The sequence below is a fragment of the Streptomyces sp. NPDC044003 genome (genome assembly GCF_056435185.1).
Window position 1 is genome coordinate 1 of the sequence record NZ_JBWKFA010000009.1, and the last position, 56,286, is coordinate 56,286.

Below are 56,286 nucleotides of genomic sequence, written 5' to 3' on the forward strand. Positions count from 1 at the left end.
ATCGCCCCCACGGCGCCCTCGGCGGCCAGACGCCCTACGAACGCCTCAAGCAGAAGACCCAGACCCAGGTGTAAGCAAGCTCCGGCAGATGCACACCTAGGGCCGCCCGGCCCGTTCGGGCGCCTCCAGCCATGGGGCGAACTGCTCGGCGACCAGCGACGCCACGGCCGCCGCGTCCCGCGTCCCGTCGACCTCGATCACGCGGACGCCCAGGCGCCGGGCGGCGCGCACCACGTCCTCGGCGACCAGACGGTCGCGGGCGATCCGGTTGGCTTGGGCGCGTGCCGGGTCGCCGACCGGCACGCCCAGAGCGCCCGCGCGCGGGAGGGTGTGGATCTGGTGCTGCCGGAAGTCCTCCGTGGGCACGAGGACGACCATCCGCCGTACCGAGTCGATCAGCGGAACGACCAGCTCGGGCCGCAGCCCCCATCCCTCGGCGATCGCCGGCCGGCCGGTCGACAGGGCACGCAGGTCGTCCAGGGCCCACTCGAACCGCAGGGGGAAACCGGCCAGCGTCTCGGCCGCCATCTCCTCCGGGCTCCGCTCCGTCCAGACCTGCTCGGGCCCCGGATCCGCCACGGCCTCGCCGAGCGCCACCCGCCGCGCGATCCGGCGGTCCTGATGGCCCCGGGCGTCGTGGTAGTCGTAGTGATACACCGTCAGGCCAAATTCCTGGGCGAGGAGTTCGGAGACGGTCGTCTTGCCGGCCCATTGTGCGCCGCCGATCCACAGCATCCGGCGCAGACTGCCGTGCGGATCCCAGACCTCTGCCATGAAAGTCCCCCGTGAGTGGTTGTGTGTCCTGGTGGGTCAGCCGGAGACGTCGCTCTCGTGTGCGGTCACGACGGCCCGCAGGAGGCCCGGGAAACGCTCCTCGAACTCCTCGCGGCGCAGGGCGTTCATGCGGGAGGTGCCCGCGTAGTGCTGGCGGATGAGGCCGGCTTCGCGCAGGACGTGGAAGTGGTGCGTCGCCGTGGACTTGCTGACCGGCAGTGCGATGGTCCCGCAGGCGAGGTCCTCGCCCGCCGCGTACAGCTCGGTGACGATCCGTCGCCTGACCGGGTCGACCAGCGCGTCCAGGACCTGCTGGAGGCCGATCTCGCGCAGCTCGGGGTGGGGCGGGACGCGGTCCCGTCGGCCGGTGCCTGCCACAGCTCTCCTCTTCTCGTCGACCTCCGGGAGGCATCATACGACAGGCGTCAAAGTTTCACAGGCGTAAAAGTTTCACGGGCGTAAAAGTTTCACGAGTGTGAAAGTTTCATGAGCGTCAAAGTTTGACAGCAGTCGAACCTTGCGCTTGGCTGGGCGCGGCGGCGGAGCGGTCCGCCCGCCGCCGTCACCGAGCGGGGAGGGGAAGCCCGATGAGCAAGGCCAGGACGGTGCTGTTCCACGAGTACGGCGGTCCGGAGGTGCTCCGGATCGAAGACGTGGAGGTGGGCGAGCCGGGGCCCGGTGAGGTTCTGCTGCGGGTGGAGGCCATCGGTCTCAACCGTGCCGAGGCGCTCTTCCGTTCGGGCCGCTACATCGAGCCCGCCCGGCGGTTCCCCGCCCGGATCGGACTGGAGGCTGCCGGGGTCGTCGAGGCCGTGGGAGAGGGGGGCGTCGGGTTCACGGCCGGGCAGGAGGTCAGCGTCGTGCCCTCCTTCTCCATGAACGACCACGGCGTCTACGCCGAGCGCGCCGTCGTCCCGGCGTCCTCCCTCGTCCCCCGCCCCGAGGGGCTCGGCCCCGTCGAGGGCGCCGCCGTGTGGATGCCGTACGTCACGGCGTACGGCGGCCTCGTCGAGGTCGGCGGGGCGCGGGCGGGGGACACCGTCGTCCTGACCGGGGCCTCCAGCAGCGTCGGCCTGGCCGCGATCAGGACCGCGCACCGGATCGGCGCCACACCCCTCGCCACCACCCGCACCCGGGCCAAGAGGGACGCCCTGCTCAAGGCGGGCGCGGCCGAGGTGATCGTCACCGACGAGGAGGACGTGGCCGAGCGGGTACGGGACCTCACCGGCGGGCGCGGCGCCGACCTCGCCTTCGACGGAGTCGCGGGACCCGGCGTCACGGACCTCGTCCGGGCCCTCGCCCCCGGCGGCACCGTGCTGCTCTACGGAGCCGTGAGCGGGCTGCCGACCCCGTACCCCGGCTTCGAGCTCGGGATGCCGGCCGTCTCCCTCCGGACGTACACGATGCCGGAGACGACCAGGGACCCCGAGCGGCTGCGCCGGGCCCGCGCCTTCGTCGAGTCCGGGCTGCGCACCGGGTTCTTCGAGGCGGCGGTCGACCGGACCTTCGCGCTCGACGAGATCGTCGCCGCGCACCGGGCCATGGAGGCCGGCCACCAGGTGGGCAAGATCGTCGTGACCGTGCCCCACTGAGGTCCCGCGGGCGTCAGGCCGTCCAGTGCGCCGGGCGGTCGAAGCCCTCCGGGAGGCGGGTCGCCGCGTTCCCGCGCGCCGAGTTCAGCTGGGGCTGCGTCAGGAAGAGGGCGTCCGTGAGGTCCGCGCCCGACAGGTCGGCGTCCCGCAGGTCCGCGCCGATCAGGTCCGCGAGCGACAGGTCCGCCCCCGTCAGGTCGGCGGCGATGAGCAGCGCACCGCGCAGGTCCGTGCCCCGCAGCTTCGCCCCGCGCAGCCGCTTGCCGATCAGGTCCGCCCCGCGCCGGCTCTTCGGACGGCCGCCGGCCGTGGCGCGGACCAGCTCGCTCGTCCGCAGGAGCAGCGGGTTGACCTCGGCGCGCACCGCGGCCACGTCCAGCTTCTCCAGGGCGTCCGGCGTGCCCGCGGTGAGCTCCTCGACCCGGGCCAGCGTGGCCCGCAGCTCGGCGTGGACGGGGCGGGCCGTCCGCAGCGCCAGGGCCTCCGTGAGGTAGCGCAGCAGCTCGTGCAGCTGGCGCACCACCGGGAACACCTCGTACATCTGCCGGGCCGTCTCCGGAGCCTCGCGCCAGGACACGCCGCCGAAGGTCACCTGGGAGACCTGCTGGCCGGCGCCGAAGCAGTCGTACACCGTGCAGCCCTGGAAACCGCTCGGCCGCAGCCGGGTGTGGATCCCGCAGCGGAAGTCCTCCTGGAGGTTCCGGCAGGGCTCGCCCGACGACTTGTTCACGGCGAAGTCGGCCGACTTGGCGAAGGGCAGCGCCACGCAGCACAGGCCGAAGCAGTGGGCGCAGTCGCCGCGCAGGGCGGATTCCCGGGTCTCGGGCACGGTGGAACGGTTCCTTCGCGGTTCGGGGACGGTCCTCCACCGTATCGCGCCGCCGACCTGCTGCTCCCGGTATGGCGCTCACGGCGAAACCGATTGCGATGATCACCGGGGCCGGTGAGGATCGGCGACATGCCGACGTTCACGACTTATGACGGAACCGAACTCTCCTACCGCGTACGGGGGGAGGGTGAGCCCCTCGTCTGCCTGGCGGGCGGGCCGATGCGCGACGCCGGCTACCTCGGGGACCTCGGCGGTCTCGCCGCCCACCGCGCCCTCGTCCTGCTCGACGCCCGCGGCACCGGAGCGAGCGCCGAGCCCGCCGACCCCGGCACGTACCGCTGCGACCGGCAGGTCGGCGACGTCGAGGCCCTCCGCGCCCACCTCGGCCTGGAGCGGATCGACCTCCTCGGCCACTCGGCGGCCGGCAACCTCGCCGTCCTGTACGCCGCCGCCCATCCCGAGAGGGTCCGCTCCCTCGTCATCGTCACCTCCCTCGGACGCGCCCTCGGCGTCGGCACCACCGACGAGGAGTGGGACAAGACCGTCGAGGTCTTCGCCGACCGGCCCTGGTACCCGGAGGCCAGGGCGGCGCTGGACGCCATCGGCCCGGACACCCCGCTGCGGCGCGTGTACGACATCACCGCCCCCTTCGCCTACGGCCGCTGGGACGCGGCCGCCCAGCGGCACGCGGCGGCCACCGACCGGGAGATGAACTGGGAGGCCGCCCCCGCCTACCACGGCGAGGGCGCCTACGACCCGGAGACGACCCGCCGCGCACTCGGCGCGCTCACCGCACCCGTCCTGATCCTGGCCGGCGAGTACGACGCCGGCCCGACGCCCGCCAAGGCGGCCGAGGCCGCGGCGCTCTTCCCGCACGCGGAGCTCGTCGTCCAGCCGGGCGCCGGACACTTCCCCTGGGTCGACGACGCCGAGGCCTTCGTCCGCCCGGTCGCCGCCTTCCTCGACCCGGCCGTCCGCACGGTGACCGTGGACGGCGTACGGCTCGCCTACCGGGTCGCGGGCCCCGAGGACGCCCGGCCCGTCGTCCTCGTCCACGGCCGCGGCGACAACAGCACCACCTGGACCGAGATCACCGCGGACCTGGCCGCCGACCACCGGGTGTACGCGGTGGACCTGCGCGGCCACGGACTCAGCGACCGGCCCGGCGCCTACGGCTTCGAGGACTTCCGCGACGAACTCGGCGGCTTCCTCAAGAGCCTCGGCCTCACCGGCGCCACCGTCGTCGCCCACTCGATGGGCGCCGGCGCCGCGCACCTCCTCGCCCGGCGCGAACCCGGCCTCATCGGCCGCCTCGTCCTGGAGGAGGCCCCCGCCTTCGTCCCCCTCGACCCGCCGCGCCCCGTCGCCGAGCGCCCCGAAGGTCCCCTCGCCTTCGACTGGGAGATCGTCCCCACCACCGACGCCCAGCTGAACGCCCCCGACCCGGCCTGGCGCGAGGAACTCTCCGCGATCACGGCCCCCACCCTCGTCCTCGCGGGCGGCCCGACCAGCCACATCCCCCAGGAGCAGCTCTCCGTCCTGGCCGACGCCCTCCCCGACGCCCACCTCGTCACGATCGAGGCCGGCCACCTCATCCACAACGCCCGCCCGGCCGAATTCCTGGCCGCGGTGAGGCGGTTCGGTCTCTAGGCGGTGTCCGCGTCCGCCTCCACCGCCACCGCGCGGGCCCAGCGGTAGTCCGCCTTGCCGCTGGGGGAGCGCTGGATGCGGTCGGTGAGGACCAGCTGGCGGGGGACCTTGTAGCCCGCCAGCTGGTGCCGGCAGTGGGTCTGGAGGGCCACCAGGTCCAGTGGCTCCGCCCCGGCCCGCAGCTGGACCACGGCGGCGACGTGGTTGCCCCAGCGGGCGTCGGGGACACCGGCGACCAGCGCGTCGTACACGTCGGGGTGGGACTTGAGCGCCTGCTCGACCTCCTCGGGGTACACCTTCTCGCCGCCCGTGTTGATGCACTGGGAGCCGCGGCCCAGGACGGTCACGACACCCTGCTCGTCCACGGTCGCCATGTCACCGAGGAGCACCCACCGCACCCCGTCCCGCTCGAAGAAGGTCTCGGCCGTCTTGGCCGGGTCGTTGTAGTAGCCGAGCGGGACGTGGCCGCGCTGGGCGAGGCGGCCGGTCTCGCCCGCCGCGACGGGGACCCGGGTCGCCGGGTCGACGACCTGGGTGCGTTCGTTGACGTGCAGCCGGAAGCCCTTGGCCGGGCCCGAGTCGTCGGTGGCGCGCCCGTTGGAACCCGACTCGGTGGAGCCGAAGTTGTTGAGCAGCAGGACGTTCGGCATGAGCTCCTGGAGCTGGGCCCGTACCGTCTCGGACATGATCGCCCCGGACGAGGAGAGGCTGAAGAGCGCGGAGAGGTCCGTGCCCTTGAGCGGTCCGCGCAGCGCGTCCACGAGTGGGCGCAGCATCGCGTCCCCGACCAGGGAGATGCTGGAGACCTTCTCCTTCTCCAGGGTGCGCAGCACCTCCTCGGGCACGTACTTGCGGTGCAGGACGACCCGCTGCCCGTAGTTGAGCGCGATGAACGCGGTCAGGGTGGAGGTGCCGTGCATGAGCGGCGGCGCGGGGAAGAAGGTGATGCCGGCGCCGCCGGCCGCGACCCGCTCCGCCAGCTCCTCGGGCCGCTTCACGGGCTCGCCCGACGGGTCGCCGCCGAAGAGCCCCGCGAAGAAGAGGTCCTCCTGGCGCCACAGGACACCCTTGGGCATGCCGGTCGTGCCGCCGGTGTAGATGATGAACAGGTCGTCGGGGGAGCGGGAGCCGAAGCCGCGCTCCGGCGAACCGGTGGCCTCCGCCTCCGTGAACGGCGTGCAGTCGAGTGCAAGGGCGTCCTCGAATGGGGCGCTGTGCTGCGCAGCAGCTCCTTGAGGGGTGGTGGTCGGGCGACGGGAGGGCGGGGTCCCCACCCGCACGAGGTGCCGCAGCTTCTCCGTCTGCGGCAGCGCCGCCGCGACCCGGCCGGTGAACTCGGCGTCGAAGACGAGCGCCGCCAGGTCCGCGTCCCGGTACAGATAGACGAGCTCCTCCTCCACGTACCGGTAGTTCACGTTGACCGGCACGATCCGGGCCTTGAGGCAGGCGAGGACGGTCTGGAGGTACTCGACGCCGTTGTACAGGTGGAGGCCGAGGTGCTCGCCGGGCCGGATGCCCGCGTCGATCAGGTGGTGCGCGATCCGGTTGGCGGCGGCGTCGAGCTCGGCGTAGGTGAGCCGCCGCTCCTCGCCCGTGCCGGGATGGTCGACGTACACCAGCGCCTCGCGGTCGGGGACCACGTCGACGACCGATTCGAACAGGTCGGCAAGGTTGTACTCCACCGTTCCTCCTGACCCCGGCTCGCACTGGTTCACATGGACGTGGCGGTCATTAGAGCGCCGACCGGTCACCGACGGAAGGGGGTGCGCAGAAGAATCTGACTGAGTGTCAGAAAACTATTGAACTGGACCCCCGGCTCCTGCAACCTGTTCCAGAACTGGAGACGGGAGACCCCCATGGGCGGCACCGAACACCTCAGCGTCCGGCGCGAAGGCGCCACGCTCGTCCTCACCTTGAACCGGCCCGAGGCCAAGAACGCCCTCTCACTGCCGATGCTCGTCGGCCTGTACGACGGCTGGCTGGAGGCCGACGCCGACGACGGCGTCCGCTCCATCGTCCTCACCGGCGCGGGCGGTTCCTTCTGCGCGGGCATGGACCTCAAGGCCCTCGCAGGGAAGGGCATGGAGGGCGAGCAGTACCGGGACCGGCTCAAGGCCGACCCCGACCTGCACTGGAAGGCGATGCTCCGCCACCACCGCCCCCGCAAGCCCGTCATCGCGGCCGTCGAGGGGTACTGCGTCGCCGGCGGCACCGAGATCCTCCAGGGCACCGACATCCGGGTCGCGGCCGCCTCCGCCACCTTCGGGCTCTTCGAGGTCCGGCGCGGCCTCTTCCCCATCGGCGGCTCCACCGTCCGCCTGCCCCGCCAGATCGCCCGCACCCACGCCCTCGAAATGCTCCTCACCGGCCGCCCGTACAGCGCCGGGGAAGCCGCCGCCATCGGCCTGGTCGGCCGCGTCGTCCCCGACGGCACCGCGCTGGACGCCGCCCTCGACATCGCCGAACGCATCAACGCCTGCGGGCCGCTGGCCGTCGAGGCGGTGAAGGCGTCCGTGTACGAGACGGCGGAGATGACCGAGACGGAGGGGCTCGCCGCCGAGCTGAAGAGGGGGTGGCCGATCTTCGACACGGCGGACGCGAAGGAGGGGGCGCGCGCCTTCGCGGAGAAGCGAGCGCCGGTGTACCGGCGGGAGTGAGTCCTTCCCCACCCCGCCCCTTCCCGTAACCGGGGGCGCTGCCCCCGGATCCCCGCGCCTCCATCGCCGGCGGGGCTGGATCTCCAGCCCGTCCGGCGATTGAGGACACGGCCGAAGGCCGTACGGGGTCCGGGGCGAAGCCCCGGTCACGGGAAGGGGCGGGGTGGGGGACAGCCCCGCCCAGCGGCCCCCCGCACCCCTCTCCGCCCACCCCACCCAAGGAGCCCGCCCATGACAGTCGCCGAGCCGCCGGAGGCCCTCCGCGCGCCTCTCGTCGTCGAGTTCCCCTTCACCCGTTCCCTCGGCCCCGTCCAGTCCGCCTTCCTCACCGGGCTGCGCGAGCGCACCGTCCTCGGCGTGCGCACCGAGGCGGACGCGGTGCTCGTCCCGCCCGTCGAGTACGACCCCGCCACCGCCGCCGAACTCCGCGAGCTCGTCGAGGTCGCCGCCACCGGCACCGTCACCACCTGGGCCTGGAACCCCGAGCCCCGCCCGGGCCAGCCCCTCGCGACCCCCTTCGCCTGGGTCCTCGTCCGCCTCGACGGCGCCGACACCGCCCTTCTCCACGCCCTCGACGCCCCCGGCCCCGAAGCCGTCCGCACCGGCCTGCGGGTGCGGATCCGCTGGGCCGCCGAACGGGCCGGCGCCATCACGGACATCGCCTGCTTCGAGCCGTACGAGGGCACCGCACAGCACGAACCCACCCCGCACGACGGCCGGTTCGAGAACCCGGTGACCGGCATCGTCGCCCCCGCCCGCCTCGACTACACGTACAGCCCCGGCCGCGCCCAGACCCGCTATCTGCACGGGCTCGCCGAGCGCCGCACCGTCGGCGAGCGCTGCCCCTCCTGCGCCAAGGTGTACGTGCCGCCCCGCGGCGCCTGCCCCACCTGCGGCGTCGCCACCACCGACCGGGTCGAGGTCGGCCCCCGCGGCACCGTCACCACCTTCTGCATCGTCAACATCAAGGCTGCGCATTCGGCGAATCTCGACCTCGAGGTCCCGTACGTCTACGCCCACATCGCCCTCGACGGCGCCGGGCTCGCCCTCCACGGCCGCATCGCCGGCATCCCCTACGACGAGGTCCGCATGGGTCTGCGCGTCGAACCCGTGTGGAGCGAGGACGGCCGCTACCCCGACCACTACCGGCCCACCGGCGAGCCCGACGCCGACTACGACACGTACAAGGAGCTGCTATGAGCCGGGACGTGGCGATCGTCGCCTTCGCCCAGAGCGACCACCGGCGGCACACCGACGACCTCTCCGAGGTCGAGATGGTGATGCCCGTGCTGCACGAGGTGCAGCGGCAGACCGGCCTGAAGGCCTCCGACATCGGATTCACCTGCTCCGGCTCCTCCGACTACCTCGCCGGCCGCGCCTTCTCCTTCACCATGGCCCTCGACGGCGTCGGCGCCTGGCCGCCGATCTCCGAGTCCCACGTCGAGGCGGACGGCGCCTGGGCGCTCTACGAGGCATGGGTGAAGCTCCTCACCGGCGAGGCCGACACGGCCCTCGTCTACTCCTACGGCAAGTCCTCGCCGGGTTCCGTCCGCGACGTCCTCACCCGCCAGCTCGACCCGTACTACCTCGCCCCGCTCTGGCCCGACTCCGTCGCCCTCGCCGCCCTCCAGGCCCAGGCCCTCGTCGACGCCGGCGCCACCGACGAACCCGCCCTCGCGGCGATCGCCGCCCGCAGCCGCGAGGACGCCAGGACGAACCCCCACGCCCAGCTGCCGGGCGCCCGCCCCCAGGGCGCCTACGCCGTCCAGCCCCTCCGGACCGGCGACTGCCCGCCCATCGGCGACGGCGTCGCCGCCGTGATCCTCGCCGTCGGCGACCGGGCCCGCGAGCTGTGCGAGCGTCCCGCCTGGATCCGGGGCATGGACCACCGGATCGAAGCGCACTCCCTCGGCGTCCGCGACCTCACCGACTCGCCCTCCACCCGCCTCGCCGCCGAACGCGCCGGAGCCTTCGAGCGGCCCGTCGACACCGCCGAACTCCACGCGCCCTTCACCTCCCAGGAGGTCGTCCTGAGGAAGGCCCTCGGGCTCGACGACAGCGTGACGATCAACCCCTCCGGCGGCGCCCTCGCCGCGAACCCCGTCATGGCCGCGGGCCTCATCCGGCTCGGCGAGGCGGCCGCCCGCATCCACCGCGGGGAGTCCGACCGAGCCCTCGCCCACGCGACCTCCGGCCCCTGCCTCCAGCAGAACCTCGTCGCCGTCCTGGAAGGAGAGAACCGTGGCTGAAGAACCCGTCGCGGTCGTCGGCATCGGCCAGACCAAGCACGTCGCCGCCCGCAGGGACGTCTCGATCGCCGGACTCGTCCGCGAGGCCGCCCTCCGCGCCCTGGCGGACGCCGAGCTGACCTGGGCGGACATCGACGCCGTCGTCATCGGCAAGGCCCCCGACTTCTTCGAGGGCGTCATGATGCCGGAGCTGTACCTCGCCGACGCGCTCGGCGCGGTCGGCAAGCCCATGATCCGCGTCCACACGGCCGGGTCGGTCGGCGGCTCCACCGCCCTCGTCGCCGCGAACCTGGTCTCCGCGCGCGTGCACCGGACCGTCCTCACCCTCGCCTTCGAGAAGCAGTCCGAGTCCAACGCCATGTGGGGACTCTCCCTGCCCGTCCCCTTCCAGCAACCGCTGCTCGCCGGCGCCGGCGGCTTCTTCGCCCCGCACGTGCGCGCGTACATGCGCCGCACCGGCGCCCCCGACGCGATCGGCTCCCTCGTCGCGTACAAGGACCGGCGCAACGCCCTGAAGAACCCGTACGCCCACCTCCACGAGCACGACCTCACCCTGGAGAAGGTCCAGGCCTCCCCGATGCTCTGGGACCCGATCCGCTACTCGGAGACCTGCCCCTCCTCGGACGGCGCCTGCGCCATGATCCTCACCGACCGCGCCGGCGCCGACCGCGCGCCGCGGCCGCCCGCCTGGGTGCACGGCGGGGCGATGCGCAGCGAACCCACCCTCTTCGCCGGCAAGGACTTCGTCTCCCCGCAGGCCGGCCGGGACTGCGCCGCCGACGTCTACCGGCAGGCCGGCATCACCGACCCCCGGCGGGAGATCGACGCCGTCGAGATGTACGTGCCGTTCTCCTGGTACGAACCGATGTGGCTGGAGAACCTCGGCTTCGCCGAGGAGGGCGAGGGCTGGAAGCTCACCGAGGCCGGGGTCACCGAGCTCGACGGCGACCTGCCCGTGAACCCCTCGGGCGGGGTGCTCTCCACCAACCCCATCGGAGCCTCCGGGATGATCCGCTTCGCCGAGGCCGCCCTGCAGGTACGGGGGGAGGCCGGCGAGCACCAGGTCGAGGGCGCCCGCCGGGCGCTCGGCCACGCCTACGGAGGCGGCGCCCAGTTCTTCTCCATGTGGCTCGTGGGGGACACCCCGCCCACCGGCTGAGGCCGCCGGGCCGGGGCGCCTACCCTGACCTCCATGAACGCGGAACGTGACCTGACCAGGCTCCTCGCCGGGATGCGCCCGGAACTCGACCCCGGCCGCTACGTCTTCACCACGGTGGACGGCCCCGCCCCGGCCGGGGTCGCCCCCGTCGTCACGGTCACCGAGACGGAGGGCCTCACCCTCGTCGTACGGCAGGAGGAGGCGGACGCCGCCGGGCTCGCGTACGACTACGTGGCGGGCCGGATCACGCTCCGGGTGCACTCCGCACTCGACGCCGTCGGGCTCACGGCGGCCGTCGCGACCGAGCTCGCCGCGGCGGGCATGAGCTGCAACGTCGTGGCCGGATTCCATCACGACCACCTCTTCGTCGAACACGACCGCGCGGGTGAGGCGTTGGCCGTCCTGAGCGCGCTCTCGGAGCGGTCGGCCGACGTCACCGGCTGACGGTCTCGACCGGCCCGGCCGGGGGCCTTCGCGGGGCCACGCGCCCCGGCCTGCCGGTGATCGAGATGCTCGCCCCGGGGCGAGCAGGAGGCAGGCCTGCGGACCTCGGCCGTCACTCGGAGCGCCCGGCCGATCGCGCAGGGTGCGTGGCGCCGCCGGGCGCGGACGGTCACCTCCCGGCGGTGCGGACGCTCGGCGGCCCCGGTGAGCAGGGCCGGCCCGAGGCGGCCGCCCGGCGCGTCGCGTCGCGCGCCCGGGCACGTACCATGGCCGTATGTCCTTCCTCCGCCGCCGCAGCGCCGCCACACCCGCGGGCCCGGACTTCGATGTCCTGGCCATGGATCCGGGGGACTGGCCCGGCAATCTCGGCGCCGGTCTGCTGCCCGCCCCCGACGGTTCCTGCCAGGGCGTGTTCCTCCGCTACGACCTGTTCGGCGGCCGCGGACCCGCGATGATCATCGGCAACCTCCCCGAGGGCTCCCCGGCGCGCGAGCTCGCCGACGGCCAGATCCCCTTCGAGGTCGCGCAGCTCCTCGCCGCCCTGGAGAACGACGAGCCGGTCGAGGTCCTCGACACCGAGGACATCCCCGTCATGCAGGGCGACAACCTCCTCATCGTGCGCCGCCTCAAGCTCTCCGAGAGCCGCATCTCCTGCGTCCAGTTCGACCGCAGCGACAACGTCCTCGTGACGATCGCCAGTTGGGACCGGCCGATCACCGACGACCTGTACGCACTGCTCAAGCCGCTGCCCGCCGAGCTGTTCCAGCAGGGCTGACGGGGGAGCGGGGGCCGATGAGCGCGCGCGTCGACGCCTGGATCTGGGCGGTCCGTCTGACCAAGACCCGCTCGCAGGCCGCGGCCGCCTGCCGGGCCGGACACGTCAAGGTCAACGGTGAGCGGGTCAAGCCCGCCCAGGCCGTGAAGCCCGGCGACGAGGTCCGGATCCTCCACGGCGGCCGGGAGCGGATCGTCGAGGTCAAGGAGCTCCACATCAAGCGGGTCGGCCCGCCGGTCGCCGCCGAGGCGTACGTGGACAACAGTCCGCCCCCGCCGCCGCGCGAGCACGTCGCCGTCGCCGCCGTGCGCGACCGCGGCGCGGGACGCCCCACCAAGCGCGAGCGCCGCGAACTCGACGAACTGCGCGGCCGGCGCCCCTGACCGCGCCGGGCAACGGCCCCGGGAACAGCTCCCGGGGCCGTTGACGTACCTCAGTGCGCGACCGACCCGAGCAGCTCCGAGATCCGCGCCGCCGACGTGCCGAGACCCCTCGGCCCCCGCAGCAGCAGCGGGCTTCCGCTGCCCGCGCGGACATCCTCGGCGGAGTAACGCCGTACCTTCCGATGCCAGTTGAGGACGCCCGCGAGCCAGTCCTCCAGCTCCCGCAGGTACGCCTCGAAGGCCTCCCGGCCCGCCGCGTCGAGCCCGAAGTCCGCGTACAGCAGCGGGATCTCACGCTGCTTCAGGTTCTCGTACTGGCGCAGCCGGCCCCGCATCAGGTCGTCGACCATCGACACCGCGGTCGGGTAGTCGCAGTCGAAGAACTTCTGCAGCACCAGGACGCCGTTGTGCACCTCTCCCTCGACCTCGATCTCCTTCTGGTACGAGAAGAGGTCGTTGACGAGCGCCCCGTAGTCCATGACCGCGTTCTCCAGGCTGCGCACCGTCCCCGACCGGAACAGCTCGGGCGGCAGCGTCGCGTCCTGCCGCAGCCTGCACAGCAGCATGGTCAGCTCGGAGCCGAAGGTGCTGCGCCGCATCTCGATGTAGTCGACCGGGTCGGGCACGCGGTGCTGCACCACGTTGTGCATCTCCCACATCCAGCTGTCCAGCATCACGTCGAGCGCGGCCCGCAGCTGCGCCCGCGCCCCGGGCGCCATCGGCGCGGCGGTCCGCTCCCAGATGTCGGCGAGCGAACGCTCCAGCGGGTTGACCGCGCACGCCGCCCCGGCCGCGGGCTCGTCGAGCGGCATGCACGCCTTGAGCCGGTCGGTCTGCTCCTTCGCGCCGGCCAGACTGCCCGTCCGGCCGAAGACGGCCGGGTAGTAGTCGTCCGCGTAGGTGCCCCAGGTCAGCCAGTCGGCGCTGAGCTTCAGCTGCTCCGGGGACGCGTCCGGGTCGAGACCCGCCGCGCACAGGGCGAGGTCGAAGCCCTCCGCCGTCGGCCGGTCCCACAGGTCGTCGAGGAGGCCCTGCCGCTCGGCCCAGTCCACCGTGTGCCGCGCCGCCTCCGCGTGGTGGGGGTTGATCGTCAGCGGGTACGGCAGGTCGAACTCGGGAAGCAGCGACGGCCCCACGTGCTGGTGGGGCGTGTGCGTGAACGCCCGGTGCCGCGCCGCCGCCGGCCGGCCGAAGAGGGTGCGGATGTCGAGCGCGGAGGTGCCGATGATCCCGTCCAGGTGCGAGGGCCCGCCGACCATGCCCTCGTTCATGTAGCGGCTGGAGCGCATGTGCCACTCGTGACCGCCGGACTGCCAGTCCTGGAGCCCCTTCGCGTACGCCGCGACGGCCGCGCACTCCTCGGGACTCAGCCCCTTCTCGGCGGCGAGCAGCGGCACCTCGGTGAGCGCGGTGTTCTCGAACTGCTGGACCCGCGAGGTCAGCAGGTCGTTGACGGCGTTCGCCGCCTCCTGGGTCGTGCAGCCCAGGAAACGCTCCAGGACGAGGACGCCGTTGCTGTTCTCGCCCTCCTCCTCCACCTCGCGCTGGTACGAGAAGAGGTCGTTGCGCAGGTGCACGGCGTCCGAGAAGGCGTCCCTGAGCACCCGCAGCGGCCGGGAGTACGCCACCTGGGCGGGGACCTCGGCCCCCGCCGCGTACTCGACGAGACCGGCCGACCAGGGCGCGCCGCCCACCTTGCGGCGCATCTCGATGTACTCCAGGGGGTTGGCGATCCGCCCGTCGTTGATGTTGTCGAGCTCCCACAGGGACTCGTTGAGCAGATGCTCGGTCGCCTCCGCGAACCGCACCCGCCAGCCCTCGGACATCGCGGGGACCGTCCGCCGCCAGAGGTCCGCCAGACCCGCCTCGACAGGGTTGGTCGGCTCGGGCATCCCGGTGGCCGGGTCCGCCGGCATGAACAGGGGGAGCCGGTCCAGATAGGACTTGCTGCCCGCCCGGTCCTGGGTGCGCTTGAAGACCTCGAGGAAGTGGTCGTCGAAGAAGAAGACCCAGGTGTACCAGTCGGTGACGAGGTTCAGCGCCTCCTCGTCGCAGTCGGGGTGTGTGTACGAGCAGAGCAGCGCGTAGTCGTGGGACTGGAGATCGTGCTCCTCCCAGACCCCCGAGCCCTCCAGCATCCCCATCTCCCGCGCCCAGTCGCACGTGTGCGTGCGGGCGGCCTCCAGATGGGGATTGAGCCGGGCCGGATACGGAACATAGAAATCCGGCATGACGAAGGGCTGAGCCATGTCCTGGGGGGCCTTCCGGTGAGCTGGGGCGATGACCGGCCCAGCCTTACCCGTCGCCCAGGTGGCGCACGCGCTCTCCCGGATAGTCGTATGAACGCCGACGGGGTGGTGCCGGACACCGTGTCCGGCACCACCCCGCACCATTCGGCCAGCCCTCTGTCAGCTCGGGGAAACCCGCACGTCAGCGGCCTTCACGAAGGCGACCCGATGGCCGAACTGGATCTGGTAGTACTCCTCCTGACCCCGGACGACCGTGTGCCCGGTGGGGTCGAACACCGGCGCGAAGTAGTACTCGCCGGGGGTGCGACCACCCACCACGTACCGCTGACCCGCGAGCAGCTTGTACGGCAGCGGCGACACCGACTGCACCGGCACACCCGTCGGATACGCCGAGGCCTCCGGATAGGCCCGCCCGTACACCGGCACCTCCGCCAGACCCTCCCGGGGTGTCAGGACCTGCCCCCGGGCGTTCACCGCCGTCGGCTCCGCCGCCGGGTTGCTGAACCACGCCTTCTGCCCGAGGTACCAGACCGCCGTCCAGTCGCCCCGGCGCTCCGCCACCGCGAAGCTCTGCCCGGTCGAGGCCCGCGCCCCGGTGTCGTTGACCCCGGCCGTGGAGTCCTGCCCGCCCGGCCGCAGACCGATGTCCTTCACCAGGGGCGCGTCGGCGCTCGGCGCGGTGTGCAGGCGCACCGCCCCGCTGCCGTGCGGCACGCACGCCTGGCCCGCCGTCACACAGCCCGAGTAGACCGGCTGGTGGGTGCTGTAGTCGGGCCGGATCGTCACCACGCCCGCATGCGGACCGGCGCTCGGGGTGATCGGTCGGCCGAGCAGCTGGAAGTAGTGCGCCCAGTCCCAGTAGGGCCCCGGGTCCGTGTGCATGTTCTTGATCGAGGACGTCACCGTGCCCGGCACGTTGTCGTGGCCCAGGATGTGCTGCCGGTCCACCGGGATGTCGTACCGCGCGGTGAGGTACCGCACCAGGCGCGCCGACGACCGGTACATCGCCTCCGTGTACCAGGAGTCCGGCGAGGTCAGGAAGCCCTCGTGCTCCAGGCCCACCGACTTGGCGTTCACGAACCAGTTCCCCGCGTGCCAGGCCACGTCCTTCAGCGGCACGTGCTGGGAGATGTGCCCGTCGGAAGAGCGCAGCGAGTACTGCCAGGACACGTACGTCGGGTCCTGCACCAGCTTCAGGGTGGTCTTCCAGTCGGCCTCGGTGTCGTGGATCACGATGTAGTCGATCGACTGGGAGGCGGGCCGGTTCGCCTTGTCGTGGTTGCCGTAGTCGCCGTCGCCGAACTCCTCGTACGGCGCGGGGATCCACTCGCAGGCCACCGAGGCCGGGCACTCCACGGGCCCGGCGGCCGGCCGGCGCAGCCCCAGGGCGTCCACCTGACCGGTCGCGGGCGCCACCCCGGCGGCGGCCGGGAGCGTCACCACCTGACCGCTGTCCGTGGTCCGCGTCTCCCCGGTCCTGATCACGTCGAAGACGTCGTCGGCGTACGTCGCCGCCGTCGCCCAGTCGTCCGCACCGGAGTACCGCGCCACCGCCCCGTACCAGTCGGCCGGGTCCGCGCTCGCGGGAAGCCCGGCCTCGCGCTGGGCCGCCGCGAGCAGTGCCGCCCCGCCCTCGATGTTCGCGGCCGGTACGGTACGCAGCTCCTCGGCCGGGATCCCGGACAGCGCGGACGCCCGCTCCAGGGTCCGCAGCCGCTCGGGCAGCTCCTCGGGCGCGGGCACCGGGACGTCCGCGCCCGTGCGCGCCGGGCGGGAGTCGTCGCCCCGGGCGTCCTCCTCGCCCTCCGAGTGGTGCGGGGCGGTCCGGGCCAGCGCCGTCACCGCGTCCGTCAGGTGCATCGGCCCGTAGCCGCCGGTCACGCTCGGCGCACCGCCGTGGGTGTCCCACCGCGACTGCAGATACGAGACGGCGAGCAGCACGCTCTCGGGGACGCCCTGACGCTCGGCCGCCCGCGCGAACTGCCCCTGCAGGACACCCGCCTCGGGCACCTCGGCACCGGCGGGCGGGGCGGCGGACAGCAGCGGAAGCAGCAGGGCGGCCGACGCCAGGGCGCCCACCGCCCCCGGCACACGGATCGGTGACGGACGTCTGCGCGATACGGAACGGAGCAAGGCAGCCTCCAGAGGCAGGGGGTGACACGGGGGCGTGCGGGGCCGAACCCGTACAGGGGTATCGGCTCCCGGACGTTCCGTCAATCACGCCTGCGCAAACGGAAGTTCCCACGTCAGGGCGGGAATGGAGGCCAAACGGCGGAGTTTCGCGGAGACGGGTCCCGGGCCTGGGACGCGTCACTGGAGTGGACCAATGGAGAGGCCCTGAGGGAGTGGCCGACGCGGACAAGCCGGTGCGCCGCGTCCCGGTGTGTCGGCACCGGGCTCACGGCGCACCGCCCCCGTGTGGTCGGCCGGACCCGCCCCTTCAGCGCGTCCCGACCGCCGCGCGCACGGCCCGCCGTGCCATGGCGCAGTCGTCGTGCAGCCGCCTCAGCAGCAGCCGCTGTTCCTCGCCGGGCGCGAGCGTCCCCGACGGCACCGGCACGGAACCGGCAGGCGGAGCCTCCTTCATGGTGCGCTGCACCGCCGTCTCGTACGTACGGATCTCCCGCGTCAGCACGATCATCAGGTTCACCAGGAAGGCGTCCCGCGAGGCCGTGCCCGCCTGCTGGGCGAGCCCACTGATCTGGCGCCGTGCCAGCGGCGCGTCACCGAGCACCGCCCACAGGGTCGCCAGGTCGTAGCCGGGCAGGTACCAGCCCGCGTGCTCCCAGTCGACGAGGACCGGTCCGGCCGGGGAGAGCAGGATGTTGGAGAGCAGGGCGTCACCGTGACAGAACTGGCCCATGCCCTGACGTCCGCCCGCGTGCGCCAGACCGTGCAGGAGCTTCTGCAGATCGTCCCGGTCCCGGTCCGTGAACAGCCCGAGCTCGTGGTAGCGGGCGATCCGGGCGCCGTAGTCCAGCGGGGCGTCGAAGGTCCCGGCCGGCGGCCGCCAGGCGTTGAGCCGGGCGATCGCACCGAGCGCGGCCCGCACGTCCGCCCGCGGCGGGGCCTCGACGGGGTGGCGCGACAGCGCCGCCGCCCGTCCGGGCATCCGCTCGATCACCAGGGTGCAGTTCTCCGGATCCGCGGCGATCAGCCGCGGCGCCCGCACCGGCGGACGGTGGCGGACGAAGGAGCGGTAGGACGCTATCTCGTGCCGGAACCGCTCGACCCACGCGGGGGAGTGGTCCAGTAAACACTTCGCGACCGCCGTGGTCCGCCCGGTCGTCCCGACGATCAGTACGGAACGGCCACTGCGCCGCAGCACCTGCACGGGGTTGAACTCCGGGCAGATCCGGTGGACCGACGCGATCGCCATCTTCAACTGCGCCCCCTGGGGGCCGGACAGGTCGATTCTCCCGCTGACCGGCTGGGTACCGGTGCCGCCCGCCCAGCGCCTCGGCCTGACGGCCTGGGGAGCGGGGGCCAGGTACGGTCCGGCGCCGGCCGGGACGATGCGGTGCTGCGGCCGGGGCGGTGCGGACACGGAGGACGATGCTGTGTACATGGAGGTGACAGATCCCTTCGTGCGCCGACGAGTTGCGTGCGTCGCCCCGCCCGCCCCCGGTCCGCACCCTGGGGAATGAGGGCCGGTCGGCGGGGCGGGGTGGCGCGTTCCTACCTGACACCCGGGCGCGGGTGGCGGAACATCTCGCGCACCCTGGCGAAGCCTGGCGAATTGTCGCCAGGCCTATGACAGAGGGCTACTGTCAACTCAGCCGAGAACCTGGGGGCTTAGACGTGACCGGACAAACCAACACCCGCCTGGCAGACCTGTTCGGCCTGGCCGGCTGGTCCAAGGGCGAACTCGCGAGACTCGTCAACCGGCAGGCGGCGGCCATGGGCCACCCCCAGCTGGCGACCGACACCTCGCGGGTGCGGCGGTGGATCGACCGGGGCGAGACCCCGCGCGATCCCGTCCCCCGGGTGCTGGCAGCACTGTTCACCGAGCGACTCGGCCGTGTCGTGACCATCGAGGACCTCGGGTTCGTACGACACGGGCGCGCCGGAAAGAAGCAGGACGTCAGGAAGACGGAGAACCCTGACGGGCTGCCCTGGGCACCCGATCGTACGGCGGCGGTCCTCACCGAATTCACGGGAATGGACCTCATGCTCAACCGACGCGGCCTGGTGGGCGCGGGTGCCGCGCTTGCCGCCGGCTCCGTACTCAGCAACGCCATGCAGGACTGGCTCCAGACCGACCCCGCACGCAAGGGCGCCGCCCCGCGGGCCACCGATCCCCTCCACGCCGACCCCGCTGGGTTCGACCGCTACGAGGCCGCCCCCATCGGGTCGGAGGAGATCGAGGCCCTGGAGCACTCGGTGGAGGTGTTCCGTGCCTGGGACGCCTCCCGGGGTGGCGGCCTCCAGCGCAAGGCGGTCGTGGGCCAGCTCAACGAGGTGGGCGGCATGCTCGCCTACCGTCACGCCGACCACCTCCAGCGGCGCCTGTGGGGCGTCGCCGCCAACCTGGCGGTCCTCGCGGGCTGGATGTCCCACGACGTCGGTCTCGAACCGACGGCGCAGAAGTACTTCGTCATCGCCGCCCACGCGGCGCGCGAGGGCGGCGACCGGCCGCGGGCCGGCGAGGCGCTGTCCCGGGCGGCCCGCCAGATGGTCCACCTGGGCCGCCCCGACGACGCCCTCGACCTCATGAAACTCGCCAAGACGGGCTCGGGCGAGCGGGTGCTGCCCCGCACGCAGGCCATGTTCCACACCATCGAGGCCTGGGCGCAGGCGTCGATGGGCCGGGGGCAGGCGATGCGCCGTACCCTCGGCGAGGCCGAGGAACTGTTCGTGTCCGACCAGCGGGACGAGAAGCCGAGCTGGATGCAGAACTTCGACGAGGCCGACATGCACGGCATGCAGGCCCTGGCCTACCGCACCCTCGCCGAGCACGACCCGGCTGCGGCGATCCCCGCGCAGCGTCACGCCAAGCTGGCGCTGGAACTGCGGCGCGGCGGGCACGACCGCTCGAAGCTCTTCGACCACATCTCGATGGCCTCGGCCTGCTTCATCGCCGACGACCCGGAGCAGGCCGACCGGTACGCCCGGCTCGCCCTGATGTCCATGGGGGACACCTCGTCCCACCGGACCTGGGACCGACTGCGGGAGATGTACCGGCTCACCGGCCAGTACGCGGGCTACTCGAGGATCGAGAACCTGCGCGAGGAGATCGAGCTGGCCCTCCCCAGGTCCCCCGTCAACCGCCCGAGGACCGGACAGGCCTGAGCCTCCCGGTCCTGCGGGACGGGGAGGCTCGGGAAGGTCTCGTCACGGGGTCGGGCCGACGCCGGCGTTTCAGCGGGTGAGGCCAGTTCAGTGGGTGACCCGGGTCGGCTTGAGTCCGGCTCAGTGGGTGACCGGGCCGGCTTCAGACTGGCTCAGTCGGTGACCCGAGTCGGCTTCAGTCCGGCTCAGTGGGTGACCGGGCCGGCTTCAGGCCGGCTCAGTCGGTGACCCGGACCACCATCACGCAGGCGTCGTCCTCGCGTGACTCCTCGTCGAACTCCTCCACCACCGCGCGCACGCCGTCCTGGGCGTCCCGCGCCTCCGTGAGCCGGGGGCCGAGGGCGAGCAGCCGTCGCGTGCCCGTGTCGTCGTCCGTGCCACTGCCGCGGGTCAGCCCGTCGGTGTGCAGGACCAGCAGGTCACCCGGGTTCAGCCGGGTCTCGACCTCGCCGTACGCGGCGCCGGTCGTCGCCCCGAGCAGGACGCCCTCGGGCCGCCGGAGTGCGTGCCCCGTCCCGTCGCGGAAGAGCAGCGGGGCGGGGTGGCCGGCCTGCGCCCAGGTCAGGGTCTGGGCCACCGGGTCGTATCTGCAGCACATCGCGCTGCCGAGCGCGGGCTGTACGGAGGTCTCCAGGAGCTGGTTGAGGTGGCCCATCAGCGCGGCGGGGCGGATGCCCGCGACGGCCATGCCGCGCAGCGCTCCGAGCAGCATGGCCATGGAGGAGGTCGCGGCGACCCCGTGGCCCGTCAGATCGCCGACGGTCAGCAGCGCGTCCCCGTCGGGCAGCGCGAGCGCGTCGTACCAGTCGCCGCCGATCAGACCGGTGCTGGAGGCGGGGAGGTAGTGCGCGGCCACGTCGAGGGGGGCGGGGCCGTCGTGGGCGAAGCGGAGCGAGCCGCGCCAGGGCGGGAGGACCGCCTCCTGCAGCTCGACGGCGACCCGCCGTTCGGTGAGCTCGATGTGGCGGCTGCGCTCCAGGCTGTCCCGGCTCTCGCGGACCGCCCGCTCGCTGCGGCGCAGCTCGCTGACGTCCCGCAGGACGGCCCACATGGAGGCGGTGCAGCCGTCGGTGTCGAGCACGGGTTCGCCGGTCATGTGCACCGTGCGCACCCGGCCGTCCGTCCGGACGATCCTGAACTCGCCGTCGATCGGCTTCCCGTCGATCAGACAGTCCGTCACCATCGCCTGCAGGACGGGCTGGTCCTCGGCGAAGACCATGGTGGGCATCTCGTCGAGCGACATCGGGCCGCTCTCGCGGGACCGCCCGAAGATCTGGAACAGCTCCTCGGACCAGCTGACCTCGTCGGTGAGCAGGTTCCACTCGGCGGAGCCGACCCGGGAGAGCAGCGACCCGGTCCGGGGCGGGGCGGACACGCCGTACGCCGTGCCGGGGGCGGTCGCGAGGGAGGTGTCGACGACGACGTCGATCTCGTCGGACTGGTCCTCGGGGGTGGCGCTCGCCGGGACGCCGGCCCGGAGCTGGCCCAACTGGGCGCCCAGATCGTCGAGCTGATGGACCGCCAGGTCGCACAGGGCACGCTGCCAGCGCTGCTGGGGATCGTCCTCGTCCGCCACGGCGTCCCGGCGGACGGCGTCCACCTCGCCGCGCAGGCGGCGGGTCTGTGAGATCAGTGCGTCCACCGCGCCCGGCTCCGGCGGCTGGGCGGGGCGGTCCGCGAACAGATGGGACGGCATGTCGTACTCCGATACAGGCGCGGCGCGGCCAAGTGTGGAAGGTGGCCCGTAGACGACTGTTGCACAGCCCGGGACAGCCCGTAAGGGATTTGGCAACACTCGATCCGGTGGTGCTTCTGGCATATGTCAAAGGCCCGGCGATTATCGGACAGGGTGCGACCCGTTACGGTGCTGGGGTGGTGAACGACGACGGAAACGGCACGGTGGGCGCGGCGACGACGGCCACGAGCGGGGTGGTGGCGGGCGAGTCGGACATGCGTACGGGGGCGGATGTGGTGGTGCCGGGTGAACGTTTGCCGGGTGCTTCGACGGCGGGTGCGGCGGCCATGAGCGCGGTGGGTACCGCGGTGCTCCTCGCGGCCGCCCCCGCCGGCCGTGGCCGCGCGATGGACGCGGCCTCCGTTCTGCCGGCGCTCGCGGCCGTCCCGCCCGGGGTCCTCACCGGCACCGCGGCTGCCACGGTCGTCGAACTCGCCGATCCGCTCGACCCGCAGACCGTCCTGACCCGGCTCCGTGCGGCGGCCGCGAGCCCCGGCCCCCTGGTCGTCTGCCTCGCGGGCCAGCTCCACCTCGACCGCCGCCAGCAGCTGCCGCATCTCGCGCTCGCCCGCACCACCCCGGCGACCCTCCGCTACACGGCCCTGCCCTGGCACTGGCTCGCCGGCGAACTCGGTGTACGGCAGCCCGGGACCACAACCGTCGTCGCGGATCTCGCGGCCGACCAGGAGGTCTGGCAGCGCCTCGCCGCCGCGCCCGGACTGCTGCACCTGGGGCCGGGCCCCCTGCTCTACGCGCGCGTGGTCCCCGCCCCACGCAGGGGCGAGCCCACGACCCCCGAGTACCTGCGCGCCTGGGCCGAACTCTGGCGCTCCGGAGCCCGGTTGGCACCGTCCGCCGCGCACGCGGAGGCCGCGGCGAGGGCGATGACGGTGGCGCCGACGCCGGAACCGCTGTTCCTTACGCCCGGGTTGGTGCCGACACCGGCGCCGCTGCCGGCCGTGGCGGTTGTTCCGGGTCCTGTGGCGGGACCGTTGCCAGGGCCTGTGGCGGGACCCGTGGCGGGTTCGCCGGCGGCGCCGGGAACCGGGCCCGTGCCGGGTCCGGCGGCGGGCACTGCGCCTGCGCCCGTCTCGGCGTCCGTGCCGGGAACCGGGCCCGTGCCGGGTTCGGCGGTGGGCGCTGCGCCTGCGCCCGTCTCGGCGTCCGTGCCGGGTTCGGGGTCGGTGCCTCTGTCCGAGACCGCAAGCACGCCCGCACCCGCTTCGACGGCCCTGCCCGCGCCCGGTACTGCACCTGCTCCTGTCGCGGCTTCTGCGTCGGCGACCCACTCCGCACCTGCCGCTGCTTCTGCTGCTTCTGCTCCTTCGGTGTCCGCGACCGGCGCCGCGCCCGCGCCCGCTTGGGCGCCCAAGCGCGCGACCGGCCCCGCACCCGCCCCCGCGACCCGCCCCACCCCCGCGATCCGCCCCGCGCTCGCCTCGGCCCCCGCACCCGCGCCCGTGCCGGCTGCCCGCCCCGCCCCCGTTGCCCTGCCCGCAGTTCCTCCTGGGTTCGTGCCCGTGACCCCTCCCGCGCCCGGGTCCGTCGGCGTGGGCGCGCCGAGGGGCGTGGAGGACCCGCATCCCGCGATCCTCGCCGCCGCCAGGGCCGGGCGGCACGGGGAGGCGGCGGCGGTGGCGGCGGCCTGGGAGCACGACGCCCTGCGCCGCCACGGACCCCGGTCCATGGAGGCCGTGCACTGGACGGAGGTACGGGCCGACCTCGCCCGCCTCGCCGGGGAGCCGGCCCGCAGCTGCGAACTCTGGCTCGCCGCGGCCGAAGCCCGGCTCGGTCTTGGCCAGCGCCCGGACGACCCGGACGTCGAAGGGGCCGTCGACCGGGCCCACCACCAGTGGGAACAGATCGGCGACCGCGACCGCGACCGCGACCGGGCCCGGGCCATCGGCCCCACCCTGATCGCGACCCGGCGACGGGTTCCGGGTCGCCGGCCCGGCGCGCTGGCCGCCCTCACCCGTCGCATGGGCTGAACGGCCCGAACAGTCCGGAGTTCCCCGTCCCTGAAAGGTCCGACACGTGACGCCCTCGCTCGCCAACGCCCAGCGCTCGCTCGCCGATCCGTCCGTACGCCACCCGTTGTGGCCGCCGCTCACCCGGGGCTGCCCCGTCACCTCCACCGAGGAGGTCGCGTACCCCCTCGACATCGACTACGCCTACGACCGGGTCCCCGCCGACCTGTTCAAGCGCCCGGCCGCCCACGGCCTGGAGCGGTGGGCCCCGCTGCTCCCGCCCCTCGCCGCGCCCGGTCTAGGGGAGGGCAACACGCCCCTGGTCGAACTGGCCGACGGCGTCTGGATCAAGGACGAGTCGCGCAACCCCACCTGGAGCCACAAGGACCGGCTCAACCGGGTCGCGGTCAGCGCCGCCGTCGCCTCGGGGGCACGGGGCATCGTCGTCTCCTCGTCCGGCAACCACGGGGCGGCAGCCGCCGCCTACGCGGCACGTGCCGGACTTCCGTGCGCCGTGTTCACCTCCCCGTTCGCCCCGCCCGCCGTGGCCTCGCACCTCCGCGCCTACGGAGCGACGGTGCTGACCGTTCCGTACGAGTCGGTCCGCCCGTTGATGCGCCGCATCGTCGACGAGCTCGGCTTCCAGAGCGTCAGCAGCGTCACGGACACCGCCCACACCGGGCACCCCTTCGGGCCCGAGGGGTACAAGACCCTGGCGTACGAGCTCGCGCTCGACCTCGGTCGCGCACCGGCGGAGGTGCATCTCCCCACCGGGTACGGCGAGTTGCTCTTCGGCGTGGCCAAGGGCTTCCAGGAGCTCGCGCGGCTCGGGGTCACCGACTCCGTCCCCCGTGTGTACGCGGCCGAGCCCGCCGCGGCCGGCGCCCTCACCGAGGCCCTGCGCACCGGCCGGCCCGTCGCCCGCGTCCCGGTCGGACCGACCACCGCGTACGCCATCGACTGCGAGGTCAACAGCTACCGCGGCGTCCTCGCGGTCCGGGAGACCGGGGGAGCGGCCCACACGGTGACCGATGATCAGATGGCGGCCGCACGGGCGGAGTTGGCCGCCCAGGGCATCTGGTGCGAGACCTCCTCCGCCGCCGGGCTCGCCGGCCTGCGCGCCCACGGGCCACGGGAGGTCGACGGCCCGGTGGTGTGCGTGGTCACCTCCAGCGGCTACAAGGACGTCGCCACGGCGAAGGAGACCTTCGAGCCGACGGCCCCGGACTGGGAGCCGATCAAGGCGGCGCTCACGGCCGGGGAGGCCGGACCGCGCTGACCGTCCCTGCTCATTCCGACAAGGTCGATCTCGGGCGTCCTCATCGAGGCGCGGCGGCGACGCCCGGCCTCCGCGTCCCACCCCGTTCCTGAGGCAGCGGGACAGGCGCCGGTGGGCGCCGCCCGTCGGGGTTCAGTCACCCCTCTCGCCCTTGGCCGCCGCCGGGAGCACGACCCGGACGCCGAACTCGTACGTCCCCGTCGCCCCGGCGATCGCGACGAAGAGGTCGGCGAAGTGTTCCTGGCCCCGGGCCGTGGCGATGCCGCCGAGGTCGAGGACGGAGTCGTCGGGCCAGCCCAGATCGCCGAGCAGGCCGCGTACCACCGTCTTGGCCCCCGCGTCCTCGCCGGACAGGAACACGGTGCTGGGCCCCTCCAGGGAGTCGGGCGCGACCATCACGCCCCGGTCGATCGTGGAGAAGGTCTTCACCACGCGGGTCTCCGGGAACGCCCGCTGGATCTCCTCGCCGAGGCTCGCGACCGGGTGGGACGGCGTGCCGTCCGCGAGGAAGCCGACCGCGACATCCAGCAGGACCTTCCCGGCGAGCGCCGGGGCCCCGATCGTGCCGAGCAGGGCCATGGAAGCCGTGCCCGGGGTGGCGTTCACCAGGACCTCGGCGTGCGCGGCGGCCGCCGCCGAGTCCTCGATCCGTAAACCCGCCGCGACGAGCTCCTTCAGCTCCGCCGGCAGCTCAGGGTCCCGGGGCCGCCGCGACCCGATGACCACGTCGTGGCCGGCCCGCGCCCACGCCGACGCGAGTGCCTGTCCTACATGTCCTGTTCCAAGGATTCCGATGCGCATGCGGATCATCCTGGCCGGGCCCGGACCGGCCGCACCTCCGCCTCGAAGTCGAACCTCCGTCGGCCGATGGGTCTAGGACCCGGCGGCGAGTGTCAGGACGACCACGCGCCGCTGAACCGTCCCGCTCCCGGAGAGGGCCCGGGCCCTGAGATGATCGGAGGTGTGACCCTCTCCCCGCACCTCGCCCCGACCCCGGTGCCCGCGCGCCCCGCCGGCCCGCTCGCGACCGAGCGGCTGGTGCTGCGGCCCGTCCGGAGCGGGGACCTGCCGGCCGTGACGCGGCTGTGGACCGACCCTGAGGTACGGCGCCACCTCGGCGGTCCCGTGATCGACTCGGTCATCCGGATCCGGCAGCGGCGGATCGTCGGGGCGGCTGGTTTCCACGCGGTGGTCCGGGCCGAGGACAGGGTCCTGCTCGGGCTCGTCACGGTGGAGGCCGAAGGGCGCGGCGGGGAGACGGAGGTCTCGTACCAGTTCCTGCCCGAGCACTGGGGGCGGGGCTACGCGCGCGAAGCCGTCGGCGCGGCCGTGGCGCGGGCGCTGGAGTCCGCGCCGAGCGTGGTCGCGGTCACCCAGGAGGCGAACCACCGCTCCCGCCGGCTCCTGGAGGCCGTCGGCCTGGAGCACGCCGAGTCCTTCGTCGAGTGGGACGCCCACCAGGTGCTCTACCGCCTGTGCCGATGACCCCTCGTCCTACTTCGGTCGCTGCCCGGCCGCCAGTGCCGTCACCGCCCGTTCCAGTCGTGCCGCCCGCGTCTTCGCCGTACGGGCCTGCCAGAGACTGAGGATCACCAGGTAGCGGTCGGTCCTGCCGAGCACCTCGAAGGCCTCCGCCGCGCCCGGCTCCGCCGCCAGGGCCGCCGCCAGGTCGTCCGGCACGGTCGCGTCCTTCTGGGAGGGGTACGCGGCTTCCCACCGGCCGTCCGCCCGGGCCGCCCGCACCTCGGCGAGGCCCGGCTCCCGCATCCGTCCGGCGGCGGTCAGCGCCTCGACCTGGCGCACGTTCACCTGGGACCAGAGGCTGCGGGGCCGGCGCGGGGTGATCTTCTGGAGGTAGCTCCGCTCGTCCCGCGCCATGCGCTTGCCGGTGATCCAGCCGTAGGCGAGCGTGCCGTCGAGGATCTCCTCGGCGCTCGGCGAGGCGAGATCCGAGCCCTTGCGGGCGAGCAGCAGCCAGATGCCGGGGGTGTCCCCGTGGTGCCTTTCCAGCCAGGCCTCCAGCTCAGCCCCGCCGCCGAACGCCATGACCGAAAGCCCCTCGACCGTCTCCACCGGACCCCTCTTCCCCACCGTCGGACATCCCTGGCGACCAAGATATTGACAGTGGCCGGAAGACGGCCGTAACTTGCGTGCAACGTCGTACTAACGCGCGTTACTAAAGCGCGTAACTAAAAGAAGCGGCACCGAGGGGGAAACGACATGGCGGCCGGCAGTCCTCGCAGCGTCACCATGAGTGATGTCGCCCGGCGGGCGGGGGTCTCCCGCACGGCCGTCTCCTTCGTCCTGAACGACCGCCCCGGCGCGGCCATCCCGGACGAGACCAGGCGGCGCATTCTGGCCGCGATCGACGAGCTCGGCTACCGCCCCAACGCGGGCGCCCGCGCCCTCGCCGCCCAGCGCAGCGAGTGGTACGGACTGATCACCGAGATCGTCACCGCGCCCTTCGCCGTCGACGTCATCAAGGGCGCCCAGGACCGTGCCTGGCTCGACCGCAAGTTCCTGCTGATCGCCGCGAGCGAGGGTGACCGCGCCCAGGAGGCCGCCGCCCTCGACAAGCTCCTCGAACAGCGGGTGGAGGGACTGCTCTACGCCACGACCTGGCACCGCGCGGTCACCCTCCCGAAGGCCGCCCACGAGGTCCCCACGGTCCTCGTCAACTGCTACGACGCCGAGGGCGCACTGCCCTCCGTCGTCCCCGACGAGATCGGCGGCGGCCACCGCGCCGCCCGCCGGCTCGTCGAGGCCGGCCACGAGCGCATCGGGTTCATCAACCTCGACCCGGACATCCCCGCCGCCCTCGGCCGCCGCGAGGGCTACGAGCGGGCGCTGCGCGAGGCCGGGCTGCCCCTGGACCCGTCGCTGGTCGTCTCCGGCCACGCGACCGCCGACGGCGGCTACACCGCCGCCTGCGAACTGCTCGACCGTGCCGACCGGCCGACCGCGCTCTTCTGCGGCAACGACCGGATGGCCATGGGCGCGTACGACGCCATCAAGGAACGTGGGCTGCGGATCCCGGACGACGTGGCCGTGGTGGGCTACGACAACCAGGAACTCATCGCCGCCTACCTGCGGCCCAAACTGACCACGCTCGCCCTGCCGTTCGAGGCGATGGGCGCCAAGGGCGTGGACATGCTCGCCGCTCTCGCAGCAGGGCAGCCGCTCGACACCCGCAGGGTGACGGTCGACTGCCCGCTGCTCGAACGCTCGTCGGTCTGACCGCGAATCAGGCCCGTCGAGATCTTCCGTCCCGTCTTCGTCCGGTGTGTTGAAGAGAGGAAAGAGCCACCATTATGACACCCTCCCCTGCCCGCGGCCGCTCCCCGCGGGGGCTCCGCCCCGCCCTCCTGGCGGGCGCCGCGGCGACCGCCCTGCTCCTGACCGGCTGCTCCGGCGGCGCGGGAGCGGCCGGCGCCGGAGACACCTCCGGCAACCAGCTCCTCACCGTTCCCCGCGAGGACATGGGCACCTTCACGCGGAACTTCAACCCCTTCTCCCCGAAGGCCGCGCCCATGACCAAGGAGGCGGTGTACGAACCGCTCATGGTCCACAACCCGGCCGACGGCAAGGACACCCCCTGGCTCGCCACCGCGTGGACCCAGGCGCCCGACGGGAAGTCCGTCGCCTTCACCCTCCGCGAGGGCGTGAAGTGGTCCGACGGCAAGCCCTTCGCCGCCGAGGACGTCGTCTACACCTTCGAGCTCCAGAAGAAGCTGCTCGGCGGATTCGATTACCTGGACAAGGTCACCGCCGACACCCCGCAGAAGGTCACCTTCCACTTCACCAAGCCGTTCTCGCCCTCCCTGTACGAGATCGGCGGGCACTACATCGTCCCGAAGCACATCTGGTCGAAGATCGCCGACCCGGCCAAGGACACCAACGCCACCCCCGTCGGCACCGGCCCGTACACCCAGGTCGACCACTTCCAGAGCCAGTCCTACGAGCTGCGGAAGAACCCCTCGTACTGGCAGCCCGAGAAGCAGCGGATCGCCGGCATACGCCTGCTCGCCTTCTCCGGCAACGACAGCGCCAACCTCGCCTTCACCAACGGCGAGGTCGACTGGACCCAGGCGTTCATCCCCGACATCCAGAAGTCCTTCGTCGCCAAGAACCCGAAGACGAACCACTACTGGTTCCCCACCACCGGCGCGATGATCAACTGGCAGCTGAACACGGCCAAGGCGCCCTTCGACGACCCCGCCCTGCGCAAGGCGCTGAGCCGGGCCGTCGACCGTGCCAAGATCGCCAAGGTCGCCATGAACGGCTACAGCACCCCCGCCGACTGCACCGGCCTGTCGAACGCCTACGACACCTGGCGCGACAAGACCGTCGCCGCCGCCTGCGACTGGACCACGTACGACACCAAGGCCGCCGCCCAAGCCCTCGACGCCGCCGGGTACAAGCTCGGCGCCGGCGGGAAGCGCACCCAGAAGAACGGCAAGCCGCTCACCCTCGACATCTCCGTCGGCTCCGCCTCCTCCGACTGGATCTCGGTCGCCAACATCATCAAGCAGAACCTCGCCGAGGTCGGCGTCACCGCCACCGTGAAGTCCCCGGACTGGTCCGCCGTCGTCTCCTCGTACGAGACGGGCACCTTCGACAGCGGCATCGTGTGGAGCAACAACGGCGCCACACCGTACGAGTTCTACCGCGGCGCCATGGCCACCACCCAGGTCAAGCCGGTCGGCGAGAAGGCCACCGAGAACTACCACCGCTTCGGCGACCCGAAGGCCGACAAGCTCATCGACGCCTTCGCCGCCACCACCGACCCGAAGACCCAGCAGGCCAGGGCGGGCGAGCTGCAGAAGCTGTTCGCCGCCGACGCCCCCGTCGTGCCGCTCTTCCCCGGACCCGAGTGGGGCGCGTACACCGACGCCCGCTTCACCGGCTGGCCGACGAAGGACGACCCGTACGCCACCCTGTCCAACCGGTCCGTGACCACCGTCCTCGTGCTCACCTCCCTCAAGCCCGTCACGGGCTGACCCGCCCCAGGGGGGACGGCCCCCGACGGGCCGTCCCCACCCCGAGAAACGACAGGGAGCAGACCGTGCGTCTCGTCCTGCGCAACCTGGGGTTCTATCTGATCGCCTTCTGGGCCTCCGTCACCCTCAACTTCCTGCTGCCGCGCTTCATGCCCGGAGACCCCGTCTCCCGGATGTTCGCCCAGGCCCAGGGGACGATGCAGCCCGATCAGATCGCCCAGTTGCAGAAACTCTTCGGTCTCGACGACCGCCCGCTGTGGCGCCAGTACGTCGACTACCTCCACAGCGTCGCCACGGGCGACCTCGGCATCTCCATCTCACGCTTCCCGACCCCGGTCTCCGAGGTCATCGGCTCCCAGATCGGCTGGACGCTGCTCCTCGGCCTCACCGCCCTGGTCGTCGCCGCCCTCGTCGGCAACCTCCTCGGCGTCCTCGCCGCCTGGCGCCGGGGCGGGATCCTCGACTCCGCGCTCCCGCCACTGCTGATCTTCGTCGGCTCGTTCCCGTACTTCTGGCTGGCGATGGGCGCCCTCTACCTCTTCGGCGTCACCCTCGGCTGGTTCCCGCTCCGGCACGCGTACGACGTCGGGCTCGAACCCGGCCTCGACGCCGCGTTCCTCGGGAACGTCGCCACCCACCTGGTGCTTCCGGCCCTCACCATCGTGCTCGTCTCGATCGGCGGCTGGATGCTCGGCATGCGCAACACCATGATCGCCACCGCCGCCGAGGACTACATCACCATGGCCGAGGCGAAGGGCCTCAGCCCCGCCCGGATCATGTTCCGGTACGCCGCCCGCAACGCCCTGCTGCCGTCCGTCACCAACTTCGGCATGGCCCTCGGCTTCATGGTGGGCGGCGCCCTCCTCACCGAGGTCGTCTTCGCCTACCCCGGCATCGGCTACCAGCTCCTCGCCTCCGTCCAGGCCCTCGACTACCCGCTGATGCAGGGCATCTTCCTCACCATCACGGCCGCCGTCCTGCTCGCCAACTTCGTCGTCGACCTCATCCACGTCCGCCTCGACCCGCGCGTCCGCGTCCGCTGAGGAGGGAACCCCGCCATGTCCGTCCTCGACACCCCGGACACCGCCACGGCCGTGTCCCACGACCCGCCGCCCCGCCCGCCGGGCACCCCGCGCACCGCCCGCCGGGGGCTCGGGCGCCGCCTCCTCGCCGACCGCAAGGCGCGCGCCGGACTCCTCCTGCTCACCGTCTTCGCGCTGCTCGGCGCGCTCGCCCCGCTCCTCGCACCCGGCGACCCGTCCCTCATCACCGACCTCGGCGCCACCCCGCCCTCCGCCGGCCACTGGCTCGGCACCACCGCCAAGGGCCAGGACGTCCTCGCCCTCACCCTGTGGGGCACCCGCAGCTCGATGCTCGTCGGCTTCACCGTCGGCATCGCCGCCACCCTGGTCGCGCTGCTCGTCGGGCTCGCCTCCGCCTACCTCGGCAAGCTCGTCGATGACCTGCTGACCCTCGTCACCAACGTCTTCCTGCTGCTGCCGGGCCTGCCGCTGCTCGTCATCCTCGCCGCGTTCCTGCCGCCCGGCACCACCACCGTCGTCCTCGTCCTCACCGTCACCGGCTGGGCCGGCTCGGCCCGCGTGCTGCGCGCCCAGGCCACCTCCATCCGGGGCAAGGACTTCGTGGCCGCCGCCGTCGTCACCGGCGAGCGGCCGCTGCGGATCATGTTCCGGGAGATCCTCCCCAACATGGCGTCCGTGGTCATGACCACCCTGCTCGGCTGCGTCATCTTCGGCATCGGCGCCCAGGCGGGCCTGGAGTTCCTCGGCCTCGGCGACGCCTCCGTCGTCAGCTGGGGCACCAACCTCTACTGGGCGGGGAACGACGGCGCCCTGATGACCGGGGCCTGGTGGGCGTTCGTCCCCTCCGGCCTGTGCATCGCGCTCGTCGCCTTCGCGCTCGCCCTCGTCAACTACGCGGTCGACGAGATCACCAACCCGCGCCTGCGATCCCGGCGAAGGAGGAAGCGATGAGCACCGACCCCCTCCTCGACGTACGCGGTCTGCGCGTCGAGTACCAGGGCGACGGCCGCAGCGTCGTCGGCGCCGACGACGTGTCGTTCACCATCGGAGCAGGAGAGATCTTCGGACTCGCCGGCGAATCCGGCTGCGGCAAGTCCACCGTCGCCAACGCCGTCATGCGGCTCCTCAAGCCACCCGCCGAGATCACCGCCGGCTCGGTCACCTTCCGGGGCCGCGACGTCCTCGCCATGGACGCCCGCGAACTGCGCGCCTTCCGCTGGCGGGAGATCGCCATGGTCTTCCAGTCCGCGATGAACTCCCTCAACCCCGTCCTCACCGTCGGCGAACAGCTCGGCGACATCTTCACCACCCACGAGAAGCTGAAGAAGCGGGCCGCCCGCGAGCGCTCCGCCGCACTCCTCGACCTCGTCGGCATCGCCCCCGACCGGCTGAAGGCCTACCCGCACCAGCTTTCCGGCGGCATGCGCCAGCGCGTCGTCATCGCCATGGCCGTCGCCCTCAACCCCTCCCTGCTCATCATGGACGAGCCGACCACCGCGCTCGACGTCGTCGTCCAGCAGGAGATCATGGCCCAGATCCGAGAACTCCAGCAGACGCTCGGCTTCTCCGTCCTCTTCATCACCCACGACATGTCCCTGATGGTCGAGCTGTCGGACCGCATGGGCGTCATGTACGGCGGCCGGCTCGTCGAACTCGCGGACGCCAAGGAGCTGTTCGCGCGGCCCCTCCACCCGTACACCGAAGCGCTGATGAACGCCTTCCCGCCGCTCACCGGGCCGCGCCGGGAACTCACCGGCCTCTTCGACGCCCCGCGCACCGCCGACAGCTGCGGCTTCCACGTCCGCTGCCCCGACGACCGCGCCGACTGCTCCACGAACATCCCGGACCTGCGCCAGGTGGCCCCCGGTCGCTGGGCAGCCCTCACCGAAGGCACCGCCGCATGACCCTTCTCCAGATCCGCGGGCTCACCAAGGACTTCCCGGTCGGCACCGTCTTCTCCCGACGCCGCGTCCGCGCCGTGAACGGCGTCGACCTCGACCTAGCCCCCGGCCGCGTCACCGCCCTCGTCGGCGAGTCCGGCAGCGGCAAGTCCACCATCGCCCGCTGCCTCGCCCGGCTCGAACGGCCCACCTCGGGCCGGATCCTCCTCGACGGCGAGGACGTGCTGCGCACCGAGCGCCGCCGCGCCTCCCGTACGTACCGGGGGAAGGTCCAGATGGTGTTCCAGGACCCGTTCGGCTCCCTCAACCCCGTCCACCGCGTCGAGCACTTCCTCACCCGCGCCCTCGTCCTCCACGGCCACGCGGCCGACCGGGAACGGCTCGCCGCGCTCATGGAGGAGGTCGGCCTGGCACCGGACATGCTCGACTCCTACCCGCACGAACTGTCCGGCGGACAGCGCCAGCGCGTCGCGATCGCCCGCGCCCTCGCCGTCGGGCCGAGCGTCCTCCTCGCCGACGAACCGACCTCCATGCTCGACGTGTCCGTCCGGGTCGGCGTCCTCAACCTGATGCGCCGGCTGCGCGACGAACGCGGCCTGTCCATGCTGTACATCACCCACGACCTGGGCTCGGCCCGCTACCTCGCCGACACCACCGCCGTCATGTTCGCCGGCGAACTCGTCGAGGGCGGTGACGCGCTCGCCGTCATGGACGCCCCCGCCCACCCGTACACCCGGCTGCTGCTCTCCGCCGTGCCCGACCCCGCCCGGCGCACCGGCTACGACAAGGCCGAGCGCGCCAGGCTGCGGGCCGCCGTCCTGGAGCCCGCGTCCTGCCCGTACGACGACGGCACCTGCAGCGCCACCACCCCGGTACGCCACACCGTCGGCGAGGACGGAGGGCAGCCCCACTGGGTGCGCTGCCACCTCTACGCGCCCGCCCACGAGATCGCCCACCGCGTGCTCCAGACCGCGTACTCCCCGGAAGCCGAGAACACCGCCGCATGACACACGACCTCATCGCCCCCGCCGTTGCAGAGGGCCTCGCCGAGCGGGCCTTCCGCGACCCGCACCGGCCCCGCTTCCACTTCACGTCCCCCGGCGGCTGGCTCAACGACCCCAACGGGCTCAGCCACTGGAACGGCGTCTACCACCTCTTCTACCAGTACAACCCGCTCGCCCCCGCCCACCACCGCATCCACTGGGGCCACGCCACCTCCACCGACCTCGTCACCTGGACCGACGAGCCCGTCGCCCTCGTCCCCGGCACCACCGGACCCGACCGCGACGGCTGCTGGTCCGGCGTCCTCGTCGACGACGGGGGAGTGCCCACGCTCGTCTACTCGGGCCGGCACGGCGAGCGCGAACTGCCCTGCGTCGCCACCGGCAGCCCCGACCTGCGGCACTGGACGAAGGACCCCGGCAACCCGGTGATCGCCGCACCCCCGGCGGGCGTCGACATCACCGCGTACCGCGACCACTGCGTGTGGAAGGAGGGCGACACCTGGCGCCAGCTCGTCGGCTCGGGCATCCGCGGCGAGGGTGGCACGGCCTTTCTGTACGAGTCCCACGATCTGCGCCGGTGGCGTTACGTCGGCCCGCTCCTGACCGGCGACGCGAGCCGGGGCACCGCCGCCGACCCCGACTGGACCGGCACCATGTGGGAGTGCGTCGACCTCTTCCGGGTGGGCGGCACCGACGTCCTCGCCTTCTCCGCCTGGGACCGGGGAGCCACCCACCACCCGCTCTACTGGACGGGCCGCTACGAAGGCGACCGCTTCGAGCCGACCGCCCTGCACCGCCTCGACTACGGGCAGAACTACTTCTACGCGCCCCAGTCGACACGCGACGCGCACGGCCGCCGCATCATGTTCGGCTGGCTCCAGGAAGGCCGCGGCGAGGAGGCCACCGCACGCGCCGGCTGGTCCGGGGTCATGTCCCTGCCGCGCCTCGTCACCCTCGGCCCCGACGGCGCCCTCGCCCAGGCCCCCGTGCCCGAACTGGAGCGGCTGCGCCGCGACCACGTGCACCTCGGGCCCTTCGAGGGGGACGCCGACCTGGACGCCGTCCGCGGGGACCAGCTCGACCTGGAGGCGACCCTGCGCCTCGCCCCCGGTGCAGCGGTACGGCTCGGAGTCCGGGAGACCCCGGACGGCGCCGAGCGGACCGTCATCGAGATCGCGCGCGACCCCTCCGGCGCCTCGGGCACCCTGCGCCTCCACCGCGAGGCGAGCAGCCTGGACCCGGACGTCGACACCGCACCCCGCCACGGCGCCCTGCCCCTCGGCCCGGACGGCACGGTCGAACTCCGCGTCCTCGTCGACCACTCCGCCCTGGAGATCTTCGCCAACGGCCGCGCCCTCGCCGCCCGCGTCTACCCGACCCGCCCCGACGAGGCGACCGGCGTCTCGCTCAGCGCCACCGGCCGCGCGACCGTCACCCGCCTCGACGCCTGGCACATGGCCCCGATCGAGACGGCCCCGCGTCCGCTCTGGCCCTGACGGACCCCCGGTGCCGGGCCCGCGCCCTGCTCTGGTCCTGACGGCCCTGCCGGTGCCGGCCCGCGCCCGGCACTGGCCCTGACGACCCTGCCGGTGCCGGCCCGCGCCCGGCACCGGCCTTGACGACTCTCCCGGTGCCGGGCGGCCCGCGCCCGGCACCGGCCCCCTTTTCTTTCGTACAGGCGCCACCCCACCGCCGAGGAGGCCCCCATGCGTATCCCCGAGCTCCCCCTCCACCGCCGCACCCTGCTCCAGGCCGGCGCACTCGCCCTCCTGCCCGCCCTCGCCGCACCCCGCACCGCGGAGGCCGCCCCCGCACGCCGTCGCCGGACCGCGACGCTCCCCGAGGCCGTCACCTCGCCGCTCCCCGACCCCCTCCCGTACCGGGGGAGTTGGCAGCGCACCCCCGACGGCGGGCAGCGTGCCTCCGCCGCCTCCGGCACCGCGCTCGCCGTGACCGAGCACCGGATCGGCGCCCGCGCCGGGTGCTCCGTCCGGATCGCGGCCGATCCGGCCACCCCGCACGCCCGGGGCGGGCTCGTCCTGCGGGCCGCGGCCGATGGCTCCACCGGCTACGCCGTCCTCCTGGAACCCGCCGACGGTCAGGTCGAGCTCGTCGACATCGCGAGCGGCACCACCCTCGCCTCCGGCGGCAACGGACCCGGTACGACCCTCGACGTCACCGTCGACGGGCCCGCCCTCACCGTCCACGTCGACGGCGAGCAGGTCCTCACCACCGTCGACCCCCGCCACACCGCCGGTCACGTCGGCCTGCTCGCCGACGGCGGCACGGTCACCTTCGGGCCTCCCCGGGCCTGGTCCGTCACCACCGACCTGAGCGGCTGGACCGGCAGCGGCACCTGGACCCCCACCCCCCTGGGGCTCACCGGCGCCGCACCCGACGGCGCCAACATCCGTACGATCGCGGCCGACGAGGCGTACGACACCTCCGTCCAGGCGGACGTCGTCGTCCACGACCCGTACGCCGTCGCCGCCCTCCTCGTCCGCGCCGACGCCACCGGCACCCGGGGCTACGCCGTCGAGGCCGACCCCAACCTGGGCCGCCTCCGCCTCTACCGCGTGGACGGCGACGTCACCCTCGCCACCCACGCCACCACGATCACCCCCGGCACCGTCCACCGCCTGCGCGTCGAGGCCGAGGGCCGCCGCCTCCGCGTCCACTGGCAGAGCGACTTCCTCCGCCCCGACGGCTACGCCCCCATCATCGACACCGAGGACCCCGCGCCCGCCCCGCACCTCTCCGGCCGCCCCGGGCTCCTCGCCTACAACGGACGGGTCTCCTTCGAGAACATCACCACCGCCGGGCCGCCCGCCGAACTCCCGGGCGCCACCACCCTCTCCGGCACCTGGACCCGCGACCTCAAGGGCCTGCGCGGGAACGACGGGCTGCGCACCGCCCCCGCCCCGGCCGGCACCGACCTCGTCGTCTCCGCCGACGTGCAGCTCTCCGGGGCGCAGGCGGCCGGGCTCCTCGTCCGCGGCCACGAGCTCCTCCTGGACACCGCGACCGGCTCGATACGGCTCCTCGACCACGGGAGCCGTGCCGTCCTCGCCACCGCGCAGCCGCCCGTCCGTCCGATCGCGGCGGGAACCCCGTACCGCGTCGAAGTCCACCTCGTCGGCGGCGAGTTCACCGTGTACGTGGACGGGGTGGACGCCTTGCGCGCTCCTGCCGCCGCCACCGGCGACACCGTCGGGCTCGTCGCGGCCGGCGGCACCGCCTACTTCCAGGACGTGTACGCCGCCGACGCGCGCGACCACTACACCGAGCCGTACCGCCCCGCCGTCCACCACTCGCCGCGCTCCGGACCGGGCAGCGACCCCAACGGGCTCGTGCACCTCGACGGGGAGTACCACCTCTTCCACCAGGCCGAGGGCCGCTGGGCGCACGCCGTCTCCACCGACCTCCTCCACTGGCGCGCGCTGCCGATCGCCCTCGACTGGAACGAGTACGGCCACCGCTGGTCCGGCTCGGCCGTCGCCGATCCCGGCGACGCCTCCGGCCTGTTCGACGGCGGCTCAGGACTCATCGCCTACTACACGAGCTACCACCCCGACAAGACCGGCGGAAACCAGGCGGTCCGCGCCGCCTACAGCACCGACCGGGGCCGCTCCTGGCAGCCGTACGGAGGCCCCGAGCCGCTCGTCGGCAACCCCGGCGGCCCGGACGGCGGCTGGGACTTCCGCGATCCGAAGGTGGTCCGGGACGAGGCCCGCGACCAGTGGGTCATGGTGGTGTCTGGCGGCGACCACGTGCGCTTCTTCACCTCCCGGGACCTCCTCCACTGGGCACACACCAGCTCCTTCGGCTACGGGGACTGGGTGGCCGGCGGCGGGGTCTGGGAGTGCCCCGACCTCTTCCCGCTCCCGGTCGACGGCGACCCCGCCCGGACGGTCTGGATCCTCACCTTCAGCACCGGCGCCGTCCGCTCCACCGACGGCTCCACCGCCCGCCACCTCACCGGCGACTGGAACGGCACCTCCTTCACCGCTCACCAGGCCCCGGGCCCGGCCCCGCGCAGCGACCACGGCCGTGACTTCTACGCGGCCATCACCTTCGCGGACCTGCCCGACGCGCGCCGGGTCTGGCTCGGCTGGACCACCAACTGGGACTACCCGTTCAGCGCCCCCACCCACCCGTGGAACGGCCAGCACTCGATTCCCCGTGAACTCACCCTCGCCGACGGCGCGGACGGTCCCGTCCTGCGCCAGTGGCCCGTCGCCGAACTGGCCACGCTGCGCACGGACACGACCGTACGGAGGGACCTCACGGCCGCACCCGGCGCGCCCGACCCCTGCGCCGGCCTGACGGGCACCACGTACGACCTGGAGGCCGCACTCGTACTGCCGCCGGCCGGCGCCGCGACCGGCTTCGCCTTCCATCTGCGGGCGAAGGACGGGCAGGCCACCCTCGTCGGCTACGACGCCGTCCGCGAACGCCTCTTCGTCGACCGCACCACCTCCGGACGCACCGACTTCACCCGCTGGTTCGCCGGCCGCACCGAGGCCCCGCTCACGGCCGTCCCGGCCGCCGACGGCAGCCGGACGGTCCGGCTGCGGATCCTCGTCGACTCCTCCTCCGTGGAGGCCTTCGGCGGCGTCGGCGAGGCCGTCGTCACCAGCCTGGTCCTGCCCGACCCCGACGCCGGAGGGATCGCCTTCACCGCCGAGGGCGGCACGGTCCGGATCGCCGAACTCGCCGTCCACCGCCTCGCCTCCACCTGCCGCCTCGGCGAGACGCTCCCCGCCCTGCCCGAGCCCCCGCCGCCCGGGGAGTTCCGCACGGACCTCGGCACCCTCACCACCGTCCCCGCCGGCCGCTGGGATGCCACGGGCGCCGGGCACACCGGGGTCTTCGACCGCGACAGCGACGCGATGTCCACCCGCCGCTTCGCCGACCTCGAACTCACCACCCTGCTCCGGCTCGGCGGCCCCGACGGCACGAGAGGAGCCGCCTCACTGATCTGGCGGGCCTCCGCCGACGGCGCCGACGGGTACGTCCTCAACGTCGACCCCGACCTCCGTGCCGTCCGCCTCGTCGTCAGGCGCGGCGGCTCCTTCGACGACGCGGCCGCCCTCGCCCGGGTCCCCGCGCTCGTCCGGCACGGCGCCACGTACGATCTGCGGATCGTCCACCAGGGCACCCGCATCCAGGTCTTCCTCGACGAGAACCGGATCATCGACCTCAACGACCCGGCGGGCACCTACACCGACGGCCACGTCGGCCTCAACGTCTTCGGCGGCCGGGCAGGCTACCAGGACACCTACGCCAAGGAGCTCTGACCCATGACCATCCTGGTGATCGGCGAGTGCGTCGCCGACATCGTGCGCGGCGCCGACGGGACCGAACGGATCCACCCGGGCGGCAGCCCCGCCAACGTCGCCTACGGCCTCGCCCGCCTCGGCCGGGACGTCACTCTGCTCACCCAGCTCGCCGACGACCCCACCGGCCGGCTGATCGCGGACCACCTGAAGGGCGCTGGCGTACGGGTGGAGGTCGGCGGCGCTCCCGTACGCACCCCGTCGGCGGTCGTCGCGCTCGACGCGCACGGCGGGGCCTCGTACACCTTCGACATCGCCTGGACCCTGGAGACCGGGGAGCTCCTCGGGGACCGGCCCGTCCATGTGCACATCGGCTCGATCGCCGCCGTCACCGCCCCCGGCGCGGCCACCGTCCTCGCCCAGGTCGAGCGGTTCCGCGACCGGGCCACGGTCAGCTACGACCCCAACGTGCGGCCCGAACTGATGGGGGAGCACGCCGAGGCCGTCGCCCGCGTCGAGCGCTGCGTCGGACTGAGCGACCTGGTGAAGGCGAGCGACGAGGACCTGGCCTGGCTGTACCCCGGCGAGGAGCCGGAGGCGGTCGCCGCCCGCTGGCTGGCGCTCGGCCCGGCCGTCGTCCTGGTCACCAGGGGCGCGGCCGGATCGCTCGCCTTCACCGGCCGGGAGACGATCACCTCGGAGGCGCCGCAGGTCACCGTCGTCGACACGGTCGGCGCGGGCGACTCCTTCATGTCCGCCGTCCTCGACGTCCTCGCCAGGCGGGAGACCTTCGACGGGCTCGGCGCCGAGTACCTCGCGAGGCTGCTGTGCAGGGCGAGCGCGGCGGCGGCCGTCACCGTCTCCCGGGCCGGTGCCCAGCCGCCCGACCGGGCCGAACTGGACGCGGCCGGGGACCGGTTCACCTTCAGGTGCGGGCGTGTGAGGTGATGTCCGCCGCGAACTGCTCGACCATCTCCGGCGTGACGGTCGGCCGGCACTCGGCGATGGCCTCCAGGTAGTCCGCCGTGGTCGCCCCGGGCGCCCGGTCGTCCCCGCCGCGCCCGCCGACCGCGACCAGGTCACGCTCGAAGGAGGCCTGGGCGGCGATCCGGGCCGCGTGCTCGATGTCGGCGGGCGTGAACAGCTCGCTCGCGAGCACCAGCTCGTCGATGTCGACGTCCGTCCGCCCCTCGGTGTACCGGGCCCAGATGGCGGCACGGGCCGCCTTGTCCGGCGTACCGATCGGGATGAGGTAGTCGAAGCGGCCGGGGCGCAGGAACGCCGGGTCGAGGGAGCGGATCGAGTTGGTCGCGCAGACGAGCAGCCGCTCGTCCCGCTCCCGGAAGCCCGGTATCAGCTTCAGGAGTTCGTTCGTCACCCCGTGCATGCCACCGGGCTGGGCGGGCTCGGAGCGGACCGGGGCGATCTCCTCGACCTCGTCGATGAAGACCAGGACCCGCTCCAGCTCGGCGATCCGCGCGAACGCCGACCGCAGCGCGGCCGCGAGGTTGCCCTCGTCGGCGAGGCGGGACGGCAGGATCTCCACGAAGGGCCAGCCGAGCCGGGAGGCGATGCCGCGCGCGAAGGTGGTCTTGCCGGTGCCGGGCGGGCCGAACAGACAGACCGCACGCGGCGGTCGGACCCCGTGCCGGGTGGCGCGCTCCGGCTCGGCCAGGGGCAGGACCACCCGGCGCTCGATCAGGTCCTTCTCCCGCTCCATGCCGGCGACCTTCGCCCACAGGTCGCCCGGGAGCAGCCGGCCGCCCAGGTCGTCCAGGAGACCAGCGGCGGGGCCGTGCAGCGGCTCCACCTTCTCGAAGTACGCGACGGCCGGCTGGCGCGTGTACCCGGCGTTCAGCAGGCCCTCGCCGAGGAGTTCCTCCTCCGGCAGGACGTACGCGATGCGCCCGACGCGGGCCGCGACGAGCCGCCGCTCCAGCTCCACGAGCAGGGCGCTGGCGAGGCCGCGGCCGCGCCAGGCCGAGGAGATCGCGATCCGCATGACCCAGGCCCGCTCGCCGGAGACACAGGCGAGCGCCGCCCCGATGGGGGCGCCCTGGTGCACGGCGACGACGGCCGGCTGACGGGTGGTGAGGGCGCCGATGCACTCGGCGAGCGAGAAGACGGACTCCTGCCCGAGCTCGGCGGTGGTGTCGATCAGATGGACGACGGCGGCGAGATCGCTCTCGCGGTAGTCGTGGATGTGCCAGTTCACCGGCGGTTCCGCCCCTCGTTCGTGCTGTCGCTTCCCGTGCGGCGAGGCTAGGCGGGCCCGCGGGGGCCGGTCGTGCGCCATCCTGCACAAGGCGGCGCGGAGAAACGCGCCGAACCGGCACTGGGCAGGAAACGGGTGCGGCCCCCGGAGGACAACTCCGGGGGCCGCGCGCGTGAGCGGGTCCTTCAGCAGGCGGGGACCGTCAGTAGGCCGGGGCCAGCTTCGGGTTCGGGCCGTGCGCGTTCTGGTGCTGCTCGCCGTCGGTGGCGAGGAACACGATGAGGATGATGCCGCCGACCAGCGGAATCAGTCCGAACAGGAGCGCCCAGCCGGAGCGGCCGGTGTCGTGCAGGCGGCGGACGGCCACGCCCAGGTACGGCAGGAGCACGGCGAGGAAGTAGATTCCCGTCAGCAGCGGGTAGGTGCCGATCGCCGAGTCAACGATCGCGAGGACGAACAGCGCGATCACGTTGAACAGGTAGAACATCCAGAATTCCTTGCGGCGCGCTCGGCCGCTGAACACCGCGTACTTCTTGAGAACGTCGAGGTACCAGTTCACTTTGTCCCCCCAAGGACTGGGTATGCGAGCGGGAGCCTGTCCCTGTGGAGCAAGCTTTACGCAGAACTTATGTGGCTGAAACCACGTGGGTCAATTCGTTACCGGGTGGTTGCTGTTCACACACAGAACACGGTGAACGGCGGCACCTCCGGGGGTGGAGGTGCCGCCGTTCCGGGAGAGGATCAACGGTGGTCGAGGAGAGGGAGTGTCAGAACGTCACGCCCTTGTCTTGATCAGGTCCTTCTCTTGCTCATGAGCAGTCCGCCGGCCGTCAGCGAGAACAGGCAGACGCACGCACCGGTGATCACATTGCTGAGGATCGTGCCCGTGTCGGGGTTCCGCGAGACCACCCAGGGCGAGACGATCAGCCACGCGCCCATCAACAGGACGACGAAGTTGAGGTCCTGCGACCGCTCGGGGGCCATCGACATGCAGAGGCCGAGCACGGCAAGGGAGATGCCGACGATCAAGTTGCTGATGGCGAGTTCCGGCCGGGCGGCAGCGAAGTGGACCGTGTAGGCGGAGATCGCGGTCCATACGCCGGCGAGGATCACGAGCTCCTCGACAGCTGCGACACCTCGGGTCTGGAGCATGCGGGCGTAACGGTCCCGCATTTCCGACGCGTCGGGGTGTCCCGCGATATCACCGGGACGGTGAGAGAGGTCGGCCATGCGACTCGCCTCCTTCTGGCGTCATGCATGTCAGGCCGCATCGCGGCAATCGCGCCGCTGCTTCATTGTGCGCTTATCTGGCCTTTATGTGTAGGTCTGTCCGATAAGGGATGCGCACAGAAAAAGGACCACGAATGTGCAGGGATCCACCAAAAGGCGATTTCCGTTCAACAAAAATTCAATGCAAGGCTGAACGGTACTTGGTATTGATATGCGCGGGTGGGGGCGCGGCAGAGTGGGCAGTGGCGTGGGCGGTGGCGCGTGCCGCCCCGGCGTAGCCTGGAACTGGACTCGGGGATCGGACCCTTTCCACCGCCGGGAGTGCGCGATGGCCGGCATCGTACGAAAGAGCTTCGACTCAGCGGACGAGACGCGTCCCTTCGAGGAAGGCAAAGGCAGGCTCGACCTGCTCATCGGCGACGGCGGCTCGGTCGGCCGCGCCGTCTTCGAACCGGGCTGGCAGTGGTCCAAGCACGTCAAGCCCATCGCCGGCACCGACAGCTGTCAGGCCTCCCATGTCGGCTATGTGGTCAGCGGCCGCATCAAGGTCGTCATGGACGACGGCGAGACGGCCGAGTTCGGCGCGGGCGACTACATGGAGGTCAAGCCGGGCCACGACGCCTGGGTGCTCGGCGACGAACCCTGCGTGACCCTCGACTGGCTCGGCTTCACGAACTACGCCCTGCCGCAGCCCTCCTGACGCCCTCTCGGCTACCCGTACGCGTCGGTGACGCAGTCGGCGGCGCAGCGCCCGTGCTCGAAGCGGCGGCGGAGCGCCGCCGCCGCGTGCCGTCGCTCCACTCCCGCGTAGCCGTACCGCTCCTCGGTCATCCGCATCACCGCCTCGACGGTGACGATCGCCGGCTCGCCCTCACCGGCGGCCCGGCGGGCCGCCGCGATCGCGTGGTCGGCCGCGCGCTGGAGGTCCCGGGCGTACTCCCGCTGGGCGAAGGACTGCGCCCGCGCGGCGGCGAACGGTCGCACGGACCGGCCCTTCCGGACCACGCCCGCGGTGATGAGACCCGCGCCGAGCAGGACGACGAGCGCCCCCACGGCGGCATCGAAGCCCCATCTCATCGCCGGCCGCCTTCCCCCGGGACCCGCGGGTCCTGTACGAGCCTCCGAGTCTAGGGGCCGGGGGCTGCCACCCATGGTATTGACACGTGTAAGTAGGCGGTGACAGGCTCCTTTCCTCGGCCCCGTGTGCCCGCGCAGAAGGAGCAGCACCCCATGAGCACCATCGTCACCACCGCCCGAGGACCCGTACGCGGCGAGCGCCGTGCGGACGGCAACCTGCGTTTCCTGGGCATCCCGTACGCGCAGCCGCCGGTGGGTGATCTGCGGTTCGCCGCCCCGGTGCCGCCGGAGGCCTGGTCGGAGCCGCTGGACGCGACGGCGTACGGGCCCACGGCCCAGCGTCGCCCGTTCGCGGAGGTCACGACCATTCCGGAGCCCTCGATCCCGGGTGCGGGGGTGCTGAACCTGAACGTGTTCACGCCGGCGGCGGACCCGGAGGCCGGTCTGCCGGTCCTGGTCTGGATCCACGGCGGGGGATACGTGGCGGGTTCGGCGGCGAGCCCTTGGTACGACGGGGCCTCGTTCAACCGGGACGGCGTCGTCCTGGTGTCGGTCGGCTACCGGCTGGGGATCGAGGGGTTCCTGCACCTGGAGGGCGCGCCCGACAACCGGGGCGTACGGGACTGGATCGCGGCCCTGGAGTGGGTGCGGGACAACATCGCGGCCTTCGGCGGCGACCCCGCCAAGGTCACCATCGCCGGTCAGTCGGCGGGCGGCGGCGCCGTGCAGACCCTGCTCGCCGTCCCGTCGGCACAGGGACTCTTCCGGGGCGCACTCTCCGTCTCCGGCGCGGTCATGCGACCCGACGGGCCCGAGGTCGCCCGCGCCGCGGCCCGGCTGTTCACCTCCCGCACCGGCGTCCCGGCCACCGTCGCCGCCCTGCGTGACCTGACCGACGACGAACTCCTCGACCTCCAGGACCGTCTGGGCGAGCCCGGACCGGACCGCGAGGGCCTGCCGCCGATGCTGGCCCTCGCCCCCTTCGCCGACGGCGAGCTGATCCCCGTACCCGTCCTGGACGCCCTGACGGCGGGCGAGGCGGGCGCGGACGTGCCGCTGATGCTCGGCTTCACCGAGGACGAGTTCACGATGATCCCGGCGCCGGGCCCCGAGGGCCCGCCGCTGCCCGTCCTCCTCGGCGGACTCGGCCTGAACCCCGCCAGGGTCGACGACTTCGCCGCGGCGTATGCGGCGGGCGGTGAGGAGCGGTACTTCGGCCAGGCGCTGACGGACACCGTCTTCCGCGCCCCGAACCTCACCGTCGCGGACGCGCGCGCCGCGCGTGAACGCCCCACCTGGCTCTACGAGTTCCGCTGGCAGTCCCCGGCCCTCGGCCTCGCCTTCCACTGCCTGGACCTGCCCTTCGCCTTCGACCTCCTCGACGCCGAGGGCGTCGCCGCGGTCGCCGGGGACACGCCGCCGCGCGCGCTCGCCGACGCGATGCACCGGGCCTGGGTCGCCTTCGTCACCGACCAGGATCCGGGCGCCGACTGGCCGCGCTACACGTCGGCGGAGCGCGCCACGAAGATCTGGGACGCGGAGCCCCGGACGGCCGCGGACCCCGTGCACCGGGTCCGCGCACTCTGGCTCGACTGAACGGGGAGGGGCGCCCGGGCCACCGTCCACGGCCGCGTCCTGCGCACGACCCCTCGTCGTCCGCGGGCGCGGCGGTCTGGCCGAGCGTCCGGCCGCTGCGGACCGAGCGGGCCCGTCTCGGGTCCGGGGTGCCGAAGGACCGCCGGGCCGGATGCGCCGACATCGCGCCCCCGGACGTCCGGGCGCGTCGATAGCATCGCGCTCAGCCACCGCACCCGCCACGGACGGATCGGAACGCCCCATGCTGAAGGACTTCGCCGAGCTCTCCACGCCGCTGATCGCGGACGCCTGCGTACGGCTCGGGGAACCGCTGCGGGCCGCGCCCGCCGGCATCCTGCCCGTCGTCACCGGGCAGCGCGTCGCCGGCCGGGTGCTGCCCGCCCGCCACTACGGAAGCGTCGACGTCTTCCTGGAGGCCTTCACGGCGGCCGCACCCGGCGACGTCCTCGTCATCGACAACGCGGGCCGCCGCGACGAGGCCTGCATCGGCGACCTCGCCGTTCTGGAGGCCGAAGCGGCGGGCGTCGCCGGGGTCGTCGTCTGGGGGCTGCACCGGGACACCCCGGACCTGGTGGAGATCGGACTGCCCGTCTTCTCGTACGGACGCCACGCGCCCGGCCCCGTGCGCCTCGACGACCGGGACCCGGACGCGCTGACCACCGCGCGGTTCGGCGACCACGAGGTGACCGCCGCCGACGTGGTGTTCGGCGACGACGACGGCGTGGTCTTAGTGGCGGCCGAACGCGCCGACGCCGTCCTGGAGGCCGCCCGGGCCCTCTTCCGCACCGAGCGGGAGCAGGCCCGCCGGATCAGGGCGGGGGAGACCCTGCGCGAGCAGACCCGGTTCGACGACTACCTCGCGGGCCGCGCCGAGGACCCCGCGTACACCTTCCGCCGCTATCTGCGCCGGATCGGCGGCGCGATCGAGGAGTGACGCCCCTTCTGCCCGTCAGCCCTCGAAGCCGACCGTGCCGTCCGGCAGGATCGCCTCCACGCGCGCGCCGTGCTCCACGGTCCGGCTGACCGTGCAGAACTTCTCGTGCGTGAGGCGCACTCCCCGGGCGAACACCTCGGCCGCCTTGGGGTTGTTGTCCGGCAGGTCGAACTCGTAGCTCACCCGGATCCGGCCCAGTCGGCCTTCGTCCTCGGGCCCCGACACCGACTCCACCACGATCCGCAGGTCGTCGTGGTCCACGGCCCGGGCCGTCCGGTCGATCACGAGGCCGCCGCAGCCGCCCATCGCCGCGAGCAGCAACTCGACCGGGGTGAACGAGGGCTGCGCGTCCGCGTCGTCGGCGGCGGCCATCAGGACCTCCGCGCCCCGGTCGTTGCGGGCGGTCCAGTTCCGGTACCCGGTGCGGACGGTCTCGATCCGGTAGTCGGCCATGGCGGCGAAGCTCCTTCGTTCACGTGCGTGTCCCCGTACGGTACGCGCCGGGTCCGCGCGCGTCGGTGCGGGCGCGGACGACGGTGCCCCAGGCCTCGGACACCGCACCCCAGACCGCGCGGAGTTCCGGATCCGCCTCCCGTACCGACGCGACCGCGGCCGCCGGGTCGATGCCCGCCGGGCGGAGGTGCTCGTCGTCGGCGGCCGCCCTCCCGAGGATCTCCGAGGAAGGGCCGGCGCGGGAGCCCTCGGGGAGCCGTGCGTGAGCACATCTGAGTAGCGGGGGACGGGCAGCTGAGTACGCCGACCGATCCGGCGGCCGCCGCCCGCTGATGGACTGGGGTCATGACCTTCGACGCCCGGCGCGCCCGCCGCCTCCAGCACGTCACCGCCACCGGCTCGGCCCTCGCGGTGGCCCTCGGCCCGCTGGTCCTCGGTGCGCTGCTCGCCAAGTCGGTCGGCGGGGACCCGATGGCCTCCGTCAACGCCCTCATCGCCGGCGGCGGCCAGCGCGCCCGTCTCTCCCGCGCCCAGCTCCGGACGGGAGCCCGGCTCCGGCCCGTCGTCCGACTCGGGCGCGGCCGTGCGCGCCTGCGGAGTGGCGGGTCCGTCGCGCGACTCGGCAGGCGGCGCGGGTCCGTCGTGCGACCCGGCTCAGGCGCGCGGCCTGCGCGCCAGGAGGAAGGCCTGCGGCGTCTTCTCCCCGAGGTCCGGCTCCCGTACCAGGCGGGCCGACTCGGCCAGCCCCGCCGCCGACAGCAGGGCGGCCAGACGGTCGGGTGACCAGCGGTACACGTCGAGCGTGACCTCGTGCCCGTAGGCCCGGTCGAGCCGGACCCGCTCGTCGCCCACCTTGAAGGCGACCAGCGCGTACCCGCCCGGCGCGAGGACCCGGTGGAACTCGGCGAAGGAGGCCACGAGTTCGTCCTCGGGCATGTGGACGGTCGAGTACCAGGAGAGGACCCCGCCGAGCGAGGCGTCGGGCAGGTCGAGCGCGGTCATGGACCCCACCTCGAAGCGCAGCCCCGGGTAGGTGTCCGCGGCGACCGTGATCATCCCGGGCGACAGGTCCACGCCGAAGACGTCGGCGCCGAGGTCGCGCAGGTGGGAGGTCACCCGTCCCGTCCCGCACCCCAGGTCGCCGATCACGCGTGGGCCCTCGGTCGTCGCCACCTTCTCCACGAAGCCGGAGATCATCGCCCGGTCCAGCGGCGTCGTCGCCAATTGATCGGCGAGCAGCCGCTCGTAGTCGACGGCGACGGTGTCGTACGAGCGGCGGGTGGCGGTGATGTGCGCGGCTTCGGTCATGGCGCGACCCTACGACGGCGCCTCCCGCACTTCCCCGCAGGACCTCCCCACAAGACGTCCACTTCCGAACGGCTCCCGGACGTCCCCCACATACGCGATGATCGTCGCCTCTGAGGGAAGTACTCGGCAGTAGTAAGCCGGGTTCACGGCGAAAGGGCACACCGAATGGCGAGGCGGCACCCCGCGCGGGACGAGCACCACACGAGCGGCACCGGGGACGGGAACCCGGAGCGCGTGAGCGAAGCCGGCATCGGACGGCGCCGGTTCCTCGGGTACGTCCTGGCCGCCCCCACCCTGACCGTCGCCGCCCAGCTCGGTGCCGAGGTCCTCGCACCCCGTGAGGCCGCGGCCCTCATCCCCTCGCTGCCGGGACCGGCCGAACTCCTCGACCTCAACGAGCTGCTCACGCTCGCCGCCCTGCCCACCAGCAACCTCATCACCATCCGCGTCGACGCCGACGGCACGGCCCACTTCGCCCTGCCCCGCGCCGAGGTCGGCCAGGGCGTCACCACCTCCAGCGCCATGATCGTCGCGGAGGAGCTCGACCTGCCCCTGGACAAGGTGAAGGTCACCCTGGCCGACGCCCGCCCCGAGCTGCTCTTCAACCAGCTCACCGGCGGCTCCAACACCACCTACTCCACCTACACCCCGATCCGGGTCGCCGCCGCCCTCGCCCGGGCCCGGCTGCTGCACGCCGCCTCCCTCGTCCTCGGCGAGGCCGTCGAGACCCTCACCACGAAGGCCGGCACCGTCCTCTCCCCGGCCGGCGCGCTCCTCGGCTACGGCGAACTGGCCGTGAAGGCCGCCGCCGTCACCGACGCGGCGGTGGAGGTCACGCTCAAGGACCCGGACGGCTTCCGTGTCATCGGCACCGCCCAGCGGCGCGTGGACGCCCTCGAAGCGGTCACCGGGCGCAAGAAGTTCGCCATGGACCTCCAGGTCCCCGACGCACTGCCCACCATGGTCTGCCGTCCGCCCACCATCAACGGCAGGGTCCGCTCCGTGGCCAACCTCGCCGAGGTCCGGGCCATGCCCGGCATCACCGACGTCGTCACCGTCTCCACCGGCGTCGCCGTCCGCGGCCGCACCTTCGGCCAGTGCGTCGACGCCGTCCGCGCCCTCCGCGTCGACTGGGGGCCCGGCACCGCCGAGGGCGCCTCCGACGCCACGATCCTGGAGAAGCTCCGCCGGGCCGAACTCCCGCTCGTCGTCCCGCCGCTGCCGCTCCTCACCAAGGCGGTCGACGCCCGCTTCACCTTCCACTTCGCCAGCAACGCCGCCCTGGAGACCAACTGCGCGATCGCCGACGTGCGGGAGGACTCCGCGGAGATCTGGGCCTCGCTCAAGGCGCCGATCGTCGCCCAGGAGCAGATCGCCCTCAAGCTCGGCCTGCCGCCCACCGCCGTCCGCGTCCACGTCACCGAGGGCGGCGGCTCCTTCGGCCGGAAGCTGTTCTCCGACGCCGCCCACGAGGCCGCGGAGATCTCGAAGGCCCTCGGCAAGCCCGTGAAGCTGATGTGGCACCGCACCGACGACTTCCGGCAGGGTCGTACGCACCCGATGTCCACCTCCCGGGTGCGGGCCACGTACTCGCTGGGCGAGGTCCTCACGTACGAGCAGCGCCACACCTCCGTGGCCACCGACTTCGGGCACGGCGTCGGCGAGGTCCTGACGGCGGAGGCGGCGCGGCTGCCCGTCGCCGACGCCACCTTCTCCGAGACGATGTTCCAGCTCACCCAGATCAGCCCCTACCACCTCGGCGTCACCACCCAGCTCCTCGCCGAGACGGACAAGGGCTTCAACACCGGCTCCATGCGCAACATCTACTCGCCCAACGTCCGCTGCGCCCAGGAACTCGTCATGGACGAACTGGCCAGGAAGACGGGCCAGGACGGGTACGCGATGCGGCGCAAGCTGCTCAAGGACGCGCGGGCCCGCGCCGTCCTCGACAAGGTCGCCGAGGTGGGGGAGTGGGGCCGGAGCATGCCGGCCGGCACGGGCCAGGGCATCGCCGTGCACACCGAGTACCACTCCGCCGTCGCGATCCTCGCCGAGATCGACTGCCGGCCCGAGACCACCGGACGGAAGATCCCGGGCGCGTACACCGGACCGCGGGTGACCAGGATCGTCTGCGCCGTGGACGTCGGCCTCGCGGTCAACCCGCGCGGCCTGGAAGCCCAGATGATGGGCGGCATCGCCGACGGCATCGCCATCACCCTGACCTCCGGACTCCACCTGAGCGACGGGCACTTCCTCGAAGGCAGCTGGGACCAGTACTTCTACACCCGGCAGTGGAACACCCCGCCCGAGCTCGAGATCATCGTGATGCCCCCGAGCGGCGACAAGCCGGGCGGCGCGGGCGAGCTCGCCGTCGCCGGCGCCATGGCCGCCGTCGCCTGCGCCTACGGCCGGGCCACCGGCACGATGCCGACGGTCTTCCCCGTCAACCACGCCGAGCCGCTCGCCTTCACGCCCCTGCCGACCGTCCCGCCCGTCCCGGCCTCGCCCACCGACGGCCGCGACCGCACCATCTGAGACCTGGAGCCCCCGTGCCGCAGCACACCTTCATCCTGAACGGCAAGGCCGTCACCGCCGACGTCGAGGGCGACGTCCGGCTCCTCTGGGTCCTCCGGGACGTCCTCGGCGTCACCGGCCCCAAGTACGGCTGCGGGGTCGGCGTCTGCCGGGCCTGTACGAGCCACCTCAACGGCAAGGCGTTCACGCCCTGCGCCGTGCGTGTCGACGACGTGGCCCCGACCGACGAGATCACCACCATCGAGGGCCTCCCCGACACCGTCGGCGCCGAACTCCACCCGATGCAGGAGGCCTGGCTCGACCTCGACGTCGCCCAGTGCGGCTTCTGCCAGCCGGGCCAGATCATGGCCGCGGTCGCCACCGTCCGCAAGGCGCGCGAGGCCGGGCGCGAGGTCACCGAGGCCGACCTCGACACGATCCGCAACATCTGCCGGTGCGGCACCTACCACCGCATCCGGCAGGCCGTCCTGGAGGGCGCCCGCCGGATGGAGTGAGATGGGTGTGAGATTGGTTCGCACCACGAAGGTATTCTTGCCGCATGGCGAGAGTCGACGGCGGGAAGATGAGCGTGGTCACCGCGCTGGTGCGGGGCGCCTTCCTCGTGAACGCGGTCTACGCGGACGCGGGCAGGGCGTACGGGCTGACGCCGCAGCAGGGCCAGCTGCTCTGCGTCCTGATGCCGGGCCCGTCCGGGATGGGCGAGCTCGGCACCATGCTGGGGCTCGCCAAGTCCAGCCTGACCGGGCTGGTCGACCGCACCTCCCGCCTCGGCTTCGTCCGCCGTGAACCCGACCCGGAGGACGGGCGGGCCGTGCGGGTGGCGCTCACCGAGGACGGCGCGCGCATCGCCGAGGACTTCTACACCGAGACCTGCCGCCGCATCGAGGAACTGCCCTCCGGCCTCGAAGCGCCCGAACGCGAACAGCTCGCGGGCCTGCTCGGCCGGGTCGTCCAGGACAACGAGGTCCCGGTGGTCTTCGTCGACCCGGCCTGAGCCGTACGTCCCCGGCCCGCGGGGTCAGGGTGCCGACTGCAGCAGGGCCAGCGTGGACTCCAGCTCCTGGCGGGTCAGCCGGGCGGCCTCCTCCGGGTCGCCCGCCTCCACCGCGCGGACCACGTCGGCGTGGGCGTCCTCGCCGTGCCGGAGGTCCGTGCCCCGCAGCCCGAGCAGGTCGAGGAGCTCGATCAGGCCCTCGCGGAGCACCGGCGCGAACTCCCCGAACAGGTCCGTCAGGACGGGGTTGCGGGCCGAGGCCACGATCGCCGCGTGCAGGGCGATGTCGGCGTCGACGAAGGCCGCGTCGTCGCCCTCGGCGGCCGCCACCCGCCCGGCCAGCGCCTCCCGCATCGCCGTCATGTCCTCCTCGGTCCTGCGCAGCGCCGCGAGGCGCGACGCCTCCACCTCGACCAGCATCCGTACCTCGTAGACGTCCGTCACCGCCGCCCTGCGCAGCCGGGCCGGCCAGTCCTCCGTCGGCCGGGTGGCGGTCACGAAGACGCCCGCGCCCTGCCTGGGCTGGACGAGCCCCGCGCCCGCCAGGGCCCGTAGCGCCTCGCGGACCGTGGAGCGTCCCACGCCCAGCTCCTTGGCGAGCGTCGTTTCCCCGGGGAGTTTCGTGCCGACCGGCCAGTGGCCGCGGACGATCTGCTCGCGCAGCCGTTCGGTGGCCTGTTCGACCAGGGGGCTGGGACGCAGGGCGCCGAGAGGCATGGGGGTCACCTGATTCTCTGACTCGTCCGGTTCTCCGACGGCCGGGGTCTCCGAGGAGGTCCGGATCGCGGGCGCGTTCCCGGATCACGGGGTCGCTGCCGAGGAATCTACCCGAACTTGTCTGAGGAGTACTTGTCTGAGGAGCTGAGGAGTGGTTACGGTACGCGCCATGATCCGCAATCCGCAGCGCCCCGGCCCCATGCCGTACCACCGCTACCGCCCGTTCCAGGACCGGGTCCACGTCCCCGAGTTCGACCGCCGCTGGCCCTCCGCCCGCCTGGAGCGGGCCCCGCTCTGGGTCCCCGTCGACCTCCGTGACGGCAACCAGGCCCTCGCCGAGCCCATGGACACCGAGCGCAAGCAGCGCTTCTTCGACCTGCTCGTCCGCACGGGCTTCAAGGAGATCGAGGTCGGCTACCCCTCCGCCAGCCGCGCCGACTTCGACTTCGTCCGCCACCTCGCCGACCGCGTCGCCTCCGGCGCCGTCCCCGAGGACGTCACCCCGGTCGTCTTCACCCCGGCCCGCCCCGAACTCGTCGAGCGCACCTTCGAGTCCCTCGACGGCCTGCCCCGCGCCGTCGTCCACCTCTACATCGCGACCTCGCCGGTCTGGCGCGACACCGTCCTCGGCCGCGACCGCGCCGAGGTCCGCCGCACCGTCGAGGAGACCGCCACCCTGATGGCGCGGCTCGCCGAGGCCCGCCCCGGCGCCGACATCCGGTTCCAGTTCTCCCCGGAGACCTTCAACCTCACCGAGCCGGACTACGTCCTGGAGCTCTGCGACGGACTCACCGCGCTGTGGGACGCGAGCCCCGACCGGCCGGTCACCCACAACCTGCCCGCCACCGTCGAGATCTCCACCCCCAACGTGTACGCCGACCAGATCGAGTACATGCACCGCCACCTTGCCCGCCGCGACTCCGTCATCCTCTCCGTCCACCCCCACAACGACCGCGGCACCGGCGTGGCCTGCGCCGAACTCGCCGTCCTCGCCGGCGCCCAGCGCGTCGAGGGCTGCCTCTTCGGCAACGGCGAACGCACCGGCAACGTCGACCTGGTGACCCTTGCCCTCAACCTCTACGCCCAGGGCGTCGACCCCCTGCTCGACCTCTCCGACATCGACGCCGTCCGTGACGTCGTCGAGTACTGCAACCGGATCCCCGTCCACCCCCGCCACCCCTACGTGGGCGACCTCGTCCACACCGCCTTCTCCGGCACCCACCAGGACGCCATCAGCAAGGGCCTCGCCCGGCACGCCAAGGACGCCGCCGAGGCCGGGATCCCGCCGGAGCTCGCCCCCTGGAGCGTGCCCTACCTGCCCCTCGACCCCGCCGACCTCGGCCGCGGCTACGAGGCCGTCATCCGCGTCAACTCCCAGTCCGGCAAGGGCGGAGTCGCCCATCTCCTCCGCACCCACCACGGCCTCGACCTGCCGGAGCGGATGCGCCCCGAGGTGTCCCGGGCCGTCCAGGCGGTGACCGACGACAGCGGCGGCGAGGCCACCCCCGACGACCTCCACGCGATCTTCCGCACGGAGTACCTGGAACCCGGCCGGGGCGCCGGCCCCGTCGCCCTGGAGTCCTGGAGCACCGACCGCGACGCGGCGGGCGAGCACCGCTTCACCTGCGTCCTGCGTGTCGGGGACCGCACCGCACCGGCCGAGGGCAAGGGCAACGGACCGCTCTCCGCCCTCGCCGACGCCCTCCACCGGGCCGAAGTCCCGGTCGACGTCCTCGACTTCACGGAACACGCCGTCACCACGGGCAGCGCGGGCGAGGCCGCCGCGTACGCCGAATGCCGGGTGGGGGACCGCAAGGCCTGGGGCGCGGGCCTGGACACCTCCGTTCTCACCGCCTCCGTCCAGGCCGTCCTCTCCGCCGTGAACCGGGCGTACGAGGCGTGAGGCAGCCCCCGCATGCGGGTGCGCCCCCGCACCCCGCGGCACGGCGGCCGTTACGCCGAGCGGACCGTCCGGAGCCCGGGGGCGGTACGGGCTACGCCGACGACCCCGCCACCAACTTCTCCCGTACCGCGTCCAGATACTCCGCCACCGCGTCCCGGTTCCGGGTCAGGCAGCGGATCCGGTCGGTCATCCGGTCCCGCTCGTCCTCCAGGGTCGCGAGCATCTCCGGGGTCGCGTCGGGGAAGTGGATCATCCGCGGCTTGTTCAGGCACGGCAGGATCTGCTTGATGATCCGGGTCGGCAGACCGGCGTCGAGCAGGCCCCGGATCTGCATGACCCGGTCCACGTTCGACTCGTCGTAGACGCGGTAGCCGTTCGGCAGCCGGTCGGCGACGACGAGGCCCTGCTCCTCGTAGTAGCGCAGCAGTCTGCGCGGTGTTCCGGTGCGCTCGGACAGCTCGCCGATCCGCATGGGAAGCCCCCTCCAGGGAATCGCTTGACCTTCACATCAATGTGAGGGTTCGAGCATACGGACATGACCCACGACACGACAGTGGCGGCCGGTCCCGCCACCCCCACGCCCGAACACCGCCCCGCCTCCGGCCGGTTGCCCCTCCCGGCGCTCCTCGCCCTCGCCACCGCCGTCTTCGTCACCAGCCTCACCGAGACCCTCCCCGCCGGCGTCCTGCCCGGCATGAGCGCCGACCTCGGCGTCGGGGAAGCCGCCATGGGCCAGTCGGTCACCGGATACGCCCTCGGAACGGCCCTCACCGCCGTCCCCCTGGCCGCCCGCACCGCGGGCTGGCGCCGCAAGCGCCTGCTGCTCACCTCGACGGCCGGATTCGCCGCCGCCAACACCGTCACGGCGGTCTCCTCCTCGTACGCCCTCACCATGGGCGCCCGGTTCCTCGCCGGGGTCGCCGCGGGTGTCGCCTGGGCGCTGCTCGCCGGCTACGCGCGCCGCCTCGCTCCGGCGCACCTCCAGGGCCGTGCCGTCGCCGTCGCGATGACCGGCATCCCGCTCGCGCTCTCCCTGGGCGTCCCCGCCGGCACGTTCCTCGGTGAGGCCGTCGGCTGGCGGGCCGCCTTCACCGCCATGACCCTGATCGCCGTCGTGCTCCTCGGCTGGATCGCCCTCGCCGTCCCCGACCTGCCGGGCGAACCGAGCGGCGGGCGGGCCCCGGTCGCCCGCACCCTGAAGGTCCCCGGCGTGCTCCCGGTGCTCGCCGTCACCTTCACCCTCGTCCTGGCCCACACCGTGCTCTACACCTACGTCGCCGCCTACCTGGACCACCTCGGCCTCGGCGGCTCCACCGGTCTCGTGCTGCTGGTCTTCGGCGCCGCCTCGCTCGCCGGGATCTGGTTCACGGGCCGTCACATCGACCGCAGGCTCCGGGCTCTGACCCTCGCCGGAACGATCCTCTTCGCGGTCGCCGAGGCCGCGTTCGCCGTCCCGGCGGCGAGCACCGCACTGGTCCTCGTGGCCGCCGCGCTCTGGGGCTTCGGCTGGGGCGGCGCGCCGACCCTCCTGCAGACGGCCGTCGCCGAGGCGGGCGGGGACGAGGCGGACACCGCGCAGACGATGCTGGTCAGCCTCTGGAACGCGGCCATGGCGGCGGGCGGTGTCGCCGGCGGCCTCCTCCTCGACGGGCTCGGCGCGGGCGCGCTGCCGTGGAGCGTCCTGGTCCTGCTCGTCCCGGTGATCGCCGTCGTGACCGGTGCCCGCGCCCACGGCTTCCCGGCCCGCCGGTGACCGGGGCCTGTCCCACCGCACACACGGAGGCCCTCCACCGCGAGCGGTGGAGGGCCTCCGTACCTCTCGGACCGGGGGTCAGGCGGCCGGCGGCACCCGGGACGGGCGGCCCGCGCCGCGCGTCAGGGCGTAGCCGCCGATGCCCGCGAGCGCGGCCAGGACGCCGCCCACCACGGTCCAGATCCAGCGGTCCGACCACCAGCCGGAGGACCAGCCGTCCTCCGGGGCCGCCGCCTCGACGGCGGTCTTCCGGCCGGCGTCCTCGTCCGCCTTGGCCTGGTCGGCGGTCGTCGCCCCCGGCACGAGCGGC

50 protein-coding genes (1 of these 50 only partly in view) are annotated in these 56,286 nt (G+C 73.2%); 30 read left to right on the forward strand and 20 right to left on the reverse strand.

Annotated features, from left to right (window positions below):
* Positions 1–96 precede the first annotated feature (96 nt).
* Positions 97–774 carry a hypothetical protein gene (locus tag AC07AW_RS30230; RefSeq protein WP_478818628.1) on the reverse strand — a complete coding sequence of 226 codons (678 nt, stop codon included), beginning with the start codon at positions 772–774 and terminating at the stop codon, positions 97–99.
* 36 nt (positions 775–810) lie between these two features.
* Positions 811–1,152 (reverse strand): ArsR/SmtB family transcription factor, encoded by a 342-nt coding sequence (locus AC07AW_RS30235; RefSeq protein WP_478818629.1) that lies wholly within the window; start codon positions 1,150–1,152, stop codon positions 811–813.
* A 209-nt stretch (positions 1,153–1,361) separates the two neighbouring features.
* On the opposite strand from AC07AW_RS30235, the gene AC07AW_RS30240 reads away from it, so the two are divergent.
* A complete protein-coding gene (locus AC07AW_RS30240) occupies positions 1,362–2,366 on the forward strand; it encodes a zinc-dependent alcohol dehydrogenase family protein (RefSeq protein ID WP_478818630.1) in 1,005 nt (334 codons plus the stop codon).
* Between the two features lie 13 nt (positions 2,367–2,379).
* Here AC07AW_RS30240 and AC07AW_RS30245 read toward each other — a convergent pair whose 3' ends face one another.
* Positions 2,380–3,195, reverse strand: a complete 816-nt coding sequence (locus AC07AW_RS30245) for a pentapeptide repeat-containing protein (protein WP_478818631.1) — start codon at positions 3,193–3,195, stop codon at positions 2,380–2,382.
* A gap of 129 nt (positions 3,196–3,324) precedes the next feature.
* Between AC07AW_RS30245 and AC07AW_RS30250 the strand changes: the two genes are divergently transcribed.
* The gene (locus AC07AW_RS30250; RefSeq protein WP_478818632.1) at positions 3,325–4,845 is read left to right on the forward strand and encodes an alpha/beta fold hydrolase; all 1,521 of its coding nucleotides are present in this window, start codon (positions 3,325–3,327) and stop codon (positions 4,843–4,845) included.
* On the opposite strand, the gene AC07AW_RS30255 is transcribed toward AC07AW_RS30250, so the two are convergent.
* Entirely contained in the window at positions 4,842–6,527 is a 1,686-nt protein-coding gene (locus AC07AW_RS30255) for an acyl-CoA synthetase (protein WP_478818633.1), read from the reverse strand. The two genes, AC07AW_RS30250 and AC07AW_RS30255, sit on opposite strands and share 4 nt — an antisense overlap.
* Positions 6,528–6,701: 174 nt before the next feature.
* Here AC07AW_RS30255 and AC07AW_RS30260 point away from each other — a divergent pair, with 174 nt between their 5' ends.
* From AC07AW_RS30260 to AC07AW_RS30290, 7 genes are all read left to right on the forward strand, one after another.
* Positions 6,702–7,502 carry a crotonase/enoyl-CoA hydratase family protein gene (locus AC07AW_RS30260; protein WP_478818634.1) on the forward strand — a complete coding sequence of 267 codons (801 nt, stop codon included), beginning with the start codon at positions 6,702–6,704 and terminating at the stop codon, positions 7,500–7,502.
* A gap of 231 nt (positions 7,503–7,733) precedes the next feature.
* Positions 7,734–8,702 carry a Zn-ribbon domain-containing OB-fold protein gene (locus AC07AW_RS30265; RefSeq protein WP_478818635.1) on the forward strand — a complete coding sequence of 323 codons (969 nt, stop codon included), beginning with the start codon at positions 7,734–7,736 and terminating at the stop codon, positions 8,700–8,702.
* On the forward strand, positions 8,699–9,751 hold the full coding sequence (locus tag AC07AW_RS30270) for a thiolase domain-containing protein (RefSeq protein WP_478818636.1): 1,053 nt from the start codon (positions 8,699–8,701) through the stop codon (positions 9,749–9,751). The genes AC07AW_RS30265 and AC07AW_RS30270 overlap by 4 nt, the downstream gene beginning before the upstream one ends.
* Complete coding sequence (locus AC07AW_RS30275) at positions 9,744–10,910, forward strand: thiolase domain-containing protein (RefSeq protein ID WP_478818637.1); 1,167 nt, start codon at positions 9,744–9,746, stop codon at positions 10,908–10,910. The genes AC07AW_RS30270 and AC07AW_RS30275 overlap by 8 nt, the downstream gene beginning before the upstream one ends.
* 33 nt (positions 10,911–10,943) lie before the next feature.
* A complete protein-coding gene (locus AC07AW_RS30280; protein WP_478818638.1) occupies positions 10,944–11,354 on the forward strand; it encodes an ACT domain-containing protein in 411 nt (136 codons plus the stop codon).
* 274 nt (positions 11,355–11,628) lie between these two features.
* On the forward strand, positions 11,629–12,129 hold the full coding sequence (locus tag AC07AW_RS30285; RefSeq protein WP_478818639.1) for a hypothetical protein: 501 nt from the start codon (positions 11,629–11,631) through the stop codon (positions 12,127–12,129).
* Between the two features lie 17 nt (positions 12,130–12,146).
* A complete protein-coding gene (locus AC07AW_RS30290; protein ID WP_478818640.1) occupies positions 12,147–12,512 on the forward strand; it encodes an RNA-binding S4 domain-containing protein in 366 nt (121 codons plus the stop codon).
* Between the two features lie 50 nt (positions 12,513–12,562).
* On the opposite strand, the gene AC07AW_RS30295 is transcribed toward AC07AW_RS30290, so the two are convergent.
* The 3 genes from AC07AW_RS30295 to AC07AW_RS30305 all read right to left on the reverse strand — a co-directional run bounded on the left by AC07AW_RS30295 (position 12,563) and on the right by AC07AW_RS30305 (position 18,329).
* On the reverse strand, positions 12,563–14,761 hold the full coding sequence (locus AC07AW_RS30295) for a terpene synthase family protein (RefSeq protein WP_478818641.1): 2,199 nt from the start codon (positions 14,759–14,761) through the stop codon (positions 12,563–12,565).
* A 159-nt stretch (positions 14,762–14,920) separates the two neighbouring features.
* Positions 14,921–16,840 carry an N-acetylmuramoyl-L-alanine amidase gene (locus AC07AW_RS30300; protein WP_478818927.1) on the reverse strand — a complete coding sequence of 640 codons (1,920 nt, stop codon included), beginning with the start codon at positions 16,838–16,840 and terminating at the stop codon, positions 14,921–14,923.
* A gap of 361 nt (positions 16,841–17,201) precedes the next feature.
* Positions 17,202–18,329 carry an aminoglycoside phosphotransferase family protein gene (locus AC07AW_RS30305; protein WP_478818642.1) on the reverse strand — a complete coding sequence of 376 codons (1,128 nt, stop codon included), beginning with the start codon at positions 18,327–18,329 and terminating at the stop codon, positions 17,202–17,204.
* A 233-nt stretch (positions 18,330–18,562) separates the two neighbouring features.
* On the opposite strand from AC07AW_RS30305, the gene AC07AW_RS30310 reads away from it, so the two are divergent.
* Complete coding sequence (locus AC07AW_RS30310) at positions 18,563–20,053, forward strand: DNA-binding protein NsdB (RefSeq protein WP_478818643.1); 1,491 nt, start codon at positions 18,563–18,565, stop codon at positions 20,051–20,053.
* 217 nt (positions 20,054–20,270) lie between these two features.
* On the opposite strand, the gene AC07AW_RS30315 is transcribed toward AC07AW_RS30310, so the two are convergent.
* Together AC07AW_RS30315 and AC07AW_RS30320 are read right to left on the reverse strand one after the other, a co-directional pair.
* A complete protein-coding gene (locus AC07AW_RS30315) occupies positions 20,271–21,749 on the reverse strand; it encodes a PP2C family protein-serine/threonine phosphatase (RefSeq protein ID WP_478818644.1) in 1,479 nt (492 codons plus the stop codon).
* A 163-nt stretch (positions 21,750–21,912) separates the two neighbouring features.
* Entirely contained in the window at positions 21,913–22,077 is a 165-nt protein-coding gene (locus AC07AW_RS30320) for a hypothetical protein (protein ID WP_478818645.1), read from the reverse strand.
* On the opposite strand from AC07AW_RS30320, the gene AC07AW_RS30325 reads away from it, so the two are divergent.
* Both AC07AW_RS30325 and AC07AW_RS30330 read left to right on the forward strand, forming a co-directional pair.
* Complete coding sequence (locus AC07AW_RS30325; protein WP_478818646.1) at positions 22,076–23,776, forward strand: hypothetical protein; 1,701 nt, start codon at positions 22,076–22,078, stop codon at positions 23,774–23,776. The two genes, AC07AW_RS30320 and AC07AW_RS30325, sit on opposite strands and share 2 nt — an antisense overlap.
* A gap of 46 nt (positions 23,777–23,822) precedes the next feature.
* Positions 23,823–25,034, forward strand: a complete 1,212-nt coding sequence (locus AC07AW_RS30330; RefSeq protein ID WP_478818647.1) for a threonine synthase — start codon at positions 23,823–23,825, stop codon at positions 25,032–25,034.
* 132 nt (positions 25,035–25,166) lie between these two features.
* Here the strand turns inward: AC07AW_RS30330 and AC07AW_RS30335 are convergent, their stop codons facing one another.
* A complete protein-coding gene (locus AC07AW_RS30335) occupies positions 25,167–25,835 on the reverse strand; it encodes an NADPH-dependent F420 reductase (RefSeq protein ID WP_478818648.1) in 669 nt (222 codons plus the stop codon).
* 162 nt (positions 25,836–25,997) lie between these two features.
* Here AC07AW_RS30335 and AC07AW_RS30340 point away from each other — a divergent pair, with 162 nt between their 5' ends.
* Positions 25,998–26,519, forward strand: coding sequence for a GNAT family N-acetyltransferase (locus AC07AW_RS30340; RefSeq protein WP_478818649.1), 522 nt, complete (start codon positions 25,998–26,000; stop codon positions 26,517–26,519).
* Between the two features lie 9 nt (positions 26,520–26,528).
* Here the strand turns inward: AC07AW_RS30340 and AC07AW_RS30345 are convergent, their stop codons facing one another.
* Positions 26,529–27,080: a YdeI/OmpD-associated family protein gene (locus AC07AW_RS30345; RefSeq protein WP_478818928.1), complete on the reverse strand. Its 552-nt coding sequence runs from the start codon at positions 27,078–27,080 to the stop codon at positions 26,529–26,531.
* Positions 27,081–27,284: 204 nt separating this feature from the next.
* Between AC07AW_RS30345 and AC07AW_RS30350 the strand changes: the two genes are divergently transcribed.
* The 9 genes from AC07AW_RS30350 to AC07AW_RS30390 all read left to right on the forward strand — a co-directional run bounded on the left by AC07AW_RS30350 (position 27,285) and on the right by AC07AW_RS30390 (position 40,209).
* Complete coding sequence (locus AC07AW_RS30350; protein WP_478818650.1) at positions 27,285–28,271, forward strand: LacI family DNA-binding transcriptional regulator; 987 nt, start codon at positions 27,285–27,287, stop codon at positions 28,269–28,271.
* Positions 28,272–28,345: 74 nt separating this feature from the next.
* Positions 28,346–30,034, forward strand: coding sequence for an ABC transporter substrate-binding protein (locus AC07AW_RS30355; protein ID WP_478818651.1), 1,689 nt, complete (start codon positions 28,346–28,348; stop codon positions 30,032–30,034).
* 65 nt (positions 30,035–30,099) lie between these two features.
* The gene (locus tag AC07AW_RS30360) at positions 30,100–31,077 is read left to right on the forward strand and encodes an ABC transporter permease (RefSeq protein WP_478818652.1); all 978 of its coding nucleotides are present in this window, start codon (positions 30,100–30,102) and stop codon (positions 31,075–31,077) included.
* 15 nt (positions 31,078–31,092) lie between these two features.
* A complete protein-coding gene (locus AC07AW_RS30365; protein WP_478818653.1) occupies positions 31,093–32,028 on the forward strand; it encodes an ABC transporter permease in 936 nt (311 codons plus the stop codon).
* Positions 32,025–32,981, forward strand: coding sequence for an ABC transporter ATP-binding protein (locus tag AC07AW_RS30370; protein WP_478818654.1), 957 nt, complete (start codon positions 32,025–32,027; stop codon positions 32,979–32,981). The genes AC07AW_RS30365 and AC07AW_RS30370 overlap by 4 nt, the downstream gene beginning before the upstream one ends.
* The gene (locus AC07AW_RS30375; protein WP_478818655.1) at positions 32,978–33,985 is read left to right on the forward strand and encodes an ABC transporter ATP-binding protein; all 1,008 of its coding nucleotides are present in this window, start codon (positions 32,978–32,980) and stop codon (positions 33,983–33,985) included. The genes AC07AW_RS30370 and AC07AW_RS30375 overlap by 4 nt, the downstream gene beginning before the upstream one ends.
* A complete protein-coding gene (locus AC07AW_RS30380; protein ID WP_478818656.1) occupies positions 33,982–35,478 on the forward strand; it encodes a glycoside hydrolase family 32 protein in 1,497 nt (498 codons plus the stop codon). The genes AC07AW_RS30375 and AC07AW_RS30380 overlap by 4 nt, the downstream gene beginning before the upstream one ends.
* Before the next feature lie 210 nt (positions 35,479–35,688).
* Positions 35,689–39,282: a glycoside hydrolase family 32 protein gene (locus tag AC07AW_RS30385; protein ID WP_478818657.1), complete on the forward strand. Its 3,594-nt coding sequence runs from the start codon at positions 35,689–35,691 to the stop codon at positions 39,280–39,282.
* Positions 39,283–39,285: 3 nt separating this feature from the next.
* A complete protein-coding gene (locus AC07AW_RS30390) occupies positions 39,286–40,209 on the forward strand; it encodes a carbohydrate kinase family protein (protein WP_478818658.1) in 924 nt (307 codons plus the stop codon).
* Here AC07AW_RS30390 and AC07AW_RS30395 read toward each other — a convergent pair.
* The 3 genes from AC07AW_RS30395 to AC07AW_RS30405 all read right to left on the reverse strand — a co-directional run bounded on the left by AC07AW_RS30395 (position 40,187) and on the right by AC07AW_RS30405 (position 42,706).
* On the reverse strand, positions 40,187–41,476 hold the full coding sequence (locus tag AC07AW_RS30395; RefSeq protein ID WP_478818659.1) for an ATP-binding protein: 1,290 nt from the start codon (positions 41,474–41,476) through the stop codon (positions 40,187–40,189). The genes AC07AW_RS30390 and AC07AW_RS30395 overlap by 23 nt on opposite strands.
* Positions 41,477–41,678: 202 nt before the next feature.
* Positions 41,679–42,035, reverse strand: a complete 357-nt coding sequence (locus tag AC07AW_RS30400; RefSeq protein ID WP_478818660.1) for a DUF805 domain-containing protein — start codon at positions 42,033–42,035, stop codon at positions 41,679–41,681.
* A gap of 233 nt (positions 42,036–42,268) precedes the next feature.
* Positions 42,269–42,706: an SPW repeat protein gene (locus AC07AW_RS30405; RefSeq protein ID WP_478818661.1), complete on the reverse strand. Its 438-nt coding sequence runs from the start codon at positions 42,704–42,706 to the stop codon at positions 42,269–42,271.
* 328 nt (positions 42,707–43,034) lie between these two features.
* Here AC07AW_RS30405 and AC07AW_RS30410 point away from each other — a divergent pair, with 328 nt between their 5' ends.
* Entirely contained in the window at positions 43,035–43,406 is a 372-nt protein-coding gene (locus AC07AW_RS30410; RefSeq protein WP_478818662.1) for a cupin domain-containing protein, read from the forward strand.
* A gap of 11 nt (positions 43,407–43,417) precedes the next feature.
* Here AC07AW_RS30410 and AC07AW_RS30415 read toward each other — a convergent pair whose 3' ends face one another.
* On the reverse strand, positions 43,418–43,783 hold the full coding sequence (locus AC07AW_RS30415) for a hypothetical protein (RefSeq protein WP_478818663.1): 366 nt from the start codon (positions 43,781–43,783) through the stop codon (positions 43,418–43,420).
* Positions 43,784–43,936: 153 nt separating this feature from the next.
* Between AC07AW_RS30415 and AC07AW_RS30420 the strand changes: the two genes are divergently transcribed.
* Entirely contained in the window at positions 43,937–45,379 is a 1,443-nt protein-coding gene (locus tag AC07AW_RS30420; protein ID WP_478818664.1) for a carboxylesterase/lipase family protein, read from the forward strand.
* Between the two features lie 241 nt (positions 45,380–45,620).
* Complete coding sequence (locus tag AC07AW_RS30425) at positions 45,621–46,313, forward strand: RraA family protein (RefSeq protein ID WP_478818665.1); 693 nt, start codon at positions 45,621–45,623, stop codon at positions 46,311–46,313.
* A 15-nt stretch (positions 46,314–46,328) separates the two neighbouring features.
* Here the strand turns inward: AC07AW_RS30425 and AC07AW_RS30430 are convergent, their stop codons facing one another.
* Together AC07AW_RS30430 and AC07AW_RS30435 are read right to left on the reverse strand one after the other, a co-directional pair.
* A complete protein-coding gene (locus tag AC07AW_RS30430) occupies positions 46,329–46,766 on the reverse strand; it encodes an OsmC family protein (protein ID WP_478818666.1) in 438 nt (145 codons plus the stop codon).
* Between the two features lie 654 nt (positions 46,767–47,420).
* Complete coding sequence (locus AC07AW_RS30435; protein ID WP_478818667.1) at positions 47,421–48,074, reverse strand: class I SAM-dependent methyltransferase; 654 nt, start codon at positions 48,072–48,074, stop codon at positions 47,421–47,423.
* Positions 48,075–48,239: 165 nt separating this feature from the next.
* On the opposite strand from AC07AW_RS30435, the gene AC07AW_RS30440 reads away from it, so the two are divergent.
* The 3 genes from AC07AW_RS30440 (at position 48,240) to AC07AW_RS30450 (ending at position 51,603) form a co-directional block, all read left to right on the forward strand.
* Complete coding sequence (locus tag AC07AW_RS30440; RefSeq protein WP_478818668.1) at positions 48,240–50,609, forward strand: molybdopterin cofactor-binding domain-containing protein; 2,370 nt, start codon at positions 48,240–48,242, stop codon at positions 50,607–50,609.
* Positions 50,610–50,623: 14 nt separating this feature from the next.
* Entirely contained in the window at positions 50,624–51,103 is a 480-nt protein-coding gene (locus tag AC07AW_RS30445; protein WP_116163013.1) for a (2Fe-2S)-binding protein, read from the forward strand.
* Positions 51,104–51,171: 68 nt separating this feature from the next.
* Complete coding sequence (locus AC07AW_RS30450; protein WP_478818929.1) at positions 51,172–51,603, forward strand: MarR family winged helix-turn-helix transcriptional regulator; 432 nt, start codon at positions 51,172–51,174, stop codon at positions 51,601–51,603.
* 24 nt (positions 51,604–51,627) lie between these two features.
* On the opposite strand, the gene AC07AW_RS30455 is transcribed toward AC07AW_RS30450, so the two are convergent.
* A complete protein-coding gene (locus AC07AW_RS30455) occupies positions 51,628–52,320 on the reverse strand; it encodes a FadR/GntR family transcriptional regulator (protein WP_478818669.1) in 693 nt (230 codons plus the stop codon).
* A 169-nt stretch (positions 52,321–52,489) separates the two neighbouring features.
* Here AC07AW_RS30455 and leuA point away from each other — a divergent pair, with 169 nt between their 5' ends.
* On the forward strand, positions 52,490–54,223 hold the full coding sequence (leuA, locus tag AC07AW_RS30460) for a 2-isopropylmalate synthase (protein ID WP_478818670.1): 1,734 nt from the start codon (positions 52,490–52,492) through the stop codon (positions 54,221–54,223).
* 91 nt (positions 54,224–54,314) lie between these two features.
* Here the strand turns inward: leuA and AC07AW_RS30465 are convergent, their stop codons facing one another.
* Entirely contained in the window at positions 54,315–54,695 is a 381-nt protein-coding gene (locus AC07AW_RS30465; RefSeq protein WP_478818671.1) for a MerR family transcriptional regulator, read from the reverse strand.
* A gap of 63 nt (positions 54,696–54,758) precedes the next feature.
* On the opposite strand from AC07AW_RS30465, the gene AC07AW_RS30470 reads away from it, so the two are divergent.
* Positions 54,759–55,976, forward strand: a complete 1,218-nt coding sequence (locus tag AC07AW_RS30470; protein WP_478818672.1) for an MFS transporter — start codon at positions 54,759–54,761, stop codon at positions 55,974–55,976.
* A 78-nt stretch (positions 55,977–56,054) separates the two neighbouring features.
* On the opposite strand, the gene AC07AW_RS30475 is transcribed toward AC07AW_RS30470, so the two are convergent.
* On the reverse strand, positions 56,055–56,286 hold the 3' end of the coding sequence (locus tag AC07AW_RS30475) for a hypothetical protein (protein ID WP_478818673.1). 596 nt of this gene lie beyond the right edge of the window; the window shows 232 of its 828 coding nt (coding positions 597–828); the start codon falls outside the window, past its right edge — the gene reads right to left on this strand; its stop codon occupies positions 56,055–56,057.

Excerpts from the sequence above, each read along its gene's own strand:
- AC07AW_RS30230 (WP_478818628.1), bottom strand. The coding sequence starts at position 774 with ATGGCAGAGGTCTGGGATCCGCACGGCAGTCTGCGCCGGATGCTGTGG.
- AC07AW_RS30240 (WP_478818630.1), top strand. The coding sequence starts at position 1,362 with ATGAGCAAGGCCAGGACGGTGCTGTTCCACGAGTACGGCGGTCCGGAG.
- AC07AW_RS30250 (WP_478818632.1), top strand. The coding sequence starts at position 3,325 with ATGCCGACGTTCACGACTTATGACGGAACCGAACTCTCCTACCGCGTA.
- AC07AW_RS30260 (WP_478818634.1), top strand. The coding sequence starts at position 6,702 with ATGGGCGGCACCGAACACCTCAGCGTCCGGCGCGAAGGCGCCACGCTC.
- AC07AW_RS30265 (WP_478818635.1), top strand. The coding sequence starts at position 7,734 with ATGACAGTCGCCGAGCCGCCGGAGGCCCTCCGCGCGCCTCTCGTCGTC.
- AC07AW_RS30270 (WP_478818636.1), top strand. The coding sequence starts at position 8,699 with ATGAGCCGGGACGTGGCGATCGTCGCCTTCGCCCAGAGCGACCACCGG.
- AC07AW_RS30280 (WP_478818638.1), top strand. The coding sequence starts at position 10,944 with ATGAACGCGGAACGTGACCTGACCAGGCTCCTCGCCGGGATGCGCCCG.
- AC07AW_RS30285 (WP_478818639.1), top strand. The coding sequence starts at position 11,629 with ATGTCCTTCCTCCGCCGCCGCAGCGCCGCCACACCCGCGGGCCCGGAC.
- AC07AW_RS30290 (WP_478818640.1), top strand. The coding sequence starts at position 12,147 with ATGAGCGCGCGCGTCGACGCCTGGATCTGGGCGGTCCGTCTGACCAAG.
- AC07AW_RS30295 (WP_478818641.1), bottom strand. The coding sequence starts at position 14,761 with ATGGCTCAGCCCTTCGTCATGCCGGATTTCTATGTTCCGTATCCGGCC.
- AC07AW_RS30305 (WP_478818642.1), bottom strand. The coding sequence starts at position 18,329 with ATGTACACAGCATCGTCCTCCGTGTCCGCACCGCCCCGGCCGCAGCAC.
- AC07AW_RS30315 (WP_478818644.1), bottom strand. The coding sequence starts at position 21,749 with ATGCCGTCCCATCTGTTCGCGGACCGCCCCGCCCAGCCGCCGGAGCCG.
- AC07AW_RS30325 (WP_478818646.1), top strand. The coding sequence starts at position 22,076 with ATGAGCGCGGTGGGTACCGCGGTGCTCCTCGCGGCCGCCCCCGCCGGC.
- AC07AW_RS30320 (WP_478818645.1), bottom strand. The coding sequence starts at position 22,077 with ATGGCCGCCGCACCCGCCGTCGAAGCACCCGGCAAACGTTCACCCGGC.
- AC07AW_RS30335 (WP_478818648.1), bottom strand. The coding sequence starts at position 25,835 with ATGCGCATCGGAATCCTTGGAACAGGACATGTAGGACAGGCACTCGCG.
- AC07AW_RS30345 (WP_478818928.1), bottom strand. The coding sequence starts at position 27,080 with ATGGCGTTCGGCGGCGGGGCTGAGCTGGAGGCCTGGCTGGAAAGGCAC.
- AC07AW_RS30350 (WP_478818650.1), top strand. The coding sequence starts at position 27,285 with ATGAGTGATGTCGCCCGGCGGGCGGGGGTCTCCCGCACGGCCGTCTCC.
- AC07AW_RS30355 (WP_478818651.1), top strand. The coding sequence starts at position 28,346 with ATGACACCCTCCCCTGCCCGCGGCCGCTCCCCGCGGGGGCTCCGCCCC.
- AC07AW_RS30365 (WP_478818653.1), top strand. The coding sequence starts at position 31,093 with ATGTCCGTCCTCGACACCCCGGACACCGCCACGGCCGTGTCCCACGAC.
- AC07AW_RS30370 (WP_478818654.1), top strand. The coding sequence starts at position 32,025 with ATGAGCACCGACCCCCTCCTCGACGTACGCGGTCTGCGCGTCGAGTAC.
- AC07AW_RS30375 (WP_478818655.1), top strand. The coding sequence starts at position 32,978 with ATGACCCTTCTCCAGATCCGCGGGCTCACCAAGGACTTCCCGGTCGGC.
- AC07AW_RS30380 (WP_478818656.1), top strand. The coding sequence starts at position 33,982 with ATGACACACGACCTCATCGCCCCCGCCGTTGCAGAGGGCCTCGCCGAG.
- AC07AW_RS30385 (WP_478818657.1), top strand. The coding sequence starts at position 35,689 with ATGCGTATCCCCGAGCTCCCCCTCCACCGCCGCACCCTGCTCCAGGCC.
- AC07AW_RS30390 (WP_478818658.1), top strand. The coding sequence starts at position 39,286 with ATGACCATCCTGGTGATCGGCGAGTGCGTCGCCGACATCGTGCGCGGC.
- AC07AW_RS30405 (WP_478818661.1), bottom strand. The coding sequence starts at position 42,706 with ATGGCCGACCTCTCTCACCGTCCCGGTGATATCGCGGGACACCCCGAC.
- AC07AW_RS30410 (WP_478818662.1), top strand. The coding sequence starts at position 43,035 with ATGGCCGGCATCGTACGAAAGAGCTTCGACTCAGCGGACGAGACGCGT.
- AC07AW_RS30415 (WP_478818663.1), bottom strand. The coding sequence starts at position 43,783 with ATGAGATGGGGCTTCGATGCCGCCGTGGGGGCGCTCGTCGTCCTGCTC.
- AC07AW_RS30420 (WP_478818664.1), top strand. The coding sequence starts at position 43,937 with ATGAGCACCATCGTCACCACCGCCCGAGGACCCGTACGCGGCGAGCGC.
- AC07AW_RS30425 (WP_478818665.1), top strand. The coding sequence starts at position 45,621 with ATGCTGAAGGACTTCGCCGAGCTCTCCACGCCGCTGATCGCGGACGCC.
- AC07AW_RS30430 (WP_478818666.1), bottom strand. The coding sequence starts at position 46,766 with ATGGCCGACTACCGGATCGAGACCGTCCGCACCGGGTACCGGAACTGG.
- AC07AW_RS30435 (WP_478818667.1), bottom strand. The coding sequence starts at position 48,074 with ATGACCGAAGCCGCGCACATCACCGCCACCCGCCGCTCGTACGACACC.
- AC07AW_RS30440 (WP_478818668.1), top strand. The coding sequence starts at position 48,240 with ATGGCGAGGCGGCACCCCGCGCGGGACGAGCACCACACGAGCGGCACC.
- AC07AW_RS30450 (WP_478818929.1), top strand. The coding sequence starts at position 51,172 with ATGAGCGTGGTCACCGCGCTGGTGCGGGGCGCCTTCCTCGTGAACGCG.
- AC07AW_RS30455 (WP_478818669.1), bottom strand. The coding sequence starts at position 52,320 with ATGCCTCTCGGCGCCCTGCGTCCCAGCCCCCTGGTCGAACAGGCCACC.
- leuA (WP_478818670.1), top strand. The coding sequence starts at position 52,490 with ATGATCCGCAATCCGCAGCGCCCCGGCCCCATGCCGTACCACCGCTAC.
- AC07AW_RS30465 (WP_478818671.1), bottom strand. The coding sequence starts at position 54,695 with ATGCGGATCGGCGAGCTGTCCGAGCGCACCGGAACACCGCGCAGACTG.
- AC07AW_RS30470 (WP_478818672.1), top strand. The coding sequence starts at position 54,759 with ATGACCCACGACACGACAGTGGCGGCCGGTCCCGCCACCCCCACGCCC.